Here is a 57,671-nt window from a genome sequence, read left to right on the forward strand (position 1 = left end):
CCAGGAGCCAGATTCACAGATTGCGCGTTCGCGTCGAAATCCCGGGGGGCTTCACTGAATCCCCTGTCGGGGCGATCGTCTGAACCGTCTGAACCGTCTGAATCGTCTAGGCTTTCGGAATCGTCAGCAAACACGGATGCGCCGTGCTGATCGCCCATGCCCCCATCACCGTCAGCCGGCCTGGAATCATCCCGTATCGTCGGGGAACCAGCCACAGTCCCATCGTCATGGACCCCCGCTTCGAACGAGAGTACCGTCTCATCGATATCGACATCTCTCATCAAATCCGCGAATCGTTCATCGACCGACCCCTCGCCGTCCTTCGCCGTCGAGTCATCCGATTCGCGCGATGGTTGGGAACCGTCTGATTCAAAAGACGCATCGGCACCATCGTGAACCTGCGACACGTCGGCGGATCTTTCTGCTTCCCCATCGCTCTGCTGCCCGTCTTCGGAGATCACCCCTTGACTTCCATCTTGGGTCCCGCGCTCCTGGCCTGTATGTCGGTCCGTACGCACCTGCCCCGCAGACATGGATATCTGTGCAGGGTCACCATGAACATCGCCGTCTTTGGGATCAGCCTTGCTCCTACCCGAATTGCCCCTATTGCCACGCAACTGTTCGAACGCCTGAAGCGCCTCGGTCATGAACCTCGCCATTGCACTGTCCTGTTCAGCGACGGCGGCCTCAAGACCCAGCGTATCGATGCGCAGCGAGACCCGTTGCACTTGCTCGCTGACCCCGAAGCACAGCGCCGCCATCATCAGCCCCACTCGAAGGTCGTACTGAGCACCCATCGTCCCACGATCCGCGTCATCGAGCCGGACCCACGAACGGGAGTTCAAATCATAACGCTTGGAAGGCATCATCCCCGCTCCAGCCGTGGTGAACGCAATCGCCACGTCTCCGCCGGCGAGATTGGAACGGAACTCAGCATCCGAACGGTATGGCAGGCGCAACTGGCGGAGAAGTCGGGAAAGCGTCTGTCGATACCGCCACTCCCCTGTTCTTGAGTCAGGGATGCCACGCACTTCCTCATGTGTGGCCCTACGACCCTCTCGTGCCACCCGCATCAGACGCGCCATTGATATGGCGCTCGGCTCGTCCAGGCGGTTGGCATTACGCCCTTCGCCTGTGAAGGGAGCCAGTGCGGGGTTCTCCAACAACGCGCAATCTATCCTCGCGGCCTGTGAAGGCGTCACAGTATCCTCGATGGGCAATCGTCCGACCTTCGCGTTGCGCTCAAGCCAAGCGCTCACGGCCGCGAACCGATTGAGATTGCCCTCGATGCGCAGGGCCTCCAAAGCCGAGGAGACACCCAATGAATCATCCCAGCTGAAAAAGTAGTTCCCGGAATAACTGGAAGTATACAGGTGCAACGGCTCCGCTCCGTGCACCGCCTCCAGACCTGCGGAAACGGAAAGCACCCCCGTCTGCAACATCAGATCGGCGAAATACTCTTCGAGACCTGAGACCCTCAGACCCTGGGCCTTGGCGCGTGCGCCGTCCTCGACGCTGCGACGGATGGCACCGATCGGTGCTTGGTCTCCAAGCCTATGGAAGATGCCGCCAGCCCCGAAACCCGAAGCTACACCTTCCACTCCTGGAATCATGCATGTGCAGAAGAAAGCCGTCGCTACGGCGTCACGGTATTCGAGATCGACCCTCATGGAGCGCGGCAAATTCACACGCAACTGCTCCAGAGCATACCTGTCACCCACCTTCAGCCACGAGGCCAGCCAGGTCATCGGCCCATCAGGGGTGCGCCCCACGACGGCGCCTTGCAGTGCCGTGGGCCTGCCAGCCCTCGGACGATGCAATGGTCCACCGCTTCCCGGTTTTCCAATCCTCGACCCATCGTGAAGCGTCACCTCACCCTCAGCGTTGAACATCATCGCCGGTACCATGCCCTGGGTATCCATTTTCTCTGAGCTGCCGCCGAAGACCCGGCCATGCCAGTCCGCCAAGGCCAGCTGGCAGAACGTGGACGAATCCAAAAAGACGCCCAACGCGAAGCCGTTGCCACGCAATGAAGGCAACTGCGCCCAACCCAATTTCAGATTCGTGTTCTCCATCGGGAAATCCGCAAATATCCGACGTTTGACCACCGGCGACAGTGAAACGACATGAGTGAGGAACTCCTGGGGCAAGGAGCGCCGCCCCACTTGCTTCACGCCCTCGCCCACCGACGCCCGACCATGCTTCCACGAACCTGAATCGTGTGAGGCGCCAGCGTGTTTCGGCCTATGGGGCATGAAGTTTGACATATTCGACATTCTTTCAATTCATTGAGACATTGTTTCTTATAGAATAATGATGTGAACCTCCGAACAAGCCTGCAACCCAAAACTGGCACGACGTTGCGCCGCTGCCTTTGCTGGGTTGCCTTGATCGCGCTCGTGGAATGCGCCATCTTCAACCTGCCGTTCTGGGAGTCGTTCTCCGCAAGCACCGACTCGGCATCGTATCTCAATGCGATGGGAAGTGGGCTGCAAAGGCAAAGCGACGGGTCGTTAAAGGTAACCGACCCTTCAAATGCCTATCTGGACACGGTTTCGGACGGCACCTCCCCCTTCCTGCGCTTGGACGGCATCGGGAAGGACATGGGGCAGGCCACACGCGACGGCAAGACGAAGACGATGAATTCCTTCCATGTTCGGGTCGAGATCAACGGCAAGCTCGTAAGTACGACGTCCGTATCCACCGACGTGCCCGCCTCGCTTTACCTCAGGGTTGGACGAGGATCAGCCGTCAGGGTCTGGATCATGGAGGAGCAAGGATCGATTGTCAACTGCACTGCCGTGCGAGCCAACATCCACGTCCCCTTCAGGTTCGACTGGTGGCGAGTCGCCTTCATGGCGGCGTTGGCGGCACTCTTCGAGGCTTGGAGACCAGGCTCGAAGCTATGGCGTGTAACGCTCGACACGAAGGACGGGGCTCAACGGAAGGTCTTCGCCGGGTATGCCCTGATTGTGGTGGCGATGGCCTCCTATACCATCATTAAAGCCGTGCTCCATACGCCTCCTCTGCGATTCCACGATCCGGGGAACTACACATACGATTTCGATCAGTATGGTCATCTGGCCGATTCGCTGATTCACGGACGCACTTGGCTCGATCTTCCCGTGCCTGACGCTCTGAAGAAAGCTGCGAACCCCTACGACCCGTCCATCAGAGAGGCGCTCTTGGACCGAGGAGTCACACCAATCTATTGGGATTATGCCTTTTTCAAGGGCCATTGGTACACCTATTTCGGCGTACTGCCGGCATTGCTGCTTTTCGTGCCGTACCGTCTGGTCTCGCGTCTCGTGGTTCCCGGGGGCAGGATGCTTCCCTCAGCGGCGGCTGTCGCGTTCTTTATGTGCCTTTTCCTTATCTTCGCAGCGTTGCTTGTGATACGCATCATCGAATCGATTGCGCCCAAGACTTCCTTGGCCGCCGCATCGATGGCGGTGACGCTTCTCGTTCTCGGGTCGAACGCCGCATATTTGATATTCCGTATGAATTTCTATTCGGTGCCCTTCGCGGCATCATTGATGTTCAGCGTCATCGGATTGTGGTTCTGGTTCGGCGCGGGCGGCAAAACCGTAAGACATGCCGTAACCATAGGCTCCTCGCCGGCCGTATCGTGGCCTCATCTCGCCGCTGGCTGTGCATGCGTCGCGGCGAATCTCGGGTGCAGACCGCCATTCGCCTTGACGGCGCTGCTTGGTATACCGCTCTTCTGGCCTCAGCTGAAGGCCCTTGCCGAAGGTTTCACCTCTGGTGTATCGACACGCCTGCACTGCAGCGGGATTCATCATCAACCAACCCATTCCGGCCACGCTCATGACGCGATTGTAGTCGTTGCGGCGGTTCTGGCACCGACATTCGCCATGGTTCTGCCGATATGCACGTACAACTTCAGTCGTTTCGGATCACCGATCAACTTCGGTGACCATTACCAGCTCACCGTCGCAGACATGACATCCATGCGCAACCCCGTGGGCAATTGGCTTCCCACATTAGGCTATTATCTGTTCCTTCCACTTCGTTTCACCGCGCAGTTCCCGTTCATTGCCCTCAACCCGATGCCGCTTGGTCATTGGAGCTACACTGAGCCTATGATTGGTGGCATCATCACCTTGTGCCCATTGTTACTGACTGCCTTGGCGACGCCGCTGATATGCAAACGAACGGGACAACGGCGCTGTTGCATCGCGCTCTCGTGCTGTCTGTTCCTAGCGTTCGCGCAACTGCTGATAGACACCGTTCGGGGCGGACTCGCCTGGCGCTACATGACCGACTCAGGATGGCTGTTCGCATTGGCTGCCTTGCCGACCATGCTCGCGGCACTTCCGTCGAGTCCGGACATACGGATGACGGACGATCTCCAAATGTCATATGGCACCGGCCTCTGGAACAGGGTGCAACACTGGGTCAGACCCACTCCCCACCACACGGCCGCCGTCCGCGTCAAAGCCTTGCGACTGCTAATCGCCTTGCTTCTGGTGTTCAGTATGGCCATGACCCTGCTTTCGATGTTCGTTCCCGGACGTGACGACGCGTTGCAACGCAACGATCAAGTGCTCTACCACGCCATGCAATCATGGTTCTCTCTCCTGTAAAGGACGATCGGCTCGATGGAGCGACCGGACACGTACAGCCCACGTCGTAAATCGTGCGCTGCGATGACCATATACCGTACCCCAGACGCACGGGCCGAAACCTTCAAAAGCCACAAGGAAGTCCGAAACCGTGCCACCATAGGGCTAATGAAGCACCAAGACTTCGACGGCGCGAAGAACCGACTCCACATTGCGCTCGAACACAGGTGGCTCAGGCAACAGCGAAAGCGCCAGATATCCATTGCCCGGCATATCGAAGAAATAGCCCGGTTGCCCAGTCAACCCCTCATGTTCAATGAGGTAGAGCACTAATTCGTTCTCGTCCATCGACGACGGCAGGCGCACCAACACATTCCAACCACCCTCGGGACGCAGCAACGACACAAGACCGGAACTGTCGTCCAATAACTCCCGCAGCCGCCGGAGATTGACGTGGGTGCGACGGCGTACTTTCTCGAGCTGACCTCTCGCACTGTCGAGCAATTCAGGTAGGGTATCCAAAATGATGTTGCTCATGGGAAGATAATCGTCGGCAATGATGTCCAGGCGCCTCTGTGCTTCACGTACATCGTCGTCGGGCCCGGAGACTTCAATCCATCCCACCTTGGCATGTGGAGCCGCCAACAGCTTCGAAAAGCCGTCAAGAGCGAAAATCAGCGCACCTGTTTCACCTGCGAATCTGCTGTTGCCCGAAAACGGCTCCAGATCGTAATCGAAGAAGACCTCGTCGGCTATGAGGGCCACGCCTCGGCTGGCGCACAGCCGCAACAATGCCTGTCGTTCCTCAGGCTTGACATATGAACCCGTGGGATTGTTCGGATTGATGACCACCAAGGCACGCACACGATCACCGCACGGTCCATCGAGCAACGCCTCGATGGCCGATACGGTGATGAACCATGATCCATCGAAGGAGAGCTGGTATTCGACCGTCTCAACGTTCTCCAAGCGACCAATCGATTCAATCAGCGGATAACCTGGCTTGGGAGCCAGAACCACATCCCCGGAATCACAGAGAAGCTTGAAAAGCCAGGAATACGCCTCGGACGTAGAACTGAGCAGATACAAATGCTCCGGATCGACCCGCCGAACCGGACTACCCTCATCCTCGGATCGCGTGGAGAGAAACCGAGCGAGCATCTCGCGTGATTCCAAAGGCCCACGAGGCTGGGCATCATAAACGCCGGGTACCTCGGTGGGCGCCAGTCCATGCATCGTGGGATTTGAGTCGTTCAATTTACCGAGCGTTTTGCCGGCGATTCTCGAACGGGTCTCGGCCAATGCTATGGGGTTGAGCTCATCACTGCCGATCCTATTGGAAAACCTGACTCTCACAACCCTAAAGGAGTTTGGTGGTGGCGTAATAAGCGGCGCCGATGATGCCCGCCTCATTACGCAATGTAGCCGGCACCATCGGGGTCTGCACGTCAACGTATGGAAGGAACTTCTCGCTCATACGGCTTACGCCGCCGCCGACCACGAAGAGTTCAGGGCTGAAATACAGCTCCAGCAGGCTGTAATACTTGGTAAGTCGCTTGGCCCACTTCTTATAGCCCAGGCTCTGCTTGTCACGTACGCCTGAGGACGCATACTTCTCCGCGTCTCCCTTGCCCTTGCGTAATTCGATGTGGCCGAGTTCGGTGTTGGGAATCAACACACCATTGTAGATAAGAGCAGTGCCGATGCCCGTGCCAAGGGTCGTGGCTATGACCAATCCGTCCTGCCCCTTCGCTGCGCCGAACTGTTGCTCAGCCAGACCGGCGGCGTCGGCATCGTTGACGACGACTACCGGTTTCCCACAGGCTTCGGAGAAGACCTGCGTCGGGTCAACGCCGACCCACGACTGATCGAGGTTTGCGATGAAGTCAATCGGTTTGCCGGGCTTGACGGGCGCAGGGAAGGCTATACCGATGGGCGCACCCTCAGGAACCTCAAAATGTTTGATCTGCTCCTTGACGACTTCAGCCAATGCCTTGGGGGTGGAGTTCTCCGGAGTCAATATTTTGTAGCGTGGTTCCGCGAACTGGCCTTTCTCCAAATCCACCGGCGCCGCCTTAATGCCCGACCCACCGATGTCGATGCCAAAAGCCTGTGCTGTCTCAATCATCATTGCCCCTCTTGTAGTGTTAACACTTACGATTGTAGTAACCCTGCTCACGCCAGGAATGAAAACGTGGATATTCTATCTCACAGGATAGCCAAGACGCCAGGTGCGCCTATGACCGCGTCGCGCCGGAAAACGGTTTCATCGGACGCCACTTGGGGTCATGCAGCAAAGACCTGGAGTCAGTCCATCCTTTGAATATCTGTACCAGACCGGTCCTGAAGTGAGCTCGGTCGACAGCCAGGAGCCTGATGACCTCCTTGAGCGCCGTCAGCAGCGTGCCCAAGCCGAACAGCAATGGCCTGTAATCGCCGTAAGCCATGAAATAACGGGCCATGTAGCCGCGATTGCGCATGATGTGATAACGGTTCATGTCCGAAGTAGAATTCAGCTGCCTGACTCCGGCAATGTCCCAGTTATCGATGACGCGCGTGCGACGAATCACCTTGTCGTCGATGACAATCGGTGTTGTCACCTTACTGGCAAGATAACCATAGACAGTGTCATCCCAATAAATGAAGAAACGTGGATCCGGTAGGCCTATGCGCTCCACGACACGACGTCGGAACAAGGCGCCTTCAAAGCACATCGTATTCATGGCCCGGTAGCCCGAGAGCCCGAACGTGGCGGGAGCAACGGGATTGGGGATGCCCAACGGAACAATGAAATCGTATTGCCAGTAGAACGGACCGCCGTCGTAATCCAAGCGCGAACCCTGGATGACGTCGTGATGATCGGTCCATCCAGCCAACGTCCTTATCGCGTCAGGAAGCACGGCCACATCATCGTCCATCACCCAAAACCACTCCGCACCCAACTCGTAAGCCTTCTTCACACCGTTGGAGAACCCTCCGGAACCACCGATATTGCCGCTTTGAGGAAGGTAGACCACGCGCGATGTGCCTCCCTGCTCATCAGTCGCCGCCTTACCCCATTTGACCATCATCCTGTCCGCGAACCGTGCGACCATGTCCTCGGTACGGTCGCTGTGCTCGTTGTCGACGACTATGACGCGCCAAGGTGAGTTTTCAAGTCCGCACAGAGAATCAAGCAATTGCTCCAGCAGCTCCTGACGCTTGTAGGTAACCACGACGACCGCCAGACGCTCAATGCCTCTGTCGCCCCCGCGGTCATGTTTCACCATGCCTTTGGCACCTGCCGTCATACCTGTATCGTGCAAATCCTGTATCTTATCCATGGTTCCATTCTTGCACGCACGCCGAACGAGGAACGGTCGAAAACCGGCGAACCGTGTGGTGCAGCGCCGATACACGTACGAGAAAACTTGACCGGAGCCCTTTCATGCCGATGTTTCACGCCCCACCTATACCGCCACACCGGTGCACCCGCGCTGGCACGGCACGGTGGAATGCACCGGAACGGCATGTCGGTACGAAGGCGAGAGGTGTGTAGGCCTGAATGAAAGCCCGACAGCCACGCGACTGGCGATCGGCAGTTGCGCCTGCGGCGGACGCAGCCATCGTTTGACCTGACTTCGGTGTATAGGTTAATTTGCAAGTTTCAGGGAAGGTGAGATTCCTTACTGGCGGTAACGGCCGGACCGGCGCATAACGATCCGTGCCGGAGCCCGCGCGCCGAGAATACGGCTGATTTGGTGAGATTCCAAGGCCAACGGTTACAGTCCGGATGAAAGAAACGGAGCTCGAATGAGCGTTTTTTCGCATACCTCAGATACGGAGATCCAAACGGATCGGGAGCATGACTCGGAGGCTTCGGCACACAACGGGTCACGACGAGACAAGACGCAATCATCACATTCCACAGGTGTGGGCGATTCGGGGCGTTGGTCCACACAGCGCATCGCCATCTACGCACTGTTTGTGGCTCTGGCGATGGCCGTAAGCTTTCTCGGGATACCCATCATTCCAAACTTCAATTGGCTCAAATTCGATCCCTCGGGTATCGTATGCCTGATCGCCGGTTTCGCTTTCAGCCCCGCAGCAGCGGCCATAGTGGCGATTCTCAGCTTCCTGCCACATGTGTTCAACGACCCGTGGGGCACGTTGATCGCCATCATCGTACTGCTCGCGCTCTGCATGCCGTCGTCGGTCATTTACAAACGCCACCCGACACGCGTCCGCGCTGCTATCGGCATCATCGTCGGCTCGGTGTGCGCATTGATCATGGCGATTGCGCTCAACCTTCTCATCACCCCCATCTATACCGGTTGGCCGGTCGAACGGGTGGTGTCCATCATCGTTCCGGCGCTCCTGCCTTTCAACCTCATTAAGTTCACCGTGGATGGCGTGGCGACCTTCCTGATCTACAAGCCGATATCCAATTACCTCAACCGGTAGCCACATGTCCAGCAACCCAAGCCACCGCAGCCGGCAGATACTGGCCTGCCTGCAGAACGTACGATTCAGTCATGATGATGGCGCCAGTTGGGTGCTCGATGGGATTGACCTCACTATACATCAGGGCGAACGCATCGGCATCATCGGCCCCAACGGCGCCGGCAAATCCACCTTGGCGCGCATCATCGCCGGACTGAGCGCCCCGGATGATGGCACCGTCACCTTGTTGGGCCATGAGGTCTTCGTCAATGGAACCCCTTCCCCGCACCAATACCGAGAAGCCCGTCGGGACATAGGCATCGTCTTCCAGAACCCTGCCGATCAGATCATCACCACGGTGACGCAGGACGACACGGCCTTCGGACCCGAAAATCTCGGCATGAGCCCCGCCTCAATCACCGTAACCGTCGACGAGGCACTGAAGTCGGTCGATATGCGCCCATCCGCGCAATCCGACCCGACACGACTGTCGGGAGGCCAACAGCAGCGCGTCGCAATCGCAGGGACCTTGGCCATGAGACCCAGGCTCATCGTGCTGGACGAGCCGACGGCCATGCTTGACGCTCCGTCGAGATCCAATGTGATGAAGGTGCTGAATCGGCTCCAATCGTCTGGCATCACCATCGTCCATGTGACGCACCACACGCAGGAGCTGCGAAGATGTGACCGCCTGCTCAGTCTGGAGCACGGTCATCTCCGTGAAATCACCCGAACCGATCTGGACACCAGGGACATGGATGCCCTTACATTCATCCGACATGACCATATCGAAAAAACCAACCATCCTGCCACTGCGACGCGTGAGGCCTTTACAGACGCAATGCCTCATGACGGCCTGCTTCACCACGAACGGACACACGAAGGGTGCCATCCGATCGACGACGCGGCAATGGTCCAAGTAAGCCACGTTTCGCGTCGATACGCCGACAATGATCGCGACACGATCCACGATTTCTCCATGTCCGTCAGCCGTGGGGAGACGGTGGCGATCATGGGGTCCAATGGTTCCGGCAAAACCACGCTCACACGATTGCTGGCGGCGCTCGACAAACCCGACGAAGGGAACATTTGCATCGACGGAATCGACCTGATTGACCTCGACAAGCGCAACAGACGACTGCTGCGACGCACTGTCGGACTGGTCATGCAGCAACCGGAGAACCAGTTGTTCGCACCGACCGTGCTCGAAGACGTTTCATACGGCCCGCGCAACCTCGGATACGGCAGCGAGGAGGCTGAACGCCTGGCGCATCGCGCGCTCAAGCTCTTTGGCATCGATCGTCTGGCCGAACGTTCCCCCTTCTCTCTTTCGGGCGGACAACAACGATTGGCGGCTATAGCCGGCGTCGTCGCTTCGAACCCTCCGGTGCTCATCATGGACGAACCCGCAGCGGGGTTGGATCATAAAGCAGCGTTGCGCATCAACGAACTCATCACGATACTGGCCGACCGCGGCACCACCGTGATCCTGGTCACCCATTCGCTCGAACAGGCCAGAACGCTGGGTTGCCGCATCATACGCATGCCGGACACTGCTGATCGAACGGCAACGACCGATACGGATGCGGCGGCCTCCGACGACAAGACTGCCCGGCATTCCCCCGACAGCGTCTGTAATCAGACCGGAGCACGGAACGCAATAACAAAGAGGAATGGTCGAAAAACACACGGCCTGCGGCATGGGGGAATTGCTGTGGGATTCGGCGCCACATGGAACGGCCGGCGGTCATTCGTGCGGTCGCTTGACCCGAGAATCAAACTCGTCATGTTCATCGCGCTTTTGTTCACCGGATTCACAGTTGCAACCCCGTGGCAGCTGGTCGCGGCGGCGCTGATGACGCTTGCCCTGACGGCGGCTTCACGCATCAACCCGTTGCGTTTGCTCAGTTCGCTCAAGCTGTGGCTCGGAATGTTTGCAGCACTCGGCCTCATCAACATGTTCTTCATCCATTCAGGTAGAGTGCTGTTTGCATTCGGTTCGTTGCAGATAACCGAGGGCGGCATCTACGACGCCGTCCTCTACTCCTCCCGTCTGGCGCTCGTGGTCATACTCGGCGACATTCTTCTCATCACTACCACTCCGACACAGCTCACCGACGCCTTCGGCGCCTTGCTTTCGCCACTGAGCCGCTTTGGCCTGCATGCGCAAGAAATCGCATTGGTCATGAGCCTTGCGCTTCGTTTTCTGCCTACGCTTGCCGACGAGACGCACGCCATCATCGATGCACAGGCGGCCCGTGGAGGGAGCATCGAAACGGGAACCCCGACGGCACGGCTGCGTGCACTTGGAGCGGTGATAGTGCCCGTCTTCACAGGGGCGCTACGACATTCGGACAACCTTGCCCTGGCCCTTGACGCCCGTTGTTTCGAGGCCGGAATCCGACGCACCCATTGGCACGAGATGAAGGCGACGGGCCGTGACTGGAGGTTCGTGGGAGCATGCGCGGTTTATATGATTCTTCTGGCCTTGCTTTCCAACGGGTTCAAGCTTATCTGGGCATGACGGACGAGGACGGCACGAACGACGCGGACGGCTGTGAGAAGGCCGTTTTCCGTGGAATCGCCTAACGCGCGAATGGAGTCCCGACGACGAGTCATGCGCCATCCAGTTTGCAATGAACGACGTCACGGCGAAGACGACAGGTATGCGTGCGCACCCATGACCGCCAGCCAAGTGCCTTATGATGAGCTGAGAACGGCCCGACACAGGGTCGTGTGCATTCCCTGGGCGGATCACCATGCAGTCGTTTACTGGAAAATGCCGGTTGTTTGGGATAGAGTGGTCACAACGCAATTCCACTTTCCAAAGCCGGAGGTTACCTTATGAATCTTTTTGAAAAGCATGGCATCGAGCCTTTCGCCATTGAACACGCGACGGTCGCGACCGGCGATGAGGACGGCCGTACTCTGGCGGACACAACCATCATCGTCGACGACAGAGGCATCATCACCGCCATCGCTGCGAGCAACGAGACCCAAGTACCGGAAGGGTACCACAAGCTCAACGCGACCGGTAAGGTCGTCTCACCCGGCCTCATCAATGGCCACGTCCACACTTTCGGTGACGGCAAGCCGCTGAAGTCTAGCAGCACCTCCCCCGAAGGCCAGGCAAGGCTCGTCAAAATGATGCATACCGCTCCCGGCCGCCTCATGACCTACGCGAACAGCAGGAAGAACGTCATGACGCTGCTCAATTCCGGCGTCACAACCTTTCGCAGCGTAGGAGACATCGGCTACGAGCTGGTGAAGATGCGCGACGAGGTGAACGAGGGCAAGCTCGTGGCACCCCGCATCATTCCCGCAGGTCCCATGATGTCCATAACGGGCGGGCACGGGGCTCCCCTGGTCGCCATCGAAAGCGATGATCCCGAACAATCCCAGGCTGCCGTTGAGAAGAATCTCGACAACGGCGTGGGCGCGATCAAGATAGCCTCCACCGGTGGCGTGACCGATTCCCAGGTGCTCGGCGAAGCAGGAACGCCCCAGATGACCATCGACCAGATGCGGGTGATCTGTGAAGCAGCACACGCCAATGACCTCATCGTGGCCGCCCACGCCCAGAGCCGCGAGGGTGTGTACCGCGCCTTGAAAGCCGGTGTGGACACCATCGAGCACGGCTGCGAACTTGACGACGAACTTACGGATCTTTATCTGCACAACCCGAATTCATTGCGGGGCTGGTCCGCGCTTGAGCCGACACTTTCCGCAGGCCTGCCCATGGAACTGCTTCCACAGAACGAACTGGGGTTGACCGACATTCAGATGAGCAACTCGCACGATGTGGTCAAAGGCATGGTCGACGGCGCGCGTCAGGCCCATGAAGCGGGAATCAAGGTGGGTGTCGGAACCGACACGGCCATGCCGTACGTCCCTCAGTACGACACGTGGATGGAAATGCATCTCATGGTGCATTTTGCCGGTTTCACGCCCGCCCAGGCATTCCATGCGGGTACTCAAGTCACCGCGGAGATCCTCAACGTCTCGGATGTCACCGGCTCCATCGAGGTCGGAAAGTCAGCCGACCTTCTGGTTTTGGCGGAGGATCCCGTCAAGAACCTGCGTACCTTGAGCCATCCGCTGTTCATCAGCGCGGCGGGGCACCCCGTGTTCCACCCGAACGTGGACCACTTCACCGACATGGATGCCGAGCTTGACAAGGTCTACGAAGCGTGAAAACAATGGTACGTCAACGAACTTCCTTCGATGGCGTACCATCACTGACGTTTTAGCGATCTGGCCCATCCAGACGGTTCGCACTTAAGCCGTAAGCCATGGTTTGATATTGAAAAGAACAGCCCAGGAAGACTTGTGCTAGTCTTCCTGGGCTCGTTTGATGTCGCCAAGCTCCTTCCTTATGAGATGCTTGGGGATACGTTATGCATCAACCGGAAAGAAGCACATGGCAGCGATCCGGGGAGAATGTTGCCCCGTTTATTTCATGACGAGCGCCACCAGGCTTCTGCATAGCATCCGCATAGACTCCCGATACCGGAGCCATCGCGGACACGCCGTCGTACTTGCAACACAGGAGAGTCATCGCCTGAGCGAAACTTCTAGTGTCGAACCAAATTCTTCAAAGGCTCTCCACAGACGTACCGTCTCGTGTTCTCCACCACGATGTCGATGATTCGCCCTGTGGTCGCCGCCAGATGTGCTCCACCGGCGACATGTGGCGTGATGAGGCATCGCGGGTCATTCCATAAGGGATTGTCTGGCGGCAACGGCTCGGGATCCGTGACATCGAGACCGGCGCCGAAGATGGCGCCATCACCAAGTGCGGCGGCGAGCGCTTCGCAATCGACACCATCTCCACGACCTGCGTTGATGAGGACTGCCGTGGGCTTCATCAACGCAATTCTCCGCGCATCGATGAGGTGATGCGTTGCCGGTGATGCCGGAAGCGCCATGGCTATCACGTCGGCTTGGGGAATCAACTCGTCCAGTTCATCGAAAGTATGCATGGTATCGATGTTCGCGGCCGACTTTCCGGCATCGCGTCGCACGCCATCGGTGCTCATTGCAACAGACTTGGCCAAAGACGCGAAATACGAACCGATGTCACCAGTCCCCAGTACAAGGGCACGCTTCCCCCTCGGGCTGAGCACGTTTCCGCCCTCCTGCCACCGACCCTCATACTGAAGCCTTGCATATGCGGGCAGACGGTTCATCAGCGACCACATCATGGCGAACATATGCTCTCCGACGGCCTGTCCGAAAGCCCCGCTTGCACTGGTAAGGGACACCTCTGAACCCAATAGCCCCGGGGTTGAATACTTGTCGACTCCGGCACTGGAGGTCTGGAGCCACTGCAACCGCGGCAGCCCTGCCGCCACGTCAGGGGCGATGTTGCCGATGACCGCCGTCACTTGCGACCCATAACGGCGGGGCACTTCCATATAGGTATGCATGCTGCCGAAGAGCTCTGGTCTGTCATTGAACACGACAGGCACATCACCGGCGGCGCACCGCAATCGGGCTTTGTCGGACTCGTTCATCGGCACGCAGTCCAGAATCAATCTTTCGTCGCCGACACGTCCATCATCTACCAATCCGTCATACAAACCACCGGCGAGATTCTCGTCCAATCCCGACTCACCGACACCGCCATGATCCACTTGCTCAGTCATATTCTGCAATTTCCAATCCCTTCGTGCCACAAACCATGCTACCGCACATGGTGGCACCCCTCGGACACTGGCCGATCATCGACTACCTTCTCGACCGTGAATCCTGCCTGACGCCGCACCTGAATATCTGTCAACCTCGCTCGGATACGACTATTCATGTGGACTATCGGCCGTTCGTGGCGTTTCGCCCGCATGAACGATGCGACGCACCCGTTCCAGGCGCTCACTGACCTGCCTCTCATAGCCACGGTCATTGGGATGGTAGTACTCCCTTCCCACAAGCTCATCCGGCATGTACTGCTGAGTAGCCACTGCACCAGGAGCGTCATGGGCGTAGACGTAACCAACATGGTTGCCCCACTCCTTCATGAGCTTGGTGGGAGCATTGCGCAAATGCAACGGCACCTCCCCGATGAGGCCTTTGTCGACATCGGCGAGCGCACTGTCGATTGCCAGATAACTGGCGTTCGATTTAGGTGCAGTGGCTACGGCGATGGTCGCCTCGGAAAGAATGATCCGTGCCTCGGGCATGCCGATCATGGCAACCGCCTGCGCAGCGGCCACCGCCACTTCGAGCACTTCGGGAGCAGCCATGCCCACCTCTTCGGCAGCGGCGATCATGATCCGTCGTGCAATGAACCTCGGGTCCTCCCCTGCGCGAATCATACGTGCCAAATAATGGACGGCCGCATCCGGATCGGATCCACGCATGGACTTGATGAACGCGCTGATCACATCATAGTGGTCATCACCATCCTTGTCGTAGCGCACGGTGACCGAATCCATGACTTTCGAAACCACATCGGTTGTGATGATCGGTTTGCGTGAACCCTTTTTACGGACCTTATCCCCGGTGACGGCACCTGCAGCCGCCTCAAGCACCGTCAGGGTCTTGCGTCCGTCGCCGCCACCCATGCGCACGATCTCATCGATGGCGTCATCCCTGACTTTCACCTCGCCTTTGAGACCGTTCATGTCTTCAACGGCGCGTTCGACGAGAGTCCGCAACGAATCCGGCCCCAGACTCTCCAGCTTGACGACCACTGATCTGCTGAGCAAAGGCTTGATGATTGAAAAACTGGGATTCTCAGTGGTTGCTCCGATGAACGTGACGTCACGATTCTCCACGCTGGGCAGCAAAGCGTCCTGCTGCGACTTGGAAAAACGATGCACCTCATCGATGAACAGCACAGTCTCATGTCCCTGTGTCACCAACCGTTCATGAGCCCGTTGCAGAACGTCGCGCACATCCTTGACACCCGAGGTGACGGCGGAAAGCTCCTCGAACTGACGCCCCGACTGCCTGGCCACGATGTAGGCTAGCGTGGTTTTGCCCACCCCCGGAGGGCCGAACAGGATGATGGAACTCGGTGCCGTGAGCGACCCCTTCGACGCAGGGTTTGCCAACCGACGCAACGGGGACCCTGGACCGAGCACCTGGTCCTGCCCCACCACGTCATCAAGAACCGTGGGTCTCATACGTACCGCCAACGGACGGGTCACATCCTCAGGGGCTTCCATCGCACTGAACAAATCATCGGGCATGGTTCCATACTACCCACGTCTTCGAACATCTGTTCGCTTCATCCACGGAAAACGGCTGCCGAGGGCCCGTGACGGAGGGCGCTTCGCGCCCGTCATACTCTGCTTGCCCCGGTCTGGCGAATCATCTCACTACCACTTAATTGGTGATGGATGTCCTCCCTCCGTCATGGATTCGGTTCAATGGGCGCTACCTTCGTGGGAAGCGCCGAGACAAAGCGTGATTTGCCAAATCGGCATGAAGAAAGCAACGCCGAACGATGCGGGAACTGTGCGCAGAACGAGCACAATGCCCGAGCCGCAAGGACAATCTTGCAATCAGTTGTCGGCATCCCAACCGGAACCTACGCGGTAGTCAGTGAACACCACCTCGCCGTTTTCCTGCGTGGCATCAAGATCGACGGTCCCACAAATGGCCCAGTCGTGATCGCCGTCCGAGTCGTCGATGATCTGACGCACGCTCCAGGTATGCTCCTTGCACTCCAAAGCATCATCGAGCATGAAGAACTCAGGACTACGGGCCTTTTGGTCGACCCCCACATACTCATGTTCATCATAGAAGTCATCGAGTGTGTTCTGCCACTTGTGCACCGTATAGCCCCAGTCCTTATCGAGCTCACCGAGCTCCTGCGGCCGGTCGAGGTCCATGAGCTGCACACGGCGGAACATGGCGTTGCGCACCAACACCGTCATGCCTCGCCTGTCATCCACCACCGGTGCACCACCGGGAGCGGCGGTGCTCAGTCCCGCGCTCTCGGCGTCAACTGAAGCATCGGCATTGGCACCCTCCCACTCATCGACCAAGCTTGAATCCACGGAACGAACCACCACACGCAGCCAGGAGATGATGTCCTCCAACTCATCGTTACGCTTCTCCAACGGCACCGTACGCGCCAAGCTACGGTAGGCATCGGAAAGATAACGTAACAACGTGCCTTCCGAACGGGCGATACTGTATCGCGATATGTATCCGTTGAAATCGCTGGCCGTCTCCACCATGTCCCTAACCACGGATTTCGGACTCAACTCGAAATCGCCTGCCCACGGCACATCCTTGCGGTATTGTTCGAAAGCCGCATTGAGCATCTCATCCAACGGCTTGGGGTATGTCACTTCCGCAAGCCGGTCCATGCGCTCGTCGTACTCAAGGCCTTCGGCTTTCATCTCACTCATGGCCTCGTCTCTGGCTTGTCTTTGCTGAGCCTTGAGCACCTGCTTCGGATCGTCCAACGTGGCCTCGACCATGGAGATGACATCCAGAGCATAGGTTGGCTGCTGGGGGTCCAACAACTCCAGCGCAGCGAGAAGGAACGGCGAAAGCGGCTGATCCAAGGCGAAGTTGTCAGGCACTTCCACGGACAGATAATAATCTCTTCCACCGGACGGGGCATCCTCGACTTCGATGAAATCCGAATCGAGCATGGTTTCGAACAGCTCGCCCGCCCGCTCGTGCAGACGTTCCTTTTGTGCCGGCGTCTGCGAGGAATCGTCGATGAGCCCGTCCAATCGCGCACGCGCATCGCCTCCCTGCGCCACCTCGTTGAGGACCATCGCATGGGTCACCTTCATATGAGGCTGCAAGGTCTCCGGCTCAGCGTCGATGAGCTGCTCGAACGTAGTTTTGCTCCAAGTCACGAAACCTTCCTGCGGTTTCTTGCGCTTGACCTTCTTCAGCTTTTTGGGGTCATTGGCGGCCTTCGCCAAGGCCGCCGCGTTCTCGATTTCGAATTCGGGCGCCTCAGCGACGACCAGTCCCTCGGTGTCAAAGCCCATGCGACCGGCACGGCCGGCTATCTGGTGGAACTCACGTGCCCTTAGCTTGCGTATCTTCGTTCCGTCGAATTTGGTAAGGGCGGTTAGCAACACTGTATGAATCGGGACATTGATGCCGACGCCGAGCGTGTCCGTGCCGCAGATGACCGGAAGCAGCCCCTGCTGCGCCAGCTGCTCCACCAACCTTCGATAACGTGGCAGCATGCCGGCATGATGGATGCCCACGCCATTGGACAACAGACGGCGCAGTATCCTGCCGAACGCCGTGGTGAAGCGGGTACCCTGCATCGCCTCGGTTATGGCTCTGCGCTGTTCCTTGCTTGATACCCCGGAACTTGCGAGCGCCTGTGCGGTTTCGAGTGCGGCATCCTGGGAGAAGTGGACGACATAAATCGGGGTGTCGCCGCGATCGAACAGCAGTTCCACCGTGCCCGCCAACTGCTTTTCGGTGTAACGCCAACTCAGTGGAACAGGCCGCGCAGCGTCGTCGATGACGTCCACATCTCTTCCGGTCATCTCCTCCAGTTTGTCCGCAATCGCACCGACATCACCCAATGTGGCGCTCATGAGCAGGAATTGGGTGCGAGGCAGGGTCAATAGCGGCACCTGCCAGGCCCATCCGCGATCAGGATCGCCATAATAATGGAACTCATCCATCGCCACACAGCCGATGTCAGCTCGTGCTCCCTCACGTAACGCCTGATTCGCCAATATCTCCGCCGTGCAGCAGATGATGGGGGCATCCGGGTTGATGGATGTGTCACCTGTTACCATGCCAACGTCGCCTGGGCCGAAAGCCTCAACCAGATCGAAGAACTTTTCGGAGACAAGCGCCTTGATGGGCGCTGTGTAATAGGAACGTCGCCCTGTGCATAAAGCGGCGAAGTGCATGCCCAAAGCCACAAGTGACTTACCTGAGCCGGTCGGAGTGCTCAGAATCACGTGATCGCCTGAAAGCAGGTCGAGCACGGCTTCCTCTTGGTGCGGCCAAGGCTCGATTCCCTTCTTGTTCGTCACCCAATCAAAGAAGGCGTCGTATATTTCATCGGCATCCATGGCACCGCCACCGGCGGCTACCCCACCGCTATCATTCGAACCGGCAACGGGGCTGTCTAAGAAACGCCCGTCCCACCGTGGCGCCAGATCCCCCAGATTCCGCGTACCGCTATCGTCATTCATGATTTCAGTCTACTTGCAGTGAACGATACATCGATGCCATCCGCGTCCAAACACCCTGTGTTTATAACGCAAGAACCGCACCCCCACGGCGGCCTAACTGCCCGCCTATATGGAGAATGCGGCTCGATGCACGTATGGAAGCCTAACTGCTACCGTCCCTTGACGTCCTCACCGTCCCCACCGTCATCACGATTGCGGTTCGCGTCCACTTTGGGTTTGATGAAATCAGGCAGTTCGAACCTGATGATTTCAAACTGCTGGGGTTCGACCTGCGAATCCGGCTGCGAGACGTCGTAGCCCTGACGGTAGCGGTCCAGTCTCCAGCCACGAATGGTGGCGTTCGAACCGCGGTGACGGACGTGGTAACGCCTCGCCGCACCGCCATAACGCTTCTCGCCGACCTCCTTCGCCACGGCCATCTGATTGACGTTGGACGGATCGAGAATCGCGATGGGTGCCACGGGATCGGGCTCCGCAAAAGCAGCAGTGCGCTTCTGCATCCTTTCAGGCAGCCACTCGGCCAAACGCGACAGCAACCAGCAGACAACGAAGTATACGACCGCGGCGACCACGAGCGTCTGCAGGATGTTGAAGTACATCGATCCAAGCCGGCGGGATTCCTGGAGCAGATCCGTGTACATGATGATGGAACCCAACGCCGTATCCTTGAGCACCACCACCAGCTGTGTGACCGCCGCAGGGAGCATGGCGTAAATGGCCTGCGGAACCTCGATGGTCATCAACGATTGGGTCTGGGTCAGCCCCAAAGCGACCGATGCCTCACGCTGCCCGCCCGGCAGGTTTCCCACTCCGGAACGAACCAATTCGGCGACGACGGAACCGTTGTAGAGAATCAGTCCGAGCACGACGGCCCAATATGACGCACTCTCTATCCCAGCGAACGCGAAGAAACGCCAGAAGAAGATCATCATCATAAGCACCGGTACGGCACGACAGAATTCGACGATGACACCCGAGACGGCCTTGAGAAAGACATTGGGAAGCAGACGGCCGATGCCGAACACCAGTCCGAAGACGACCGAGCCGACTACGGCCACTATGGAGGCCTTGATGGTCATCCACAAACCGGGAAGATAGAAATCGGTCCAGGCTTCGCCGTCTAGCGCAGGCCTCCACAGCTCCCAATCGAGCTGATTGTCCCCGCCTGGCGGATTGTGCAATCGCATGAGCATCATGACGATGAGCCCTGCAATGACCAGTGCCCCAACGATGTTGATGAAGAAGATCTTGCGTCTGCCTTTGGGCCCCGGAGCATCGAAAAGCAGGGAGGTTTGTTGAGTATCCGAATTCATGGGTCTACCTCCTTACCGCAAGTTTGTTGGAAAGCATCGTGGTGAGGATGCCTATGGGGATGATGAGGATCACGTATCCGAACGCGAATATCGCGAAGATAAGCAGAATGGAATTCGCATGGTACTCGATCATGGTGCTCATCAGCGAGGATGTCTCCGTGGCCACGGAAGCGGCAGCAGCGACCGTGGAGTTCTTGAGCAACGCGATGAACGTGTTTCCCAAGGGTGCCACCGAACCCCTGAAAGCCTGCGGCAGGATGATCTGGGAAGCGGACTGCATGAAGCTCAACCCCAATGCCCGGCTGGCCTCCGCCTGCCCCAACGGCACCGTGTTGATGCCGGAACGCAACGACTCACACACGAACGCCGCCGTGTATAGGGAGAGTCCCGTAACCGCCAACCAGAAGAAATTCTTGGCAAAGGTGTCGGAGAAGGTCAGTTTGAGCTGGGCGAACGCACCCAGGACCATGAAGACCATGATGATAGTCAGAGGCATGTTCTTGAAGAACTCCACATATACACGCGACAATCCCCTCAACGAGGAAACCGGGCTGATACGCATCATGAGCAGCAGCACCCCGAGAAGCAGCGAGAACAGTGCGGACCAGGCGGTCAACTCGATGTTGACCAGGAAAGCGCCAAGGACATCGTATTCGCCCATCAATTGCAGGAATTCACTCATCACTCCTCCTTTCCTGATGTTTTACCCTGGTTCGGCACAGGGGGATTGTATTTCGGATTCGGAGTATAACGCACGCCCCGGGTGTTTTCATTGATGTCACGGCTCCAGGAGCCGTCCTTGATCATGTCCCTGAGCGCGGCGTCCACGCGCGTGACGAGCTTCGTATTGCCTTTCTTGATGCCGACACCGTAGTATTCCTGCGTGAACGGCTTGCCTACAAGCTCCAGCTTGCCGCGGGCGTTGGAGGCCAGACCGGCGAGGATGATGTCGTCGGTGGTGACCGCGTCCACGATGCCCGAGAAGAGCGCCGTGGCGCATTCCGCGTAACCCGGTTGCTCCATGAGCTGCACTTTTGAGGAATATCGTTCCTTTATGGTCTGCGCGGAAGTGGAACCTGTGACTGAGCACAGGCGCTTGCCGTCCAGATCGTTGGGGCCTGTTATCGACCTGTCACCCTTACGCACCATAAGATCCTGACCAGCCACGAAATACGGGCCGGCGAAGTCGACGGCCTTGCGTCGCGAATCGTTGATGGAGTAGCTTGCGAATATCATATCCACATCATCGTTCTGAAGCATAGCCTCACGCTGTTTGCTCGGCGCCTCCTTCCAGATGATGCGATCTTCGGAATAACCCAGCTGTCTGGCGACGTAGCGCGCAACATCAACATCGAATCCCACGTAGGTCCCCGATTTTTTGAAACCGACCCCAGGCTGGTCGAACTTGATGCCGATGCGTATCTTTCCCTCTTCGCTGGAGCGCCCGCACGCGGAGACCACAAACACGCAAGCCAACGCGCAAAATACGGCGAGAATCCTTTTATAGACACTTGTCTTCGATTTTCTCATACCCGAACCGCCAATCAGTGGGTGAGAATCTTGGAGAGGAAATCCTTGGCACGGTCGGTCTTCGGATGGTCAAAGAACTCATCCGGTGTGCCCTGCTCAAGAATCTTCCCATCAGCCATGAAGACAACGCTGTTCGCCACCCGGCGCGCGAAGCCCATCTCATGGGTCACGCAAATCATAGTCATGCCTTCATGGGCCAAACGGGTCATGACTTCCAGCACCTCGTTGACCATTTCCGGATCGAGCGCCGAAGTGGGCTCATCGAAAAGCATCACCTTCGGCTGCATGGCCAGCGCCCTGGCTATCGCCACACGCTGCTGCTGACCACCGGAAAGCTGCGACGGCATCTTATTCGCCTGGCTTTCGACGCCTACCCTGGCAAGAAGATCCATCGCCAGGTCATATGCCTTCTTCTTATCCATGTGACGAACTTTGACCGGTGCGAGCATGACGTTTTCGATAATGGACTTGTTCGCGAAAAGGTTGAACTGCTGGAACACCATGCCCACCTCAGCACGGAGCATGGCCAGCCCCTTGCCTTCCTGAGGCAATCGCTGACCATTGATGAGTATCTCACCCGAATCTATGGTCTCGAGCCGATTGATTGTACGGCACATCGTGGACTTGCCGGAGCCGGAGGGACCGACCACCACGAGCACCTCACCCTGATTGACCGAGAGGTTGATGTCCTTCAACACGTGCAGCTTACCAAAGTGCTTGTCGACATGCCGGAGCTCGACCAGTGGCCGGCCCGCTTTGTCATTGGCATCGCTCTTGCGCACAGTCGCCTCGTTGAGAGGCTCTTTTTCATAGTTATCTAGCATAATGAAAGTGTAACGCGCTTATGTTACGAATTTTCGCTCACCGCCGACCGACGGTGACAGCGCCGCGTAGAAGGTATGAATGATAACAACCCATCCGTATATATCGCATGGCCATAGGAATTCATGAAATGACTCCGTTTGCACGACGGCGGCGATGACGTGGCCATAGCCTGACGCGAGATGCAAGTGAATATCGAAAACTGCGTCACATTCCTTGCTCTGCCCGAAGGCCACGGTGAAAAACACCGGCTGTCTGCGCAGTCACTATCAATTCGTACAAAGCCCGACCAACCCCCTCCCGCTCCCCCTCAATTCAGCGGGACTCGACCTGTATGGAGCTTGCTAGGCGACATTCGCAAGGCGAGACCCGTACGGAAGACAAGGCGGAACCGCAGATAAGAAGTGGGGATGCCGTGAATGGCATCCCCACAGTATAGAACGACTCTTCGTTCCTGAATGAGCGCAGCTCAGTCCTCTTCATCCGGAACGTAGTCCACTCCGGTCTCGGCACGCTGGGTCTGAGAGATCGGTGCGGGAGCACCAGTGAGCGGGTCACGGCCACCACCAGCCTTCGGGAAGGCAATGACGTCACGGATGCTGCTGGCACCCGCCAGAATTGAGACGGTGCGATCCCATCCCAGGGCGATACCGGCGTGCGGCGGTGCCCCGTACTTGAAGGCTTCAAGCAGGAAGCCGAACTTCTCCTGAGCCTCGGCCTCATCGATGCCCAGCACGTTGAGCACGCGATCCTGGATGTCGGTGCGGTGTATACGTACCGAACCGCCGCCCATCTCCTCACCGTTGCAGACGATGTCGTACGAGTCGCTCATGGCGTGCTCCGGATCCCGATCGAACTTGTCGATCCAATCGACTGACGGCATCGTGAACGGATGATGCATGGACGTCCACTTCGAGTGCCCCACGGCCACATCGTCGTCGTCCGGATCGTCGGTTCGTTTGAACAACGGGAAATCAACCACCCAAGTGAACGCAAATTCATCAGGTTTAAGCAGACCTGCACGTCTCGCGATCTCGACCCTTGCAGCACCGAGCAGCAGCTGCGAGGATTCACGAGCGCCGGCCGCGAAGAACACGGCATCTCCATCTTCGGCTCCAACCGCTTCCTTGAGACCGTTGCGTTCCGCATCAGAGAGATTCTTGGCCACAGGCCCCTTCAATACGCCGTCGGCGCTGAACTGGACATAAGCAAGGCCCTTCGCACCGCGTTGACGCGCCCATTCCTGCCATGCATCGAACTGACGACGTGGCGTATCCGCTCCACCCTTGAAGACAACAGCCCCCACATAAGGCGCCTGGAACACATGGAACGGAGTGTCCTTGAAATACTCGGTCAATTCCACGATGGGGTTACCGAAACGCAGGTCCGGTTTGTCGGAACCATATTTATCCATGGCTTCCTGCCAGGTAATTCGAGCGATGGGCAGCTTGACCTCATATCCTTGGGTCTTCCATATGGCGGCGATGACCTTTTCGGCCATGGCCATGACATCCTCCTGATCTGCATAGCTCATCTCGATGTCCAGCTGAGTGAACTCCGGCTGGCGGTCGGCTCGGAAATCCTCATCACGGTAGCAACGCGCCAGCTGATAGTAACGCTCCACGCCTCCGACCATCAAAAGCTGCTTGAGAAGCTGCGGAGACTGCGGTAACGCATACCAAGAGCCAGGAACCAGACGCGCCGGAACCACGAAATCACGGGCGCCCTCAGGTGTGGATTTGATGAACGTGGGTGTCTCCACCTCAGTGAAGTCCATGTCCTCCAATGCGTGGCGTGCTGCACGAGTCATGTCGCTACGCAGCTTAAGATTGCGCTGCATCTGCGGTCGGCGCAGATCGAGGTAGCGGTACTTCAATCGCACATCCTCGCCGGGAAGCTTGTTCTCCGCCTCGTTCTCCAGAGCCGTCGACACTTGGAACGGCAGCGCGTCCGACTTGGCAAGCACGGTGAGGCTCTCGACGACCACCTCGACTTTGCCGGTTCCCAAATGTTCGTTCTCATTGCCTTCTGGACGTAGCCGAACCTCGCCCACCACCTGTACGACGTATTCGCTGCGCAGCGGCCGAGCTATCTCTTCGTCATAAATAACAATCTGCACCAGGCCCGTAGCGTCACGTAAATCAATGAACGCCACACCACCGTGGTCGCGCCTGCGATCCACCCAACCGGCGAGTGTCACCTTCTGTCCGATGAGTCCTTCGCCCACCTCGGCCGCATGATGCGTTCTATAAGCCGTTTGGCCCATACTTCCTCTATTCCTTACTTTACGTCGCGAACGCGTTGCATGCCACATCCGCGCCACCCTCATGAAGCCATGCACTGGTTTCACATTAGCGATTTATCGTTCTCAGATTACCGAGTCACCAAGACGTGCAAAGGGCTATATCATGTCATTCCCAAGTCGGTGAAGACACAAGCTCCGCTTCTACGTACGCCGGGAGGAGACGCTGACGATACCAAAAGACGAAAACGATACCAAAAAACGAAAAAGACGTCGACCACAGACAGGACATGCGTTGCGTCGGTATACGAAACCAGCCCTTGAACGCGTCGGCGACCGCCTCATACGGGACTATGTCCCGCGACCATGGACAACCTGGACCACAGCAGGCAGCAGACGATCAGAATCAAGCCCACCCTGTCCGCGCCACTATTCGACGATGACGTCCTGGCGGGCATAGGTCTCGTCGGGAAGCCAGGAATCGACATCGGCGGCGCACTGCTCGCCGGTGACGATATTCTTGACCTCATCACCCCCGGCCTTGCCTGAAGCCGTTGACTGACCGCCATCCAGGGTCTCATCCCCCGCCTGCTCGGCAGGGAACCAGACGTATGGTATGCCGAGCTTATCGGCATAACGGATCTGCTTGCCCAGCTTGGCCGCATCGGGCGATACATCGGCGGAGATGCCACGTGCGCGCAAAGACGCCGCGATGCGGTTGGACTGCAGACGGTCGTGTTCGTTCCAGACGGCGACCAACACGGTGGCGGGTGAGACCCGGGTGGCACGTGCCCCGGCAGTATGAAGCATGTAGGAGACCAAGCGTGACAAGCCTATCGATAGACCGACCCCGGGATACTTCCGATTGCCCCGGGACGCAAGATTGTCGTATCTGCCGCCTGAGCATATCGACCCAAGCGACTGAGCGCCTTCCAGGAAGGTCTCGTACACGGAACCCGTGTAATAATCAAGACCCCTGGCGATCTTTAAATCGGCTATGACCGATCCAGGACGAATGGCGGCCGACTCGTCGACGATCGTAGCGAGAGTCTCCAGCCCCTGCTTGGCCAAGGCATATGCCTCGCCGTCTTGAGCGATCCCGTGAGCGGAACACAACCGGTCGAACTTCTCACGCAACTGCCCCCCGTCCTCGGCGCTCAGCTCGGCAAGCTCCAGACAGGCCTTCGCCTGCGACTGACTCGCTCCGCATTCGCTCACCAACAGCTTGCACACCTCATCGTCACCGATTTTGTCAAGCTTGTCGATCTCCCGCAGCACGCCTTCAACATCAGTGAGGCCCAGACCTCGATAGAACCCTTCGGAAAGCTTGCGGTTGTTCGCATGCACCGTCGCCTTCGGCAGTCCGAACGCACGCAATTCCTCCAAGGCACTGACCATGACCAAAGGCAGCTCTACCTCATAGTGCTCTGGCAGATCACCATCCGAGACGACGTCTATGTCCGCCTGGACGAATTCCCTGAAACGTCCTTCCTGAGGGCGCTCCCCACGCCAGACCTTCTGAATCTGCCAACGTTTGAAAGGGAAGGTCAATTTGCCGGAATTCTCAACCACATAACGGCTCAGGGGCACCGTCAAATCGAAATGCAGCCCCAGCCGCTCCTCCAAAGGTGTATCGGACTCGTGGCCGACTTCCTGCAAGCGGGAAAGCAGGTAGATTTCCTTGCTCGTTTCGCCTTTCTTCAGCAGACTCGACCCCTCCTCAACGGCGCGAGTCTCGATGCCGATGAAACCATTAAGTTCGAAGACCTTACGCACGGTGTCGATGACACATTGTTCCACCACGCGCTCCTGAGGAAGCCACTCCGGAAATCCTGATATAGATGCACCTTTAGCCATAATCCTCTATAATAAGGGTGACGGCGGATTTCAGAGCGATCCGGACTCCACCACCACGCCCTATCACAAGCCCAAAGGAGCTGGCCATGGCCGACGAACAAGTCACCGAAACCGAAAACAGAACCGAAAACGCCCGACAGGAAGATCAGCCGAAGGCGACGAACGAGACTGAAACCACTTCGGCGGAAAAAACACCAGCGGAGCCTGCAACGCAGAAGGATCACGATGGGTCTGCGACTTCCAACGACGAATCAAGCAATTCCCAATCTGAAGACGCGCACGAGGCCACGGTTCAGGAATCCGTGAGGAAACCTGTCGTGCCGTCGCCCGCAGCTCTGGCTAAGACCCCCGCCAAGCACCCTGTGACACCGCCCACCGTTACCTATTCGCAGGAAGATATGAAGTCCGCCGAGTCCTTCGGAAGGGTGGATGACAATGGCACCGTATACGTCAAAGACGGACAAGACGAGCGTGAGGTGGGTCAGTTCCCGGGAGCAAGCAAGGAAGAGGCGCTGAGCTTGTATGCCAAGCGTTACCTTGATTTGAAGGCAAAGTTCGATCTTTTCGCTGCACGGCTGACAAGCTCAACCATCAAACCTCATGAAATCGACGAATCCTTGAAAACGCTTAACGAAGAAAACACCAACCCCGAGGTCGTCGGAGATCTCGCGGCGCTCAGGACCCAATTCGCACAACTCCAACAGGCGGCGGAGTCCAAGAAGCAGGAACTCACGGCCGCCCGCAAGGCCGCTCTTGAGAAGGCCATCGAAGAACGCACAACCATCGTCGAGAAGGCCGAGAAACTGGCCGCCTCCCTGAACGACAATACAAATTGGCGTTCCACGGCCGACAAGTTCAATTCGCTGTTCAACCAGTGGCAGGAGCACCAACGCAACTCCGTCAGGATCGACAAACCGACGGCCGACGCTCTATGGAAGCGCTTCTCCTCGGCACGAGCAGCCTTCAACCAGCAACGACGCAAATGGGCCCAGGCCCGCGACGCCGCCCGGGAACAGACGAAGATTGCAAAAGAGGCCATCATCAAAGAGGCCAATGATTTGAAGGACTCCACGGATTGGGCAAATACCTCGCATGCGTTCAACGCATTGATGGATCGCTGGAAAGAGGCAGGACGAATAGGGCGCAGGGAGGATGACGAGCTGTGGGCTCGATTCCGCGAAGCGGCCGACACCTTCTTCAACGCGCGCCAAGCCGATCGTGAGCACACCAACACCGCCGAAAAGGAAAACCTCGCCAAGAAGGAGGAACTGCTCAAGAAGGCGGAGGCTTTGCTGCCCGTGGTCGATGAGCAGGCGGCCAAGCAGGCTCGCCAGGCACTGGCCACGATCCAAGACGAATGGGATCAAATCGGATACGTGCCACGTGAGGATATCCATCGCATCGAAAGCGGACTGGATGCCGTGGATAAGGCCATCAAGAATGTGGAGGATGCCGCTTGGAAGAAGAGCGACCCTGAAGCCGATGCTCGAGTCTCCAGTTTTGAGACTCAGCTCAAGGCACAGCTTGAAGACCTCGAAAAGAAGATCGCCGGGGAAGACGACCCTGATAAGAAGGCCCGACTGGAAGCTGAGAAGGCCACGAAGGAACAGTGGCTCAATGCGATCCGTTAGTATATGCAACCCCCTGCACACATGGATGCGCATGGGGTTGTGACAGCCGATAATGCTGAGGGGACGTACACACCCACATGGGTGTGTACGTCCCCTCAGCATTCATATCTAAGTAAAACATCTTCGCTCGAACGCACTTCGGCAACAAACGTGCCGACATCCGCATAGTATCGGCTTCCAGCTCATGAAGACAGCCACGAGTACCTCAGCCGAAGCCCCATGCTGATGGTGGTCTGCATCACCCGTCGACATGGGGCTTACCACAGGACGCATCAGCGTACTTCGGCGGACAGAGAAGGGCTCCCCAACCAAATCCACATGGTCAGGGAGCCCACCAACATTACCCACTCGTTCTTAGTCCAGATCACCAGATCCGTCGCCAGCCCGCCTTCCATCCTCCGAATCGGCGGCACCATTCGAAGATTCGGCCTGCGAACCACTTTCCACGGAAGACTGCACCAGTTGGGGAACCTTCAAGTCCGCTTCCTGCGGGGCTGCTTCCTTGGACATTGATGTTCCCGAACCGCCATCAGACCCATCCGACGGTCGGTCGCCACCGCCGTCACCGGTGGCATCACCATCGTCGTCAGAATCCGACCGCCCCTCATCGCCATCGTCGTGATTACTGATGACGGATGGCTGGAACTGCTCGACTCCGGTGAAGGTGAAGTCACCGAGAATGCCTTCGCCTTCGGCGTCCACCATAATCTTCTCGCCATCGTTCAGCTTACCCATAAGAATCTGTTCCGAAACGGCATCCTCGATGTCCCGCTGAATGACACGGCGCAAAGGTCGTGCACCAAGCAATGGATCGAAGCCCTTCTGTGCGAGCAAATCCTTGGCCTTAGCGGTAAGTTCGAGAGACATGTGACGTTCGAAAAGCCGACTGTTCAGGTCGGTGAGGTCCAAGTCCACGATCTGGCGCACCTGCGGCTCCGTAAGCTGACGGAATACGATGATGTCGTCCAAACGATTGAGGAACTCGGGCCTAAACTGCTGCTTGAGCTCACTGGTAACCTGACCCTTCATGCGCTCATAGCTCGACTCACCCCCGGAGGCTACCGTGAAACCGGTGTTGGCGGCTTTCGCAATGTCCTTGGTTCCCAGGTTGGTGGTGAGGATGATGATGGTGTTCTTGAAGTCCACCTTACGACCTTGGCCATCGGTCAGATGTCCGTCATCCAGAACCTGTAGCAACGTGTTGAAGATGTCAGGATGGGCTTTCTCGATCTCATCGAACAACACTACGGAGAACGGCTTGCGGCGCACCTTTTCAGTAAGTTCGCCGCCCTCTTCGTAACCGACATATCCCGGAGGGGCACCGAAAAGACGCGAGGCTGCGTACTTTTCGGAAAACTCGGACATATCCACGCGAATCAGTGCATCCTCGTCATCGAACAGGAATTCGGCGAGTGCCTTGGCCAATTCCGTCTTTCCGACACCGGTCGGTCCGGCAAAGATGAACGAGCCGGCAGGCCGCTTGGGATCCTTGAGTCCGACACGGGTGCGGCGTATGGAACGGGAAAGCGCCGAAACGGCCTCATCCTGCCCAATGATACGCTTGTGTAATTCAGCTTCCATGCCAAGCAGCTTCTTGGATTCCGCCTGCGTCAACTTGAACACAGGGATACCGGTAGTGCTGGAAATCACTTCCGCTATCTGGTCCTCGTCAACGACCATCTTGACATTGCTGCCGCCCTCGCGCCAGGTCTTCTCCTTATCCTTGCGTTCGGCCTCAAGCTTCTCCTGGCTGTCGCGCAATTCCGCAGCCTTCTCGAAGTCCTGATCCTTGATCGCCTTGTCCTTTTCATCGGAGATCTTGGATATCCGAGCGTCCAGTTCCTTGAGCTCCGGCGGCTCCGTGAGCCGTTTGATGCGCAACCTGGCACCGGCCTCGTCGATCAGGTCGATGGCCTTATCGGGTAAATTGCGATCCTGGATATAACGTGCCGAAAGTTCCGCGGCGGCCTGCAACGCGCCATCGGTGATGGTCACGTGATGATGGTTCTCGTAGCGTTCACGCAGCCCCTTGAGAATTTCAATGGTATCCGCTACGGAAGGCTCTTGAACCTGAATCGGCTGGAAGCGCCGTTCCAAAGCCGCGTCCTTCTCAATGTATTTGCGATATTCGTCGGTCGTCGTAGCCCCAATGGTCTGAAGTTCGCCACGAGCCAACATAGGCTTGAGGATATCTGAAGCACCAAGCGCACCATCGGCGCTTCCCGCGCCTACGATGTTGTGGATCTCGTCGATGAACAGAACGATGTCCCCGCGGGTCTTAATCTCCTTGAGCACCTTTTTCAGCCGCTCTTCGAAATCACCGCGGTATCGCGAACCTGCGACCATCGATGCAAGATCAAGCGAATAGACCTGCTTGTTCTTCAGCGTCTCCGGTACATCACCCGAATGGATCTTCTGTGCCAGCCCCTCCACCACGGCGGTTTTGCCGACTCCTGGCTCGCCGATCAGCACGGGGTTGTTCTTGGTTCTCCTCGACAGGATGACCATGACGCGGTTAATCTCATTGGTACGGCCGATGACCGGATCCAACTTCCCCTCCGCTGCCTCGGCGGTAAGGTTGCGGCCGAACTGATCGAGAATCGCGGAGCCACTTTTGTGGGACTTGTCCTGCACCCCGCCGGCATTGGCGAGCTGACCTTTGTCAGCATCGCCATCCGCCGCGGTGTTACCGCGAATGGCATCAATCGTGGCACTGCGCAATTCACCCAAGTCCACATCCATTTTGATGAGCACCTGTGTGCCCACTCCTTCTCCTTCACGAATGAGGCCCAGCAGGATGTGCTCGGTTCCAATATAGCTGTGCCCAAGCTGCAACGCCTCACGCAAGCTCAACTCCAGCACCTGGCGCGCATGTGGAGTGAAGGGTATGTGACCGTCGGACTGGGCGTTGCCCTTGCCGATCATCTCCTCGACCTGTTTGCGCGTACCCTCTAAGGTCACGCCCTGTGCAGCCAGAACCTTGGCTGCAACGCCCTCGCCTTCCTTGATCAGACCAAGCAGCAGATGCTCAGTGCCGATATAGTTGTGCTGGAGGGCTTTGGCCTCTTCCTGGGCCAGCACGATTACACGCCGTGCACGGTCGGTAAACCGTTCGAACATACTTGTCCTCTCATTATTGTCGATATATGTTACTCTACCGATGCGAGTGTACGATTATTTCCATCACGCCCGTAATTGCGCTGAGAACGCAACGCTCTGGCGCATATTCGTCCTTGCTAAGGCGGCCTTACGAAGATCCGGCCGCGCTCATGGACGAGTGAATGAACACCGTGCTTTACTGTGAGGCCTCTTCCGCTATCCTTTCGAGCAGCTCGACCTGCGCATGGTGATTCCTGCGGTTCTTCTCCACGACGTCGATATGCACATCGTCATAGGCGGGTTCCGTCTGTATCCATAGATGTGAGGGTTCCGGCTGTTCTATTTCCGAATGCTCGCCGCACCCATGATCCATCGACACGACACGACCGTCGTCGGGACTCCATTTGTTCGCGCACACACCGAACATGTCGCCCAGTTCACCTGTCAGCGGGACATAGAAACCACATGCGGAACACACGTTGCCGTCGGCCGTCTTGGTGGACAACGATTTGGGGCCATGCTGCCCCTGATACCAACGCTTTGAGGTTTCCGAACGACCGAGTGGACTCATAACGTGCCTGCGTGACAGCAGCAGCTCCTCCACAACCTCGTCAACATCCTCGCAATTTTCCTTGGCATCTGCGGAATCTGAGACCTGCTGTGCGGAGCCGGCGGATTGCGTCGGAGCCTGCTCTTTGTCCGAAGGCCGCACGTCACCATCTGCCGTGTCGCCTCCTGCCGGCAAATCACCGCCTTCGGCATCAATCGGTTTCTGGTCGATTGTAATCCCGTTCCCAATAGACGCCGACCCCTCCTCGGGTGGTGTTCGCTGGCTATACCCTTCCTCCATACGTGGATCGTCGGAATCGGTCCCTATCGAGTCGGTCACGGAAAGATCGTCGGCAGTGATCCTGTCCTTCCACGGTACCCATTTCGGCGCCAGCAACGACTTGCCCGTCGCCACCAAGACAGAATCGTTGACCGTCCATTTCTCTAATTCACGGTCGCGATACAGCGTCACCGCCCACTGCCAGCCCTCATAACCACGGATCCTGCAAGCGAAGCGAAAGTCCGTCACACCGTCCAAAAGACCGTTCGCCTGAACGAAATCACCGACTTGATCAGCCTCATCCGCGCAGTTCAACGCGACGGTACGGGCCAAACGACGTCCCTCATCGAATGCCTCCTGATCCAAACCATCCTTGCATGCGTTGTCCGGCATCGACTCCTGTGTTTCCTGAACCATGTTCAATCCTGTACGTCAAAATCATCGGCCACTGCACGAAGCAGCTTCGCCAGTTTGCGTGATTCCGCAGGCGAAGGGTAGCGATGCCTGCGCAATGTATTGCCGGCTCCGTCAAGGAGCTTGATTAAATCCTCCACAATCGCCGTCATGTCATCGGGTGACGGTCTGGTCGCCTTGATAATGGAAGCGGTGGGACCCACCAACGTCACATCCATGGCTTGGGGCCCCTTGCGCCCATCGACAATGGAAAACTCGACCTTGGTCCCCTTCCTCAACGTGGAGACTCCCTCAGGCAACGCCGAAGCCGGCAGGAACACATCGTCGCCGTCATCGCTCGTGATAAACCCATAACCTCGTTTTTGATCCAGCCAGCGTACTTTTCCGCTCGCCATCGCACACCTCTTGTCTCGATCTCTGTACTTTCCCGCACCGGCACGCCGAATAAACTCGACGGCGCCTCATGCTTTATAACACCATAGTATCCCATCTTCATGCCTTTCACCCATTTATGCGTCAAAGGCCGAAGGCATACCCACCGAAGAGAAACGCGTGCATGGGCAACGCCGAACGGGAATCAACGGGTTCGGGTCGCATCATCGCCTTTCCCCACCTCACCGGCACCGGTAGACCGTTCCTTCGAAGCGGTGGAGTCTTTGGCTGTTTTCATGGACTTCGAACCTTTTTGACGCCACGGAGCCTTGGATGCCTTGTTCGCCTTGCGATTCTGACCTACCCCCTGCTCGGTCGAACCATCACGATCGCCCATGGGCAGGATGATGGTGAGGGTAAGCCCGCCGCCGGGTGTGGTTGATGCGCACACGAAACCATGATGTGCCCGAACGACCGACTGGACGATCGACATACCCAAGCCAGTGCCTCCCTTGAGCCTTGCACGAGAAGGGTCGGCCGTATAGAACCGCTCGAAGATCTGAGGCTGCTGATCCAGCGGAACACCTGGGCCATGATCCGCAATCGCCGCGATGGCGTAATGACGGCCCGGCGTCCCTTCCAGCGGACCGGAGGATTCAAGGATGCGCTGCAAGGACTTGACCGTTGGCCGCAGACGCTGGATCGACTCGGGACCCATGGTTGTGACTATCTCGCCAAGGGCGACCTCCACAGGAGAATCAGGTGTCGTGTAGCGATGGATGTTGCCCACAATGTTCGTGAACACCTGCCGTAACCGCGATCCATCTCCCCTGATTTCGATTTCAGGGAATTCTCCCCTCTCAAATGCGAGTCGCGCCGGACTAGATCCGCTTCGAGGCACGGTACGCAACGCGCATTTCGTGATGTCGCGTTCCGGATCAAGCGCATGCAAATCGTCGGCGGAATCCTCAAACACACGGTCAAGCCGCACCAGTTGGGTGATATCGACTCCCCGGCCCTCATCGAGCCGTGCGAGTGACAGAAGGTCCTCCACAAGAACGCTCATGCGTGAGCTCGACGCCTTGATATGCCCTATCGAATCATCGGCACGCTCAAGCGCACCAGGAAGCCCACGTTGCATGGTGTAGAGCTCCGCATAGCCCTGGATGGCTGCCAACGGCGTGCGCAGCTCATGGCTGGCATCGGAAACGAAACGTTTCATCTTATTCGTGGTATCCTGCTGCTCACGGAAGCTTGACTCTATTCGTGCCAACATGACGTTAAGGGATGCGGCAAGCGACCCCACCTCGGTGTTCTGGGGTGCCGACGGAACACGCTGGCTCAAATCACCGGCCGCGATCTTCGCCGCAGTCTTTTCGATGCGCTTGAGCGGTTCAAGAGTCCGACGAACCAACACGGTCCCCAATGTGGCACCAATGAGAATGATGGCTATGCTGACGTAAACGGCGTCTTGGGTGAGCGTTCTAACGACGTCGATCTGATCGCTAAGGGATATTCCGATATAGACCACCTGAGAGACCACAAGGTTCCCGCCATCGTCGCGATCTTGCCTAGCCAAGGCGAGGACGCGCCAAGGTGCCTGTGCCCTCTCCAAGGTCGCCGCGTCGGCACCGGCGGGCACATTGACCAACCGTGATGGCGTGGTGAACGGACGCCCCAGCTCTACGCCCTTCATAGTGCCGTTGGCCGGCAACTTGGGCTCCGACACGACACCTCCTTTAAGCACCGGTACCAGTGGAGTATAGACAATCTGGTTATGGACGTCGCGATATTGCATGAAGTAGTCGTTGGGAATCCCCGAGCCTCCTTCATCGTCCTGGCGCTCGTCAAGCCAACGTGCACTGTTATATATCAGCGGAGCCTGGTCACGCAACTGGATGTCGGCCTTGTCCAACAGATAATTGCCGACTAACTGCCGGATGGCAAATGAAATGCCGAACGTCCCTATGGCCAGTAGCACGAGGATGCATGCCACAAGTTTGGTTATTAGCGGTATGCCGTCGATGTGGCGCAGAAAGACGCGATGCAGCTTCGACCAGAACGAACGGCCCACGGAATTCCGTGAGTCACCGGCACCATCGGTCGATTCGTCAAAGCCCTCGTCCGTCGTGTCATCGACGTTGTAAGCGCCCGCCTCATCGTCTTGGACACCGTCACCATGAGCAATTGCCATATCAGTCCGCCCCACCGAAAACGTCATGCCTTTTTCGGCTCGCGTATCATGTATCCGATGCCCCTTTTTGTCTCGATAAGCGGGGCGACCTTGTGCATGTTCCCATCGGCCCCCCGCACTGTCACGCCATCGACTTTCTTGCGGAGGTAGGAGATGTAAGATTCCACAATCGCCGCATCCCCGCCCCAATCATATTGCCATACATGATCAAGGATTTGCGCCTTGGAGAGCACGCGTCCTTCATTGTCCATAAGATAGCGCAGCAACTTGTATTCTGTTGGGCTCAAATCCACCGGTTGCCCTGCACGGGTCACATCGTGGGAGTCCTCGTTGATCTCCAGGTCTCCTACGCTGATCACCGGATTGTTGTCTTCCTGCTCGTGGGTTCGCCTCAATATGGCGCGTATCCGGGCGACGACCTCCTCAAGACTGAACGGCTTGGTGACATAATCATCGCCACCCACAGTCAGCCCCATGACCTTGTCTTGGGTGTCGTCACGGGCCGTGAGGAACAGTACCGGCGCCTCGATACCCTCCTGTCGGATTCTCCTCGTCACGGTAAAACCGTCGATGTCGGGCAACATAACATCAAGGATGATGAGGTCCGGCTGGACCTTCTCTATGACTTCTATCGCCTCCGAGCCGGACGCCGCCGTGGCGACTTCAAAACCTGAAAAATGCAGTGAGGCCACCAGCAGATCCCTGATCGATGGTTCATCATCCACAACTACGATCGATGCTTCTATTGGTTTGGTCATTTCTCTATTATCGACCCACTTACTGTATGTTTCCTGAACGTTCACTGTCCGTCGGGAAAATGATTCTTCCGACCTCAAACAAGACAAATCATCGGGAAGCGGGGGCACGGCCACGGCGCACACGGCCATGGCGGGCGTGACTGTTCTTGCGACTGTGATGCACAAACACCAGGCAGGACACGACACATGCCAACACGAGCAAGAGAACGCAGAGAACAATCACCACAGTTCTTCGGATCACCTGACGATCATGGTGTATCGATTTGATCTTCTCCATGAATCCAATCGCACATCCGGCCCAATCGGGTGAGCCTGAATTCTGGAGCGGTTGCAGTGCTGCCTGCGAAAGAGCATCCACGTTCTTCTGCTCCTGCAACCAACGATCTGAGTTCTTAGATACAGCGACTACCAGGCGCCCGTCATTCGAAGCCACCGCAAGCATCACGGTATTGGCTTTTGGCTGAGTGGATTCCAAAACGTCGGCAACCCATCGATCGGGATCTTTCGCATCATTGAAGTCGGCGAGGAACAGCAAACGCACGTGGACTCCAGTCTGTTGCTGCGTCGAGGCGATTTCATCGCTGATCTTCGCGGATTGGCTACCTAACAGATTCTGAGTATCAGTCACGCTTCCGTTCATTGCGGCCGACGTGTTCGATGCGGCATGTGCATATGAGCCGTACATAAAACATAACACCATAAGCAAAACGACAAAAAAACGCTATGCAACGAGGAGCCGACCAGGAATAAAAACAGCGAAGTAGCCACCCACGCCGCTGATTCTCCGAAGGTTGATACGACTGAACATCAAACGCTTCGATGCCGTTGGAATCCATGACTCATCGTGTCCTTCCGTGTATCCGCTGGTACCCGTTCAGTCTACCGCCGATCCGTTCCAAGACATGTGGAGGTTTCATGCACGACGTGGCTATCGCGAGCTACTTCCGATTATTCATGGACTAGGACTCCGACCACCCGGAAAATCCGTCACAGATCCGCCGGCGTACCGGACGACCTGCACCGTCTTGCACCTACAAGGGGGCTACGGCGAATAAGTCATGCAATTTACAGGCCAAAAACAGGAAACAGCCACCGTCAAAAGAGAATCACAACCAAACGATGGAAATCAATCGGCACAAGCCACCATGAAACCAGGTCATCAAACTGGAGGTAAACGAAGGCTTCGGTGCTCACGCTTATGCATCACATGGTCTGTGATGCAAAGGAGGACAGGAAAAGGCAGCCACGGAGACAAAACCCCGATAACGACCCCTGCACAACGCCAGCCCTAAAAATCCAATATTACACTACGTGCATCAAGAAAGAGCGGCATCGAGATTGGATTTAGCATGACGTGCCACCTTGGGCATCGCCACCTCGTTGACATCGCTACTCAACTCGGACGAACCACCACTATGACGCGCCCCGTACATGCCTGCGCTACGGCCACGGCCATCGTCACCGCTCACGCGGCCATATCCCTCGTCAATGTCACCATCTGTGCTACGGCGACGGAATCCAAGATAAATGGCCTCAAGGGCAAATCCTCCAATCACCGCTCCAGAGAGGAAGTACGGAAGCCAAGTGAAATACCTTGCTCCACGCAGACCACCGACTACCGCCGACTTTTGATTCGAACAACCATCAGCCACCTGAACTACCTGTCCAGGCGTCACCTGGCTGTTAGTTCCATAGTCGGAAATCAGACCATCATGACTACTATCAATCCATGCAACGCACATCTGATGAGAAGAGTTTGCTTTTGATCTGACCTTCCCTGACGCGTGACCGCGAGCATACGGAGAAACCTTGAGCACCGAGGAAGAGCTGTTGGTTCCCTGACTCGAACCTGTTGCACGGCGACCTGCCGACAAAGACGACACGGAGCCACGAGCATTCTGACGAAGCAGGGAAGCGGCCAGTATGGAAAGCAGTGGTAAAGAATCCGAGGGACGTGTCTCACCCGAAACACCAGGTCCATCGGGTACACCCACTGGACCGGATGGCTTCGGGTTCGAGGAGGAACCACCCGTCGGGGTCGCTGAGTCTTCGGCGTTGTTGAGCATGTTGACAACGACCCTTCCATCGGACTTCACCTTTCCCACCAGGCTTTCAGCTGTGCATTCAGTGAAAACGACTGATGATGAGGATGGGCAACCGGAGAACTGCCAACCTGAAGGAGCCGTCAGAGTGAAGGAAGGAGCGGAATCACCGCCGACATTACCGCCTTTTTTTTGTTAATACATTCCGCGTCAGACCCATCGCACGCACACTGGCATCGGTGATAGTACTGTGTATACGAACGTTTTCGTATTGAATTACCAACCTCCAAGCCGAATCAGTCCTATAATATGTCACATCACCGATGCGAGGAACGGTAGAATCGAAAAGAGTATCGCGCTGGGTTACAGAAAGATCTCCAGAATCGGTTGGAAGCCAGTATACATCACCGCCATTCGGGCGGTTCGGACTATTCGGACGGACAGAATCCAAATAGGTTCTAGGCCCCAATGTCAGCGAGGCTGGATCGTTTAAGCCAAGAAACATCTCTTCCACCTGACTCGGCTGGACAATGCTACGTAAATCCCAACCACCAAGATTCAAGTCTCCATCGATATGTCCATACACGAACAACCTATGCATATTAACTCCAGGATTAATGTTCCACCCATGAAGATTCAGCGACCCCGAGAATGTTGCATACCCGAACATGTTGGACATATCGTTGACATGGCTGGTATTCCAACCACTGAGATTCAATGAACCAGACATTTCCACACCAAGGAACATGCACGACATATTCGTCACACTGCTGGTATCCCAGTCACTGAGATCCAAAGAACCAAGATGCTTCGCATCGTCGAACATGGCGTACATGTCCGTGACATTGCCCGTCTTCCATTGTTCAATCCCGGAAAGCGTCTTCAATTGCCCATCACGAGCGAAAGCCTCGCGCAGACTCTTCAATTGGGATACGTCGACCTTGTCCAATCCCGTAACACTCTGCAACGCATCCATATAACCCAGACCAAACCTATCAGATGAAGACAGGACGATGGGCTCATCAATGTAAATCTTTACGATGCGTTTCATGTAATCGTTGGGTCCGTCCACGTATGTGTTCGCAATCAACCCAGCCTTACCGGTGACATGAGCTACTGGCCCAACGTTGGGTTCATCGGCAACGCACCAACCGGAGCCTGACGCCAAAGTCACAAGCCCCGCACATGTATCATCAGCCTGGGCGGTCACCGGCTGGGAAGCGAGCTGGGCTTTGGATCCAACCGGACGGCTCACAACGTCAGATTTGTCTGATTTCGGGTTTTCAGACTTCTCCGTCTTTTCGGATTGTTCGGACCCTGGTGCCTCCGATGGCGCCTCTTCCACTTGGGCAGCCGCGTCCGCGCCATCGACTGGCGTGTCTGTCGCAGTACTCTCATGTTGAGCCGAATTTACTTCATCTGCGGAAGCAGGTAACGAAGCGAACATGCCGCCCAACATCGCGACGGCACCTAACATCGCGATGACGACATGAAACACACGCTTCAATCTTAACCCTTCACACATAACAAACCTTGCCCTTTCATACTTATTCATCATAATAAGCCAAAGCTATGGATTTATCAAACGTATTAATCCCACGAGTAACAACATTTCAATATGAAATAACAGTCGCTATATACGCGAAAAACCGATTGCTTGAATAAGCGTCACAACCTCACTTCCAAGATCCCATCAAACCCGCATCCTTTGAATTTGAAAGGAAAAGCTATATCCATTCCATCTAGTCCACCAATCGTGAACTTGGACGAAGCCCGACCTCCCAGGCGGGATCGGACGAGATCCCGGAGATTACGGTCGATCCGCACTGAGTATGAATCGAAGCCACCGAGTTTGACTGATGAGCCAAGCCATGAACACCCAATGGGAACACAGACGGATTGTGGATGAAAAGGCGAAGACCCCTACATAAAGAACGTTGCCGGTTCGTGCGTGGCCACGCACGAACCGGCAACGTTCACAACTTGACGACACTCATCGCATCGTATGCATCAGTCTAGAAACATCAGTAACCCATGTCGGCACCTTGGCCCTGCTGCCCTGCCGCTGCCGGCGGTTCGGGCTTGTTCGCCACGACCGCCTCGGTTGTGAGGAACAGACCGGCAATGGAAGCAGCGTTCTGCAACGCGGAACGAGTCACCTTCAGCGGATCGGCGACACCTGCGGTCAACAAGTCCTCATACTCGTTGGTGGCCGCATTGAAACCTTCGCCTGCAGGCAACGCGCGTACCTTGTTCAGCACCACATCACCGGAGACACCGCAGTTCTCAGCAATCTGCTTGATGGGAGCCTCGACCGCGCGGAACACGATGGCCGCGCCTGTGGCTTCCTCATTGGTCAATGCCTTGATCTCGGGAGCTTCCTCAGCCTTGGCGGCTGCCTGAACGAGTGCCACGCCGCCTCCGGGCAGCAGACCCTCTTCAATGGCGGCCTTGGCGTTGCGCACGGCATCCTCGATGCGGTGCTTACGTTCCTTGGCCTCAACTTCGGTTGCGGCACCGACCTTAATGACGGCCACGCCGCCCGCCAGCTTGGCGAGGCGCTCCTGCAGCTTCTCACGGTCATAGTCGGAATCGGTGTTCTCGATTTCGGCACGAATCTGCGAAACACGCGCAGCCACTTCATCCTTGGACCCGGCACCGGACACGATGGTGGTCTCGTCCTTGGAAACGATGACCTTCGCAGCATGACCAAGAACGGACTGATCAATGGAGTTCAGCTTAAGTCCCAGATCGTCGGAGACAACTTGGGCTCCGGTGAGCGTGGCGATATCCTGAAGCATGGCCTTGCGACGATCCCCAAAGCCCGGGGCCTTGACCGCGCATGAGTTGAAAGTGCCGCGAATCTTGTTGAGAATCAGGGTCGGCAACGCCTCGCCATCGACGTCTTCAGCAACAATCAGCAGAGGCTTGCCGGTCTTCATGACCAGTTCGGCGATATGTACGATGTCCTCCTGGCTGGAGACCTTGCCACTCGTCAGCAGAATGTACGGATCGTCAAGCACAGCGGTCTGCTCGTCGTTATTGGTGACGAAATAAGGAGAAATATAACCCTTGTCGAACCGCATGCCCTCAGTGAACTCAAGGTCGAGGCCAAAACGGTTGTTGTCCTCGACGGTCACAACGCCATCCTGACCGACTTTGTCAAGGGCTTCGGCGATTTCATCACCGATCTCCGGATCGCCGGCTGAGATGGTAGCCGTCGCTGCAATCTGCTCCTTGGTCTCGACGTCCTTAGCCACCGACATGAGCTCCTTGACGATGACGTCGGCCGCCTTCTCAATACCACGACGCAACGCGATGGGGTTGCCACCTGCCACGACGTTCTTCAGACCTTCATGTACAAGCGCCTGCGCCAACACGGTCGCTGTAGTGGTGCCGTCACCTGCCACGTCATCGGTCTTCTTGGCGACTTCCTTCACGAGCTCCGCGCCGATGCGAGCGTAGGGATCCTCGAGTTCAATCTCCTTGGCTATCGAGACGCCGTCGTTGGTGATCGTCGGGGCGCCATACGATTTGTCCAGCACAACATTGCGACCCTTGGGGCCAAGCGTGACCTTGACGGTATTCGCCAGCTCATCGAGCCCTGCCAGCATTCCTTGACGAGCTTCCTCGTCGTATGCAATCATCTTTGCCATTCGTTCCTCCACTTATGGCTACATGTTCATTTGCCCACCGAAGTCGTGATGCCGTTCAGCCGTCAGCTGCCGATTGGCACTCATATGCTTCAAGTGCTGATGTACAGATTAGCACTCTGACACTCCGAGTGCCAACATGCGTTACGATTGCGCTGTTGGCAAGAAACACATTCCAAAAATAAAAAGCTTGGAACGTTGACGTTCCAAGCTTCAAAAACAAACACGACGCGCAAAACGCCGCCTTCAGCCTACTTCACTACTTACGCTGATGACGAGTCTTACGCAGCATTTTGCGGTGCTTCTTCTTGCTCATCCGCTTGCGGCGCTTCTTGATGATAGATCCCATCTGAAGCCTCCATTCCTAGACTGAAAATTTGCAACTCGCCTAATAATACACGCCCTAGGCGACTTTGCGCGGCCGACACTCACTACAAGGGGAACTTCCGATAGAAGCGCAACACTGATTCCTTGACACCGGTCGCCTGAAAGACCACCGTATCATTGCGCCAGAGCGCGGTGGTACGATGCATCTGCGCCTTGGGATCACCTCCCACCGAACCGGATTGACCGCCTTTTGCGGCAGTCGAACTCGATGAAGACGCCGCGGACCGGGAATCATCCTCGCGTACAACATACCGTCCCGTCGTATTCGTGGAGACTTTCACGTCGCCTCGGGATATCTGCGCGCCTTGCAACCGGCCGGCCAAATCATCGTACTGCGATTCCGCAGCCTCGCCCGACGACCATTGCGCGACCTTCAAAACGACCTCCTGGCCGGTTGAACCCGTGGAATACTTCACCGTATACTCCTCCAGTGGTTTGGAGGAACGCCAATCTTCGCTCGCCACGACGTCCATGCGGGCGAAATTGAGCACGCTGTCGGGCATCGCCTTAAGCAGGGCGGAAGCGTTCCCGGGCAGTTCCTCTGCCTTGATGGACGGCTCGCTCGGCACGGACCTGGCGGCCTCGTTGCGATGCGTCCGACCAGCCGGACCGTTCTTGTTCATCCCCCAGCCAGGCCAGAAAAACGCCGAAAACAGCGCCACGAGCATGACAGCCACCGCACCCGCCACGACTGCGAGAAGAGCCCGGTGCCGGGACTGAGCACGCGGTTGTTCGGACTGTGGATCGGATTCCTGACTATTGGACATAAACGATATTATTTCACATTGTGCTGACGCATGGAGGCTTGTTGACCAAGCGTTTCAGCCTTTTTCGCGGCTTTAGCGCCGATCTCGCCGGCCAACTCGTCATCGCCGTCGGCCACCGCGGCCCAATATTGGATTTTCAATCCCACGTATTCGCTGCGCGCCTCGAGGAAGTTACGCTCCGCCTCAAGACGGTCACGTTGGCGTTGCAACAGTTCCACTTCGCCCTGAGCCCCCACCTTGCCACTGCTACGCTGAGCCATATATTCCCGCATGTCGGCCAGCGGCATGCCGGTGGCACTCAGACAGGAGATGGTGGTCAAGGCAGCCAAGTCATCGTCATCGTAGATTCGATGACCGGAAATCGGATCGCGCCGTATGCCCGAAATGATGCCTACCTGTTCATAGTAACGCAATGTACTCTCCGAAAGGCCGCAATACAACGAAGCCTCCCGGATGGTGTGCCAGCGAGGACTCCACCGCTCGGCCATCACATCGGGAACGATATCCGCTGCTTGCGCGTCAATCGGTTCGCAGGTATCGTACTGCGTCAATGTCATTCACCTCAACTTCCCGTATTGCGCCTGATCCACCGGATCCAGCCAGTCCGTAGACGCATTCGCGGCCATGACCGCGATGTGAGCGAAGGATTCGGTGGGGCTTGCGCCGTGCCAATGCTTCGTATCGGCCGGGATGACAGCCACGTCCCCGGGGCTGAGCCGCCTGGGCTCCTGCCCCTCTATCTGATAGTAACCGGTGCCTCCAACAGCTAATAGAATCTGGGCGGCACCATGATGGACGTGCCAGTGATTAATGCAACCGGCTTCGAATGTCACGTTGCTGACCTTGACCTTATCGTCGCCTCCCAGAGGAGCAAGATAGCTTCGACCTGTAAAATACTGCGCATACGCGTCGTTGGGGGCCCCGAGCGGGAACGGGCTTGGATTATTGTTTTCGTTGATTTCAGTCATGAGATTCCTTTGTTTACGACGTTATCGTCGGCTGTCGGATCCTCACCGACGACATCGTATTGGACGACGAGACCAACTGTAAAAACTTCAAGTACTTGAAGTCAAATTTCATGCCACGCATCACCATGGGTCACAGCACGGGCGCGATTACACCTTCTTCTCGCCTGACCCGCGTCCGATTCGAAGGCAGGGCTTGCGCAAACCGTCCTCATTGGCTAGCGTCGGAGACATGGCGAAATCAACGACACAGTACGTCTGCTCGGAATGTGGTTGGAACGGCGTGAAATGGTATGGTCGCTGCCCTGAATGCGGGCAGTGGGGGACGCTCGAGGAATTCCACGAGGCAAGGCCAGCTGGACACGGCACGGCTTCGGGTAGAAACACCCGAACTCCGATAGGGGCGGCACCGACTACTGGAGCAGCAGCGGCACGCCCGATAACCGAGGTGAGCACCGAAAGCGTGACTCGCATCCATACGGGCTTCACGGAGTTCGACCGCGTGCTCGGCGGCGGCGTGGTCCCCGGCTCAGTCGTATTGGTAGCCGGCGAACCGGGAATCGGCAAATCGACCTTGCTCCTCGAAACCGCCGGCAATGTGGCCAGAAGCAGACCGCAACGACCTGTACTCTACGTTTCGGGCGAGGAATCCCAGGCCCAGGTGCGCATGCGAGCCTCGCGAATCAACGCCGTACAGCCGAATCTTCTGCTTTCAGCCACCACCGATCTAGCTACCGCCCTCGCACTGATAGAGGAACACAGGCCCAGTCTGGCCATCGTGGATTCCGCCCAGACCATCATCTCCCAAAATGTGGATGGCATCAGTGGAGGTTCGACGCAGGTACGGGAGGTTGCGACCGCACTGATCGACTTGGCCAAGATGCTGGACGTACCCATCATGCTCGTTGGGCATGTGACCAAGGACGGCAGCATCGCCGGACCTCGCACCCTGGAACATCTGGTCGACGTCGTCTGTCAGTTCGAGGGGGATTCGCAGACGGCGCTGCGCATGCTTCATGCGTCAAAGAACCGTTTCGGACCGACCGATGAGGTGGGATGCTTCGACATGTCGGGCGAGGGAATCGAGGAGGTGAGTGACCCTTCTGGGCTCTTCATCTCCACGGAGGACGCCGCTGTTGAGGGAACCTGCGTGACCTTCACCTTGGATGGGCATCGCAGCCTCCCCATCGAAGTGCAGGGACTGGTCACCAAATCGGTGTTGCCGACGCCCAGGCGCGTCACCAACGGAATCGATCAGAACAGACTGGCCATGCTGGCCGCGGTCCTGTATCGTCATGGGAAGGTCAACCTCCTGACGAACGATCTCTATGTGTCCACCATCGCGGGAGGACTGGCGAAGGAGCCCGCCTGCGACTTGGCCATAGCGGCAGCACTGGCGAGCGCAGCCAAAGCCAAGCCAATCGCCCGAACCACCTGCGCCATCGGCGAAATCTCATTGACCGGTCAGATAAGGCCAGTCCCCCAACTGGCGCACCGGCTCAGCGAGGCCGCAAGGCTCGGATTCAGCAAGGCCGTGGTTCCCGCCAGGCGATCGGCGCCGCACAACTTCAAGACCATCGATGGGCTGCAGACCGTGGAGGTCTCCTCCGTGCGGGACGCATTGAGAGTTCTCCTGGAATGATTTTCAAACACGACTGGTGACCCGTCGAAACCACAGCGCGCATCGCGCCTGGTAAAAACAGATTTGATAACGTGCCATTGCGAATCACGATACCCGAATCGAAGATGATTGGCCCGACACGGTCAAAAACCATCGCCACGGTATCACGGTGACAGTAATATGGAAGGGACCCGGACCGGCATGACGGACGCATCGACGATGCGCGGCCAGGCATGGTGGTTTGCTCGAAGCCGGGTTTCTACGTGGCACCGGCAAGCTAAATGCAGGCTAGGAGCCGGCGGCTTCGAAACCGATATCCGCAACGACAACAGCGAGAGGTGTCCTATGAGCGTACTGCACAATCATTTTTCCCGAGTGGCAACGGCGGCGGTGGGGGCTGCGCTGCTCACGCTCACCATGGCAGGCTGTGGGTCGTCGGGCGGCGACTCCGACGCTGTGTCCGGCAACGACGAGCGAACGGCCTCCACTTCGGATGTAAGGCAGCTTACCGTCACTCCCGGAAAACTCACCATCGCCACAGGCGAACCCGCCTACGCGCCTTGGGTGCTGAACGACAAACCTGAGAGCGGCGAAGGCTATGAGGCCGCACTCTCCTACGAACTCGCCGGCCGGATGGGCTTCAAGAAGGGCGACGTCAAGTGGGTGCGCACCACTTTCGACGATGCCACGGCGCCGGGGACCAAGAATTGGGACCTGAACATCCAGCAGTTCAGCATCACCCCAGAACGCAAACAGGCGGTCGATTTCTCGCCCAGCTATTACAACGTCAAACAGTCCATCGTGGTGCGCAAGAGCGGGAAATACACCAAAGCGGCCTCGGTAAAGGATTTCAGGGAAGCTTCGGTGGGCGCCATGGTGGGGTCCACCTCGCTCGATTTCGCTCAATCCAAAATCAAACAGGACATCAAGATCTTCAACGACAACGCCGCTCTCGCCCAAGCCCTCGATTCAGACCAGATCGACGCGATCGTGCTTGACACGCCGACGGCGGTTGACGTGGTGAAGGAAAACCAGGTGAAAAACGCCGTCGTCGTAGGGCAGATCCCCGGTTCCGACGACCCGGAGGGAACCGGCTACGTGCTGCCCAAGGGCTCGAAACTCACGCGGGAGGTCACCAAAACCGTCAACGCCATGAAAAAGGACGGAACACTCGGCGCATTGCAGGAAAAGTGGCTGAAGGAGTACACCACGGACATCCCCGTACTCAAGTAGGCACGCCTTGCGTTAGACATGGCTCCTGACTTAGGGCTCGCCCAAAGACACTCGCGGTCCCGATATCGAATCCCACGAACGCGCTGCGAGGCACGGGAGGTGAAGCAGGCGGGTCGTGCGCTTCTTTTCACGGGCAGGACGCGTTGCGGGCATGGCCGCGATGCCCGCAACGGACGACCCACAGGACCGTCAACAGCACATACTGTTGACGGTCCATAGTATGTTTACAGATGACATTAACCGTGAAAACCGGAGAAATCGAACCACATGAAAAACACTACAATGCAGCCCAGCGAGGTGGAGGTTGATAGGCGTGCCTACAGACGACGCCAGAGCGAAAAGTCGGTGGCCACCAGCGTCGCGAGCACCGTGGTCTTGGTTGTCCTCATCGTCATTGGGCTGCATGTATCTCCAGGCTGGCCCCGAGTCAGGGAGTCGTTCTTCTCCGGCAAATATTTCATACAGTCGTTCCCGAGCATACTCAAAGGCCTGTGGATCAACATCCAAGTGCTCATCGTAGCCGTGATCGGCGTAGCCATTCTAGGCACCCTCATCGCCGTGATACGCACCAGCAAATCTCCCGTGCTCTTTCCACTGCGCGCTCTCGTGACCTTGTACACCACGGTTATGCGCGGCATCCCGATGATCGTGGTGCTCTATCTGATCGGCTTCGGCATACCGGGTCTGGCGATATTCGGTCGCATATCCCCCGTGGTGCTGGGCACGATCGCCGTGGTGATGTCGTACTCTGCATACATAGGTGAGGTACTCAGGGCGGGTTTCCAAGACGTGAACCCTTCGCAACGTGCCTCGGCGCGCTCGCTGGGACTTACCAACGGTCAGACCATCCGCATCGTGGTCATCCCTCAGGCGCTGCGCAGCGTCGCGCCGGCACTGATGAACGATTTCATATCCATGCAGAAGGATGTGGGCCTCATCTCCACACTTGGCGTGGTGGATGCCGTTCGGGCCGCGCAGATCGCCTCCATGAAGACCTTCAACTACACACCCTACGTGGTGGCCAGTCTGTTGTTCATCCTGCTGAGCGTGCCGTTCATCTTCCTCAACGATTGGTATTCGGCGAAGCTAAGGGCACGCGAACAGAGCGGAGGCACGGTATGATCGCGATGAACAGCAAAGGCGGACCAACCTCCGGCGGATGCGTCGACCTACACGACCCGGCACGCCCCATCGACTCCAAGGACACCAACATGCGAGAAGCCACAACCCTATCCGCCACGGATGAGGACAAGGAAAGCGAAGAGCACCACGGTGGGAAAAACCTCACGCTGCGCGTGGATGGCGTACGGAAATCATTCGGCGACAATCAGGTACTCCGCGGCGTATCCTTCGACATTCACCGGCATGAGGTGGTGACGCTGCTCGGCCCTTCAGGCTCAGGCAAGTCCACGCTCATGCGTTGCATCAATCTGCTGGAGCAGGTAGATGACGGGCAGATATGGCTCAACGGAACCGACATAAGCGACCCTCGCATCAACGCCGACAGAACGCGTTCGAGAATAGGCGTGGTCTTCCAGCAGTTCAACCTTTTCCCACACATGGACGTACTGAAAAACGTCACGCTCGGAGCGATCAAGGTGCACGGCATATCCAAGGACGACGCGCAGGAACGCGCCATGACACTGCTGCGACGCATCGGTATGGAAGACAAAGCCCACACTTACCCTGACCAGCTCTCCGGCGGCCAGCAACAGCGCGTCGCAATCGCGAGATCACTCATGACCGAACCCGAACTGCTTCTGCTCGATGAGATCACTTCCGCGCTGGATCCGATGTTGGTGGGCGAAGTCCTGCAAATGGTACAAGAACTCAAAGACCAAGGCACCACCATCCTCATGGCCACCCACGAGATGCAGTTCGCCCATGATGCCGCGGACAGAGTCATCCTGCTGCAGGACGGCGAAATCGCGGAAAACGGCACTCCTCAGGAAGTCATGCACGACTCCCAGAATCCGAGAACACGAGAATTCTTCAGTCATTTTCGAGGTCTATGAGCACTCGGTTGGCCGCGCGTTCCATCCATGCAGGCGCGGATTCATGAAGGTTCGCCTATCGCAGGCACTGGCAAGTCAGCCAACCGCTGCAGAGCCGCAGCATCGGCTCTGCAATCGACGACGATCGACGGTTGTGACTTCGCCCAGATCAACCCTGCGTAATGCGCAAGGTCCGATCGGCATAGTCCTGCATGGCCGCAGTAAGTTCCTCGGTACCGTCGAACGCGATCTGGGCCCGCAGAAAGGCCACGAACTCAACCCGCACACGGTGCCCATACAGCTCAAGCCAATCCTTCGTGACGGCATACGGCTCGATGATACGGTCGATGTGTCCCACCTCATCACGATACGTTGGCTTGGTCCCGATCGAGATCGCAGCAGGCCAGCGATACGGCGAACCAAAAGCCCGGCACTCCCTCTCACGCACGAAATCCACACGCTCAGGCATGACGGACGACTCCGCGTCCATGTGGTCCGCATCTAGATCCCGCAGGACCGAAGCAGGACCCAAATCCACAAGCCAGCCGGCATACACGCCATCGACGGGCACATATCCCTCCACATCATCACCAAGATTGGCGGTTGGAAATCCCATAGTCCTGCCGCGCTGCTCACCATGCACCACAGTACCTTCGACTGCATGCGGACGACCAAGCACGTCATCGGCCTGTCTGACGCATCCGTTCGCGAGAAGAAAACGTACATTGGACGAACTCCACACACGCGCCTCACGGGCCTCGTTCGACTTGCTCCAAGCACGCAGATCGGCCTTATCCAGATCTTCACGTGGATCGCGCGGATCGCCGACCACGTCCGCACTCGGAGCCTGAGGGCGTATGACCCGCGGAACACGCACCTGCCCCGGACCCAGGTCATGGATCACCTCGAGTTCGAAAAGACGGGTCGCCTGCGACAGCCGGTCAATCTCCTTGACTCCACCGGAGCGACCGGCACCCATAGTCGCATCGGCACCAAGCACCAAGGTACGCATGCCAAGCTTGCCGACAAGCTGACCGAGGAAGAAACGATAGGACTTGGCTGCGAACACCAACGTATAATCCACCACCAGCACATGATCGACACCCATGGACTCAAGCTCGAAAAGCCTTTGGCTGACCGACATCAGACGCTCGTCGTCCCTGAGTCCCTGAGGCGGATCGACATCGTTGTGTTTCGCGGCATAGGAATGAACAAATCCCGGTCGTCTGTCGAACATGATCACCACTGACAGGGAACCGGTCCGACGCGCCAGTTCAACAACACGGCTCACCACCGCCTGGTGCCCCTTATGCATACCGTCGAACGTGCCTACGGTGACGACGGAACGTCTCATGCTGTTCAGGAGCGGCCAATTCACCAGGCCACTTTCGTTTGGACGCAATCGCGTCAGTTTCATTGTGTACCTCGCCCCCTCACGTCAGACGGCACCATTACGGAACCGCCACGCGTCATAATCACGATATACCTGTTTTCCAGACTTCCCCACTGTACCAACGCTCGACCGCGATGTAAATGGCGACTGCGCATCAATACCCTGTTGCCCGACCGGCCTTGATTGACGTTCCACGCCGCCAGGCAACGCAACGTCGGGCCCGAGGAATGGGACGATGCCGATGTGCCCAGTCGGGCGGCGTCGAGCGGAATACGCGACGGGCCGAATCGAACGTGCGGTGGGAAAGACATAAAGCCTCCCCACCGCACGACAATCCGGTGCAGCGACCGCAAACGGCGAAATCAGTGCGATGGCGTCGGATCGACCACGTCGTTGGCGATGTCTGCGATGACTGGCACGATCATCGGCTTGCGATGCAGCTGCCGGGAGACCCAACCACCCAAAGTGCGACGCATGATCTGCTGCAAGGCGGACGTATCGTGCGTGCCACGCATCATGGCGTCCTCAAGATCCTGCACAATCTGATGACGCACCTTCTCGAACTCGCTTTCGTCTTCGGCCATGGCGTTCAGATACACCTTGGGACCCGAAACGACATTGGCCGATTGTGTATCCACCACAGCGAAGCATGACACGAAACCTTCGGTTCCGAGGATACGACGCTTCTCCAATTCTTCGTCATCGATCTGACCGACGGAATCCCCATCGACATAGACATAGCCGCAAGGAACGGACCCGACCACGGCGGCCTGGCCGTGGTACAAATCCACGACGTCGCCGTCCTCTGCGAGCACGACGTTGTTGGGATCGACGCCCGTCTTGACGGCCACCAGCCCGTTGGCCACCAGATGACGGTTCTCACCGTGAATCGGCATGACGCACTTGGGCTTGAGGATGTTATAGAAGTAGGTGAGCTCGCCCTCGTTGGAGTGACCGGACACATGGATGGCCGCGTTGTCACGGTTGATGACGCGTGCGCCCTTCTGCACGAGTTTGTTGATGACCTTGTAGACTTCGTGTTCATTGCCCGGAATCAGAGAACTGGCCAGCACCACCGTGTCGAATTCGTTAATGGTGATGTCACGGTGGTTGCCGTCAGCGATACGACCCAGCGCCGCCATGGGCTCACCTTGCGAACCGGTGCACATGTAGACGATCTTGTCGTCAGGAAGGTCCTTGGCCTTCTTCAGATCGACAATGATGCCTTCCGGCAGATGCAGATATCCCAAATCCGCAGCGATGGACATGTTGCGCACCATCGAGCGCCCGACAAATACGACCTTGCGCCCCACCTTCTCCGCAGCATCCACCACCTGTTGGACACGGTGCACATGGCTGGAGAAACTGGCGACGATGATCTTACGTTTCGCTTCACCGAAGGCACGTTCAAGCTCGGGTCCGATGGTGGTCTCCGGTTTGACGAAGCCCGGAACCTCGGCATTGGTTGAATCGACCATCACCATATCGACACCCTGCTCTCCAAGCTTGCCGAACTCCACCAAATCGGTGATGCGGTGGTCTATGGGAAGTTGGTCAAGTTTGAAGTCGCCGGTATCGATGATCGTTCCAGCAGGCGTCTTGATGCAGACGGCGAGAGCGTCCGGGATGGAATGGGTCACCGTGATGAACTCAAGGTTGAAAGGCCCCACCTTGAGCTTGTCGCGTCCCTCGACCTCCACGCACCTAGGGTTGAGATGATGTTCCTCGCACTTGGCCTTGACGAAGCCTATGGTCAGACGAGATCCGATCAGCGGAATGTCGGGACGCAGCTTCAGCAGATATGGCACACCGCCGATGTGATCCTCATGGCCGTGTGTTAGGACTAGAGCCTCGACATCGTCCAAACGGTCCTTGATATAGCTGAAATCGGGCAGAATCAAATCGACGCCCGGCTGCTCCTCTTCAGGGAAGAGCACGCCGCAATCAACCAACAGAAGATGGCCGTTGTATTCGATGACGTTCATGTTACGGCCTATCTCGCCAAGACCGCCGAGCGGCACCACCCGCAAAGACCCTTTACGATATTTAGGCGGCGCGATGAGGCGTTCACCCTGTGGCGTGGTGCTCTTGGGATCGCGGATCGCAGGCGCGGCACCGCGACCTGAGCGCGAACCCGTGCGACCAACCGAACGGGAGCCGCCTCTGCCTGACGTTCTTGAATCCGAACGGCCTGCGCTGCGTGAGCCTTTCTTCGAGGCGGACTTCGAGCCGCCACGACCCTCATCCGCACGCGATGCTCCGTCGCGAACACCACGAGATGACGAAGACCGTCGTGAAGCGCCTGATCGGGTCGATTTGCGGGCGCCCTTGGCCTTTCCAGCCTCGTCCTGCACAATCGACACGCCCGCGGATTCGGGCCGCACTGCTTCCACAAGCTGGGATATCTCGGAATCACTGGGCTGTGACGTTCTTCCCGTATTCCTACGTACGCCCTCGCTCTTGGCTGTTTTTGCACGACCAGAATCGACCGCCGAGTCACCGGAGCGGCTGCCGCGGGTTCGCCGGCTTTCGGTCGGTGTTCCAGCCATGTCTTCGGCGAACTCCGCCGCACCCCTGCTTCTGGCCCTGCTGCCACGTCGATGCGTAGCTGTTGATGTTGAATTTTCTTGTTCTATAACCATTATCTATTTTTTCTTCTGTTAGTGTCCACGTCCTCGAACGCAGACGTCATTAACCAAGTACCAATGTCCCTCAGAGCACGCCCGAAGCCTGCATGCCTTTTCTTACCCGAGCGAACTGCGATTCATCTGGCCCTACGTTTGGCAGGCGCATGAAGGTCTCTTCAAGCCAGCCAAGCTCATGCACCGCAGCCTTGGCCATAACACCCTGGAAACCAGTGCCGTTGATGGCCTCAACCAGCGGTGCAAGACGAACCGCAATCCCGCGCGCCTCACGCATGTCCCCTTCATCGAAGGCCTTCGCCAGTCGAACCATGGGACCGGCAGCCGCGTGGGCCACAACGGAGATGACGCCCACCGCGCCGATGGCGAGGAAAGGCAGATACAACGCGTCATCACCCGAGTACCAGGTCAGTCCGGTCTCACCGCGCTTGCGGATGGCCCCGGCCAAATCGCCGGTGGCGTCTTTGACGGCGGCGATATGCTCCAGCCCCGCCAATCTCACATAGGTGTCAAGCGTGATATGCAGACCGGTGCGCCCTGGAACGTCATAGACGATGATTGGTTTTTCAGCCGATTCATCTACCGCACGGTAATGTCGATACACGCCTTCCTGCGAAGGACGTGAATAATACGGAGCCACCACCAACACCGCATCGGCACCTGCCTCCTGAACCTGCTCGACCATGCGGATGGTATGCGCGGTGTCATTGGACCCGGCACCCGAAATCACAGGAACATCGACGGCGGCCTTCACCGCGCGAACAATCTCCACCTTTTCATCCATGTGCGTGACCGGAGATTCGCCCGTAGTGCCGTTGACCAAAATCCCGTCAGCGCCACTCTCGACCAGATGCCTCGCCAAACTCGCAGTGGCTTCGAAGTCGACGGAACCATCACGCCTCATCGGAGTGACCATGGCGGGAACGACCCTGCCGAACGGCGCAGAACCGAGACAGTGCATTGATGACTCACTCATGATGTCAATGGTACTTCACAAGCACGACGCTTCACAGGTCGAGGAACGTATCAAGACCGACGGTCAACCCCGGATAGTCACCCGACGCGATCTTGCGCACGGCAAGCAACACACCCGGCATAAAGGACGAACGGTCGAAACTGTCGGCACGTATGACCAGCTGTTCGCCGGCGTTCCCCAGTAACACTTCCTCATGCGCATTAAGTCCTTCAAGACGCACCGCATGAACATGCACACCGTCCACAACCTGGCCCCTGGAAGCCGTATTCCCTTGCGTGCCATCGGGCATGGAAGCGCACCTGGCTTGACCCCGGGATGAGGCAATCGCACGGGCGGTATGGATGGCGGTTCCCGAAGGCGCATCCAACTTGTCGGGGTGGTGCAGCTCGATGACCTCGGCGGAAGTGAAGTACGGCGCCGCCTTGGCGGCGAATACATCCGCAAGGACGGCTGAAATGGCGAAATTCGGCGCGATGAACACGGATTGGGACCCGGGTCCGGAACGCTTTTCAAGGGCCTTGCGAACCTGTGAAAGCTTGCCGTCGTCCCAGCCCGTCGTGCCTACGACGACGCTCACGCCCTGCTCCACGAGTTTGAGCACGTTGCCCAGCGTAGCGTCAGGTACCGTGAATTCAACCGCCACATCAGTGTTGTCGGGTGTGACAACACCCAAATCGTCGTCGGCCGTGACGGCCAGCGCCGGCGTCATGCCCTCTGCGGCGGCGAGCGCCGATACCACGCTCGATCCCATACGGCCTTGGGCTCCTACAACCGAAACGCGGATATCGTTTCCCATTCCATCACTCAGCTTTCCATCATTCGCGACACCGCCAAGCTTAGCGATGACGTCGGCAATCCATTATGCTCACTCCAACGTTACCACCCATGAGGAACCCAGAACGGACGTGAAGAAGACGTCTTCCTTCTCAGGAGCCTACGGACTCTACCAAGTCACGTACGGTTGAAGCTGTTATGCGCAATGCGCACGGTCTTTCGCGACGGAAATCATGGTCTTCTTCGCGACAACAACCAACCGCACAGCGAGAGCGGCACGGCCAGAAACGTGGTCAGGACCGGCAGGAGCAAGGCGACGTGCGGATCGGAGGCATCAAGTACAAGCCCTGCGAGCGAGGAACCGAGCGATGCCCCAACGGAACCCGCGGTGTTTATCCAGGAAAGACCCTCCGTTAGCGAGGATGGGGGCACGATGTCCTTGATGATGAGGTTGCCGGTCGCGAAGCATGGGGAAACAGTCAGTCCGGACAGAACGGAGAACAGCGCCAGCAATGGGAGGCTGTCCATCGAAAGCCTACAGCATACGTAACCGAACGTGAGCAGAGACAGGAACACGACCAGATGCCGCCATTTGGAGCCCTTGAGCTTGACTGAACCGAAAGCGAACGCGCCGATGCAGGAGCCCACTGCGAACATGGCCAGCTGAAGCCCGAGATACTGCTCACGACCGATGGCCTTCATCATCGCCGTCACCGAAACGTCGAATTCGTTGAAGCTCATATTGAAGACGACGAACACGACCACCAAGGGCACAACACCACCATAGAGCAGCGCACTTTTGGGTTTGGCACGCCCTGTGCGCAATGACTTGAGGCTCATCGGCTGTGCGTCACCAAGACCACCGACATTCCCGCTGCCATGCAAGGCCGCCTCGTCGAGCTGTGAGGAAGCCTCGACTCGAACGTTCTCGACGATCGGCGGCTGTGTGTCCTTCAGCGAGAAAAACACGATGCCACCGATGGCACAGGCCACGGCCGGAACGAAAAGCTGCGAGACGGGGTGCACCGACGTGGCCAGGAAAGCCGCGAGGATGGGACCGAGGATGAAGACCATCTCGTCAATCCCCGCTTCCATTGAATACGCCGCATTAAGTAGGTCCGGACTCTTCTCGCCGCGCAAGGCGTACGCCCAACGTGTCCTCACCAACGCGCCGAACGCAAATTGTGTGAGACCCGTAAGCACGGCCAGTATGAACAGCACGGCAATCGGCACCCTGAACAGCGCTGCGAAAGCGAAGACCAACATCATGGTCACCGAAAGCGCCAAGCACGGCCAGCCGACCTTGCCCTGCCCGAACCGGTCGAACAGACGTGCGTAGAACGGCGTGACCGCAGCTACAGCGAAAATATAGGCTGCACTCATCGTGCCTGCGATGGTCCAATTGTCATACAGATGATTCAGGGCAAGTACGATGCCCAGACTGATCATGGAATTGGGCAGACGCGCAATGGCGCCCGAAACGCAAAACGCCTTCGCCCCAGGAAGCCTGAACAGGCGCCCATAAATCGAGAATCTCCCGTCCGACTTCACCACAGTGCCTGTGGACGGTTCATCGTGACGTCTGTTCATCGCTCCTCACCACGGAGTGCCTGAACGGACTCCTTATGATGCCTGCCCTTGGTGGTTCTTCTGATTCGACGCGGATCTCCCACATAGATGAACATCTCGTCACCCATGGGACCGCTGAATCCGGTCGTTGCACTCTCTTCATCCTTCTCGGAAGGTCGGGCATCAGAGTGATGACTGACCACACAATCCATGCCGTGCGCGTCATAGAAACTCACATCGCACTGCGAATCGGTGTGGAGATAAAAACATTTCACATCCGCGTCACGGAGATAGCTCATCGTCCGGGACCACAGCCCACGGCCAACGCCCCGCCCTCGGGCAACGTCCGACACAATGAATAACTCGACTTCGGCCTGGGTGGCGTCCCTGACCTTACTGCGGTTTTCCAATTCAAGTTCTTCGTCGAATCTCTCACGAACCAACGCGAGCATCTTACGGCCCAGTTCGCCTGCATCCAACTCGGCGCCGGTCTTCTCCAGGCAGCGTCCGATCTCACCGAAAAGCGGAAAGCGACCCGGCAAACGAGTCATGAGGACGCCAAGAAAACGGCCGTTCATCCGTGCCACTTCAGCGCCGGTGGACAACGCGATGTAATGATAGACGCAATACGCGGAAAGCAGGCGGGAGACTTCCGCCACATGCGGATCGGATGAGTGCATCCCCCACATGGCATCGTACTCATCGATCACATCGTCGACATCGCTCCAAACCATGGGTGCGAAAACCACACCCAGACCAGCATCCGTACGCATCATGCCTCGCATAACCTGTTTCACTCCCCCTAGGCGACCGTAACCGACCGCACCACTGTACACTATCCTTACCCGAATGCAGGCGGACACGACAGCATGATTCCTTCATCGAACGGCGGCTCCGAGGCATCCTGCACCAACATCACCCATCGTCATCAAAGCTCTCGTCGACACCTTCACGCAGCTGGGCAACGATTTCCTCGCCTGTTTTATGGCTTGCATGAATCTCCCGCCCGGACTCATCCGATTCATTCAGATAATACAGTGTAGCGTCGATTCGCTCCAAAGGCACGCTCTCGCTCACCGAGAACAAAAGACGGTACATATCCAATTGAGCGAGCTTGCGTTCGACCTCGTCCTTCGCCACGGGCTTGCGTCCCGTCTTCCAATCCACGATGGTGTAACGTCCATCGTCGACCCGATCGTCGCCCTCCTTGTCATCAATGCCGCCATAAAAGACGGCGTCGAGCTTGCCGTTGATGATTTCGCCCCCAAGCTGTGCGACTGAAGCCACAATCTGCATTTCGGCGGCGAATGGCCTGCGCCTCGACCAACGCGATCGGGCAAGACGCCGTTCCCAGGTAAGCACGTGGCTTTCCTGCAGAGCCTGGCCGCAATCCATGTCCGTCGCACCGGACTCCATGCGCGACATGTCGGCATCAAGTTCGGCA

The 57,671-nt window shown here is 57.5% G+C and carries 40 protein-coding genes, 2 pseudogenes and 1 riboswitch (2 of these 43 cut by a window edge); of the genes and pseudogenes, 9 read left to right on the forward strand and 33 right to left on the reverse strand.

The features are described 5' to 3' along the window. A protein-coding gene (locus BBOMB_RS03080) for a tetratricopeptide repeat protein (RefSeq protein ID WP_414133066.1) crosses the window boundary here: on the reverse strand, positions 1-2,255 show its 5' portion. It extends 1,333 nt beyond the left edge of the window; only the first 2,255 of its 3,588 coding nucleotides appear in the window; it begins with the start codon at positions 2,253-2,255; its stop codon lies off the left edge, out of view. A gap of 63 nt (positions 2,256-2,318) precedes the next feature. Here BBOMB_RS03080 and BBOMB_RS03085 point away from each other — a divergent pair, with 63 nt between their 5' ends. Continuing rightward, complete coding sequence (locus BBOMB_RS03085) at positions 2,319-4,607, forward strand: hypothetical protein (RefSeq protein WP_052377393.1); 2,289 nt, start codon at positions 2,319-2,321, stop codon at positions 4,605-4,607. 144 nt (positions 4,608-4,751) lie between these two features. Here BBOMB_RS03085 and BBOMB_RS03090 read toward each other — a convergent pair whose 3' ends face one another. From BBOMB_RS03090 to BBOMB_RS03100, 3 genes are all read right to left on the reverse strand, one after another. Continuing rightward, positions 4,752-5,942 carry a pyridoxal phosphate-dependent aminotransferase gene (locus BBOMB_RS03090; protein WP_044087201.1) on the reverse strand — a complete coding sequence of 397 codons (1,191 nt, stop codon included), beginning with the start codon at positions 5,940-5,942 and terminating at the stop codon, positions 4,752-4,754. A 4-nt stretch (positions 5,943-5,946) separates the two neighbouring features. Continuing rightward, positions 5,947-6,714 carry a polyphosphate--glucose phosphotransferase gene (ppgK, locus tag BBOMB_RS03095; RefSeq protein ID WP_044087402.1) on the reverse strand — a complete coding sequence of 256 codons (768 nt, stop codon included), beginning with the start codon at positions 6,712-6,714 and terminating at the stop codon, positions 5,947-5,949. A gap of 109 nt (positions 6,715-6,823) precedes the next feature. Further along, positions 6,824-7,855, reverse strand: coding sequence for a glycosyltransferase family 2 protein (locus BBOMB_RS03100; RefSeq protein ID WP_044087400.1), 1,032 nt, complete (start codon positions 7,853-7,855; stop codon positions 6,824-6,826). Positions 7,856-8,224: 369 nt separating this feature from the next. Next, positions 8,225-8,374: riboswitch (FMN riboswitch) on the forward strand. A 4-nt stretch (positions 8,375-8,378) separates the two neighbouring features. Here BBOMB_RS03100 and BBOMB_RS03105 point away from each other — a divergent pair. The 3 genes from BBOMB_RS03105 to BBOMB_RS03115 all read left to right on the forward strand — a co-directional run bounded on the left by BBOMB_RS03105 (position 8,379) and on the right by BBOMB_RS03115 (position 13,202). Further along, positions 8,379-9,029 carry an ECF transporter S component gene (locus BBOMB_RS03105; protein WP_044087200.1) on the forward strand — a complete coding sequence of 217 codons (651 nt, stop codon included), beginning with the start codon at positions 8,379-8,381 and terminating at the stop codon, positions 9,027-9,029. Between the two features lie 4 nt (positions 9,030-9,033). After that, the gene (locus BBOMB_RS03110) at positions 9,034-11,532 is read left to right on the forward strand and encodes an energy-coupling factor transporter ATPase (protein WP_044087199.1); all 2,499 of its coding nucleotides are present in this window, start codon (positions 9,034-9,036) and stop codon (positions 11,530-11,532) included. A gap of 320 nt (positions 11,533-11,852) precedes the next feature. Then, complete coding sequence (locus BBOMB_RS03115; protein ID WP_044087198.1) at positions 11,853-13,202, forward strand: amidohydrolase family protein; 1,350 nt, start codon at positions 11,853-11,855, stop codon at positions 13,200-13,202. Between the two features lie 380 nt (positions 13,203-13,582). On the opposite strand, the gene BBOMB_RS03120 is transcribed toward BBOMB_RS03115, so the two are convergent. From BBOMB_RS03120 to hisS, 9 genes are all read right to left on the reverse strand, one after another. After that, positions 13,583-14,524 (reverse strand): D-2-hydroxyacid dehydrogenase, encoded by a 942-nt coding sequence (locus tag BBOMB_RS03120; protein ID WP_044087397.1) that lies wholly within the window; start codon positions 14,522-14,524, stop codon positions 13,583-13,585. 282 nt (positions 14,525-14,806) lie between these two features. Next, entirely contained in the window at positions 14,807-16,201 is a 1,395-nt protein-coding gene (locus BBOMB_RS03130) for a replication-associated recombination protein A (protein ID WP_044087196.1), read from the reverse strand. Between the two features lie 315 nt (positions 16,202-16,516). Further along, positions 16,517-19,150 (reverse strand): DEAD/DEAH box helicase, encoded by a 2,634-nt coding sequence (locus BBOMB_RS03135; protein ID WP_044087195.1) that lies wholly within the window; start codon positions 19,148-19,150, stop codon positions 16,517-16,519. A 149-nt stretch (positions 19,151-19,299) separates the two neighbouring features. Continuing rightward, entirely contained in the window at positions 19,300-20,463 is a 1,164-nt protein-coding gene (locus tag BBOMB_RS03140) for an amino acid ABC transporter permease (RefSeq protein WP_044087194.1), read from the reverse strand. Between the two features lie 4 nt (positions 20,464-20,467). Continuing rightward, positions 20,468-21,145 carry an ABC transporter permease subunit gene (locus BBOMB_RS03145; RefSeq protein WP_044087193.1) on the reverse strand — a complete coding sequence of 226 codons (678 nt, stop codon included), beginning with the start codon at positions 21,143-21,145 and terminating at the stop codon, positions 20,468-20,470. Next, positions 21,145-21,993 carry a glutamate ABC transporter substrate-binding protein gene (locus BBOMB_RS03150; RefSeq protein WP_044087192.1) on the reverse strand — a complete coding sequence of 283 codons (849 nt, stop codon included), beginning with the start codon at positions 21,991-21,993 and terminating at the stop codon, positions 21,145-21,147. Before BBOMB_RS03150 ends, BBOMB_RS03145 begins: the two co-directional genes overlap by 1 nt. Before the next feature lie 14 nt (positions 21,994-22,007). After that, positions 22,008-22,817, reverse strand: a complete 810-nt coding sequence (locus BBOMB_RS03155) for an amino acid ABC transporter ATP-binding protein (RefSeq protein ID WP_044087191.1) — start codon at positions 22,815-22,817, stop codon at positions 22,008-22,010. 467 nt (positions 22,818-23,284) lie between these two features. Beyond that, positions 23,285-25,081: an aspartate--tRNA ligase gene (aspS, locus tag BBOMB_RS03165; protein ID WP_044087189.1), complete on the reverse strand. Its 1,797-nt coding sequence runs from the start codon at positions 25,079-25,081 to the stop codon at positions 23,285-23,287. A gap of 405 nt (positions 25,082-25,486) precedes the next feature. Continuing rightward, positions 25,487-26,914 (reverse strand): histidine--tRNA ligase, encoded by a 1,428-nt coding sequence (gene hisS, locus BBOMB_RS03170; RefSeq protein ID WP_044087188.1) that lies wholly within the window; start codon positions 26,912-26,914, stop codon positions 25,487-25,489. 86 nt (positions 26,915-27,000) lie between these two features. Here hisS and BBOMB_RS03175 point away from each other — a divergent pair, with 86 nt between their 5' ends. After that, positions 27,001-28,545: a DUF349 domain-containing protein gene (locus BBOMB_RS03175; RefSeq protein WP_044087186.1), complete on the forward strand. Its 1,545-nt coding sequence runs from the start codon at positions 27,001-27,003 to the stop codon at positions 28,543-28,545. Positions 28,546-29,183: 638 nt separating this feature from the next. Here the strand turns inward: BBOMB_RS03175 and BBOMB_RS03180 are convergent. From BBOMB_RS03180 to BBOMB_RS03235, 13 genes and pseudogenes are all read right to left on the reverse strand, one after another. Further along, positions 29,184-31,665: pseudogene (locus BBOMB_RS03180) on the reverse strand (ATP-dependent Clp protease ATP-binding subunit); the annotation flags it as partial. Between the two features lie 187 nt (positions 31,666-31,852). Further along, positions 31,853-32,866 (reverse strand): annotated as a pseudogene (locus BBOMB_RS03185) (DUF3027 domain-containing protein); the annotation flags it as partial. 26 nt (positions 32,867-32,892) lie between these two features. After that, positions 32,893-33,282, reverse strand: a complete 390-nt coding sequence (locus BBOMB_RS03190; protein ID WP_044087185.1) for a cold-shock protein — start codon at positions 33,280-33,282, stop codon at positions 32,893-32,895. 182 nt (positions 33,283-33,464) lie between these two features. Then, positions 33,465-35,453 carry a sensor histidine kinase gene (locus BBOMB_RS03195; RefSeq protein ID WP_081867261.1) on the reverse strand — a complete coding sequence of 663 codons (1,989 nt, stop codon included), beginning with the start codon at positions 35,451-35,453 and terminating at the stop codon, positions 33,465-33,467. A gap of 23 nt (positions 35,454-35,476) precedes the next feature. Then, entirely contained in the window at positions 35,477-36,211 is a 735-nt protein-coding gene (locus BBOMB_RS03200; protein WP_044087184.1) for a response regulator transcription factor, read from the reverse strand. An 88-nt stretch (positions 36,212-36,299) separates the two neighbouring features. Continuing rightward, positions 36,300-36,839, reverse strand: a complete 540-nt coding sequence (locus BBOMB_RS03205) for a TPM domain-containing protein (protein ID WP_238549866.1) — start codon at positions 36,837-36,839, stop codon at positions 36,300-36,302. A 688-nt stretch (positions 36,840-37,527) separates the two neighbouring features. Beyond that, the gene (locus BBOMB_RS03210; protein ID WP_044093270.1) at positions 37,528-38,316 is read right to left on the reverse strand and encodes a hypothetical protein; all 789 of its coding nucleotides are present in this window, start codon (positions 38,314-38,316) and stop codon (positions 37,528-37,530) included. Positions 38,317-38,431: 115 nt separating this feature from the next. Next, positions 38,432-39,751, reverse strand: a complete 1,320-nt coding sequence (locus BBOMB_RS03215; RefSeq protein ID WP_044093271.1) for a BspA family leucine-rich repeat surface protein — start codon at positions 39,749-39,751, stop codon at positions 38,432-38,434. Between the two features lie 526 nt (positions 39,752-40,277). Next, on the reverse strand, positions 40,278-41,909 hold the full coding sequence (groL, locus tag BBOMB_RS03220) for a chaperonin GroEL (protein WP_044087182.1): 1,632 nt from the start codon (positions 41,907-41,909) through the stop codon (positions 40,278-40,280). 256 nt (positions 41,910-42,165) lie between these two features. After that, the gene (locus BBOMB_RS07835; protein ID WP_081867263.1) at positions 42,166-42,255 is read right to left on the reverse strand and encodes a 30S ribosomal protein bS22; all 90 of its coding nucleotides are present in this window, start codon (positions 42,253-42,255) and stop codon (positions 42,166-42,168) included. A gap of 82 nt (positions 42,256-42,337) precedes the next feature. Beyond that, a complete protein-coding gene (locus tag BBOMB_RS03225) occupies positions 42,338-43,060 on the reverse strand; it encodes a hypothetical protein (RefSeq protein ID WP_044087181.1) in 723 nt (240 codons plus the stop codon). Between the two features lie 8 nt (positions 43,061-43,068). After that, a complete protein-coding gene (locus BBOMB_RS03230) occupies positions 43,069-43,617 on the reverse strand; it encodes a MerR family transcriptional regulator (RefSeq protein WP_238549867.1) in 549 nt (182 codons plus the stop codon). After that, positions 43,618-44,028: a cupin domain-containing protein gene (locus BBOMB_RS03235; protein ID WP_044087180.1), complete on the reverse strand. Its 411-nt coding sequence runs from the start codon at positions 44,026-44,028 to the stop codon at positions 43,618-43,620. 229 nt (positions 44,029-44,257) lie between these two features. On the opposite strand from BBOMB_RS03235, the gene radA reads away from it, so the two are divergent. The 4 genes from radA to BBOMB_RS03255 all read left to right on the forward strand — a co-directional run bounded on the left by radA (position 44,258) and on the right by BBOMB_RS03255 (position 48,894). Next, a complete protein-coding gene (radA, locus tag BBOMB_RS03240; RefSeq protein ID WP_044087384.1) occupies positions 44,258-45,667 on the forward strand; it encodes a DNA repair protein RadA in 1,410 nt (469 codons plus the stop codon). A 324-nt stretch (positions 45,668-45,991) separates the two neighbouring features. After that, positions 45,992-46,879: an ABC transporter substrate-binding protein gene (locus tag BBOMB_RS03245; protein WP_044087179.1), complete on the forward strand. Its 888-nt coding sequence runs from the start codon at positions 45,992-45,994 to the stop codon at positions 46,877-46,879. 267 nt (positions 46,880-47,146) lie between these two features. Beyond that, complete coding sequence (locus tag BBOMB_RS03250; RefSeq protein WP_044087178.1) at positions 47,147-48,001, forward strand: amino acid ABC transporter permease; 855 nt, start codon at positions 47,147-47,149, stop codon at positions 47,999-48,001. After that, positions 47,998-48,894 (forward strand): amino acid ABC transporter ATP-binding protein, encoded by an 897-nt coding sequence (locus BBOMB_RS03255; protein WP_238549869.1) that lies wholly within the window; start codon positions 47,998-48,000, stop codon positions 48,892-48,894. The genes BBOMB_RS03250 and BBOMB_RS03255 overlap by 4 nt, the downstream gene beginning before the upstream one ends. 148 nt (positions 48,895-49,042) lie before the next feature. Here the strand turns inward: BBOMB_RS03255 and BBOMB_RS03260 are convergent, their stop codons facing one another. The 7 genes from BBOMB_RS03260 to BBOMB_RS03290 form a co-directional block, all read right to left on the reverse strand. Continuing rightward, positions 49,043-50,290 carry a riboflavin kinase gene (locus BBOMB_RS03260; RefSeq protein WP_044087177.1) on the reverse strand — a complete coding sequence of 416 codons (1,248 nt, stop codon included), beginning with the start codon at positions 50,288-50,290 and terminating at the stop codon, positions 49,043-49,045. A gap of 338 nt (positions 50,291-50,628) precedes the next feature. Beyond that, entirely contained in the window at positions 50,629-52,908 is a 2,280-nt protein-coding gene (locus BBOMB_RS03265; RefSeq protein ID WP_238549870.1) for a ribonuclease J, read from the reverse strand. 70 nt (positions 52,909-52,978) lie between these two features. Then, positions 52,979-53,884 (reverse strand): 4-hydroxy-tetrahydrodipicolinate synthase, encoded by a 906-nt coding sequence (dapA, locus tag BBOMB_RS03270; protein ID WP_044087176.1) that lies wholly within the window; start codon positions 53,882-53,884, stop codon positions 52,979-52,981. 31 nt (positions 53,885-53,915) lie between these two features. Continuing rightward, a complete protein-coding gene (gene dapB, locus BBOMB_RS03275) occupies positions 53,916-54,680 on the reverse strand; it encodes a 4-hydroxy-tetrahydrodipicolinate reductase (RefSeq protein WP_044087175.1) in 765 nt (254 codons plus the stop codon). Between the two features lie 209 nt (positions 54,681-54,889). Further along, positions 54,890-56,248 carry an MFS transporter gene (locus BBOMB_RS03280; RefSeq protein ID WP_044087174.1) on the reverse strand — a complete coding sequence of 453 codons (1,359 nt, stop codon included), beginning with the start codon at positions 56,246-56,248 and terminating at the stop codon, positions 54,890-54,892. Further along, positions 56,245-57,003 carry a GNAT family N-acetyltransferase gene (locus BBOMB_RS03285; RefSeq protein ID WP_152570125.1) on the reverse strand — a complete coding sequence of 253 codons (759 nt, stop codon included), beginning with the start codon at positions 57,001-57,003 and terminating at the stop codon, positions 56,245-56,247. The genes BBOMB_RS03280 and BBOMB_RS03285 overlap by 4 nt, the downstream gene beginning before the upstream one ends. Before the next feature lie 139 nt (positions 57,004-57,142). Then, a protein-coding gene (locus BBOMB_RS03290; protein ID WP_052377399.1) for an ATP-dependent DNA helicase crosses the window boundary here: on the reverse strand, positions 57,143-57,671 show its final stretch. It continues 3,899 nt past the right edge of the window; the window shows 529 of its 4,428 coding nt (coding positions 3,900-4,428); the start codon falls outside the window, past its right edge — the gene reads right to left on this strand; the stop codon is at positions 57,143-57,145.

The organism is Bifidobacterium bombi DSM 19703 (genome assembly GCF_000737845.1).
Lineage (GTDB): Bacteria > Actinomycetota > Actinomycetes > Actinomycetales > Bifidobacteriaceae > Bifidobacterium > Bifidobacterium bombi.

Excerpts from the sequence above, each read along its gene's own strand:
- ppgK (WP_044087402.1), bottom strand. The coding sequence starts at position 6,714 with ATGATTGAGACAGCACAGGCTTTTGGCATCGACATCGGTGGGTCGGGC.
- BBOMB_RS03155 (WP_044087191.1), bottom strand. The coding sequence starts at position 22,817 with ATGCTAGATAACTATGAAAAAGAGCCTCTCAACGAGGCGACTGTGCGC.
- aspS (WP_044087189.1), bottom strand. The coding sequence starts at position 25,081 with ATGGGCCAAACGGCTTATAGAACGCATCATGCGGCCGAGGTGGGCGAA.
- BBOMB_RS03250 (WP_044087178.1), top strand. The coding sequence starts at position 47,147 with ATGAAAAACACTACAATGCAGCCCAGCGAGGTGGAGGTTGATAGGCGT.
- BBOMB_RS03130 (WP_044087196.1), bottom strand. The coding sequence starts at position 16,201 with ATGCCCGATGATTTGTTCAGTGCGATGGAAGCCCCTGAGGATGTGACC.
- BBOMB_RS03255 (WP_238549869.1), top strand. The coding sequence starts at position 47,998 with ATGATCGCGATGAACAGCAAAGGCGGACCAACCTCCGGCGGATGCGTC.
- BBOMB_RS03150 (WP_044087192.1), bottom strand. The coding sequence starts at position 21,993 with ATGAGAAAATCGAAGACAAGTGTCTATAAAAGGATTCTCGCCGTATTT.
- BBOMB_RS03260 (WP_044087177.1), bottom strand. The coding sequence starts at position 50,290 with ATGAAACTGACGCGATTGCGTCCAAACGAAAGTGGCCTGGTGAATTGG.
- BBOMB_RS03230 (WP_238549867.1), bottom strand. The coding sequence starts at position 43,617 with ATGACATTGACGCAGTACGATACCTGCGAACCGATTGACGCGCAAGCA.
- BBOMB_RS03195 (WP_081867261.1), bottom strand. The coding sequence starts at position 35,453 with ATGGCAATTGCTCATGGTGACGGTGTCCAAGACGATGAGGCGGGCGCT.
- BBOMB_RS03105 (WP_044087200.1), top strand. The coding sequence starts at position 8,379 with ATGAGCGTTTTTTCGCATACCTCAGATACGGAGATCCAAACGGATCGG.
- BBOMB_RS03280 (WP_044087174.1), bottom strand. The coding sequence starts at position 56,248 with ATGAACAGACGTCACGATGAACCGTCCACAGGCACTGTGGTGAAGTCG.
- BBOMB_RS03265 (WP_238549870.1), bottom strand. The coding sequence starts at position 52,908 with ATGGTTATAGAACAAGAAAATTCAACATCAACAGCTACGCATCGACGT.
- BBOMB_RS03135 (WP_044087195.1), bottom strand. The coding sequence starts at position 19,150 with ATGAATGACGATAGCGGTACGCGGAATCTGGGGGATCTGGCGCCACGG.
- groL (WP_044087182.1), bottom strand. The coding sequence starts at position 41,909 with ATGGCAAAGATGATTGCATACGACGAGGAAGCTCGTCAAGGAATGCTG.
- BBOMB_RS03225 (WP_044087181.1), bottom strand. The coding sequence starts at position 43,060 with ATGTCCAATAGTCAGGAATCCGATCCACAGTCCGAACAACCGCGTGCT.
- BBOMB_RS03175 (WP_044087186.1), top strand. The coding sequence starts at position 27,001 with ATGGCCGACGAACAAGTCACCGAAACCGAAAACAGAACCGAAAACGCC.
- BBOMB_RS07835 (WP_081867263.1), bottom strand. The coding sequence starts at position 42,255 with ATGGGATCTATCATCAAGAAGCGCCGCAAGCGGATGAGCAAGAAGAAG.
- BBOMB_RS03140 (WP_044087194.1), bottom strand. The coding sequence starts at position 20,463 with ATGAATTCGGATACTCAACAAACCTCCCTGCTTTTCGATGCTCCGGGG.
- dapA (WP_044087176.1), bottom strand. The coding sequence starts at position 53,884 with ATGAGTGAGTCATCAATGCACTGTCTCGGTTCTGCGCCGTTCGGCAGG.
- hisS (WP_044087188.1), bottom strand. The coding sequence starts at position 26,914 with ATGGCTAAAGGTGCATCTATATCAGGATTTCCGGAGTGGCTTCCTCAG.
- dapB (WP_044087175.1), bottom strand. The coding sequence starts at position 54,680 with ATGGGAAACGATATCCGCGTTTCGGTTGTAGGAGCCCAAGGCCGTATG.
- BBOMB_RS03100 (WP_044087400.1), bottom strand. The coding sequence starts at position 7,855 with ATGGTGAAACATGACCGCGGGGGCGACAGAGGCATTGAGCGTCTGGCG.
- BBOMB_RS03190 (WP_044087185.1), bottom strand. The coding sequence starts at position 33,282 with ATGGCGAGCGGAAAAGTACGCTGGCTGGATCAAAAACGAGGTTATGGG.
- BBOMB_RS03115 (WP_044087198.1), top strand. The coding sequence starts at position 11,853 with ATGAATCTTTTTGAAAAGCATGGCATCGAGCCTTTCGCCATTGAACAC.
- BBOMB_RS03200 (WP_044087184.1), bottom strand. The coding sequence starts at position 36,211 with ATGACCAAACCAATAGAAGCATCGATCGTAGTTGTGGATGATGAACCA.
- BBOMB_RS03120 (WP_044087397.1), bottom strand. The coding sequence starts at position 14,524 with ATGAACGAGTCCGACAAAGCCCGATTGCGGTGCGCCGCCGGTGATGTG.
- BBOMB_RS03245 (WP_044087179.1), top strand. The coding sequence starts at position 45,992 with ATGAGCGTACTGCACAATCATTTTTCCCGAGTGGCAACGGCGGCGGTG.
- BBOMB_RS03235 (WP_044087180.1), bottom strand. The coding sequence starts at position 44,028 with ATGACTGAAATCAACGAAAACAATAATCCAAGCCCGTTCCCGCTCGGG.
- radA (WP_044087384.1), top strand. The coding sequence starts at position 44,258 with ATGGCGAAATCAACGACACAGTACGTCTGCTCGGAATGTGGTTGGAAC.
- BBOMB_RS03145 (WP_044087193.1), bottom strand. The coding sequence starts at position 21,145 with ATGAGTGAATTCCTGCAATTGATGGGCGAATACGATGTCCTTGGCGCT.
- BBOMB_RS03285 (WP_152570125.1), bottom strand. The coding sequence starts at position 57,003 with ATGATGCGTACGGATGCTGGTCTGGGTGTGGTTTTCGCACCCATGGTT.
- BBOMB_RS03110 (WP_044087199.1), top strand. The coding sequence starts at position 9,034 with ATGTCCAGCAACCCAAGCCACCGCAGCCGGCAGATACTGGCCTGCCTG.